Origin of the sequence: Actinomadura chokoriensis, from assembly GCF_041463665.1 — a bacterium.
In the GTDB taxonomy this organism is placed as follows: Bacteria; Actinomycetota; Actinomycetes; order Streptosporangiales; family Streptosporangiaceae; genus Spirillospora; species Spirillospora chokoriensis_A.
Window position 1 is genome coordinate 565,445 of record NZ_JAXCEJ010000001.1, and the last position, 57,671, is coordinate 623,115.

Sequence of the window (57,671 nt, forward strand, 5' to 3'; positions counted from 1 at the left end):
TGTAAGCGCGAAACCCTCGCTTGATCAGCCCTGACCCTCGCGAGCCGGCCCGGCCGCGCACGCGAGGGCGATGCCCTCGCACCGGGGGCCAGGGGTGGCCCCCGGGCTCACGGCGCGGCCACCGCGACACCGATCGAAGATCGGCGAGTGGCGTATCTCGAGTGCCCCTGGTCGGACTCGAACCGACACAATGGCTCTTTTAGGGAGCCTGCCTCTGCCATTGGGCTACAGGGGCGGCGTCATCATATCGAGTCAGGGGCTGACGACGGCGCTTCCTTTTACGGGGTTGGGTAATGCGGCCGGGTTCGGCCAGTTTCACTCCGGGAGTCAAGAAGCGCCGAGCGCCCCCGGCTCGGCCCTCCGGGCCCAGCCGCCCGGATCCAGCCTCTGCGGACAGGGTCACGCGGTCACGTTCTCCGTCGCCCTGCCCGCGGCGAGCTCGAATTCCTCGCGCGGCCGTTCCAGCTCGGCCAGGGAGACGATTTCCCGCCGGAAGAAGAACGCGAGAGTCCAATCCATGGTGATTCGGAACTTGCGGTTGACGGTCGGCATCCGCGACAGATGGTACGTGCGGTGCATGAACCAGGCGGGCAGGCCGCGCAACTGGAGCCCGTAGACATTCGCGACGCCCTTGTGCAGGCCGAGGCTCGCCACCGAGCCGACATAGGCGTGCTTGTACGGCCTTCTCGGCTTGCCGCGCACGTCCGCCGCGATGTTGTCGCCGAGCCGCCGCGCCTGCCTGACCGCGTGCTGGGCGTTGGGCGCGGTGAACTCGCCCTTGCCGCTGAGGTCGGGGACGGCGGCGTTGTCGCCCGCCGTGTACGCGTCCTCCACCCCTTCGACGGTCAGTTCGGCGGTCGCCTTGAGCCGTCCCTTCTCGTCGAGCGGCAGATCGCTGGCCTGGAGGACGGGATGGGGTTTCACGCCGGCGGTCCAGACGAGCGTGCCGGCCTCGAACTCGTCACCGTCGCTCAGCACGATGTGCCGTTTCTCGGCGGACTTCAGCAGCGTCTTCAGCTTCACCTCGATGCCGCGGCCGCGCAGGGCGGCGGCGGTCCAGCGGCCCATCTCCGGGCCCACCTCGGGCAGGATCCGGTCGGTCGCCTCCACCATCATCCAGCGCATCTCGCGCGCGTCGATCGTCGGGTACCACCTGCACGCGTCCCGCGCCATGTCCTCCAGCTCGGCCATGGCCTCGACGCCCGCGAACCCGGCCCCGACGAACACGAACGTCAGGGCGCGCCTCCTGATCCGCTCGTCGCCCGGGTTCGCGGCGGCGATGTCGAGCTGGTGCAGGACGTGGTTGCGCAGGAAGATCGCCTCTTCGACGGTCTTGAAGCCGATCCCGCACTCGGCGAGCCCCGGGATGGGCAGCGTGCGCGAGATGGAGCCGGCCGCGACGACGAGCATGTCGTAACCGAACTCGCGCTCGGCGGCGCCGTCGGTCCCCGCCCCGGCCGGGCGGACGGTGAGCCGCTTCGTCGCGTGGTCGATCCGCGTCACGAATCCGTTCACGATCCGGCAGCGTCCGAGGACCTTGCGCAGCGGCGCGACGACGTGCCGCGGCTCCAGGTTCCCCGCCGCCGCCTCGGGAAGGAACGGCTGGTAGGTCATGTAGGACTGGGGGTCGACGACGGTGACCGCGACCTCGCCGCGGCGCATCTCGCGGCGGAGCTTCTTCTGCAGGCGCAGGGCCGTGTACATGCCGACGTACCCCCCGCCGACGATCACGATCTGCTTCGCGGATCCCCCGCCCGGCGCCGAGGCGCCGGGCGGGGGATCCGTCGGAACCGATGTAGAAGACATGCTCGGAGCGATACCCGCATGCCCGGCATGCGAACTTAATGGCCCTTTCCGGCATCTCATCGGATGCACCACCAGAGAAGACGGCGGGGCCAGGGCCCGACGGGGGCGCCAAGCGGCCGAGGGCGGCCGACCGGAACAGGGGCCGGTCACACGCCCCGGCCGCTTGGCCAAGGCCCTGCCCCCGCCGTCACTGTCATTCGCTCCGTGGCATTCGCGCGGTGTCATCCGCCCGGTGTCATTCGCCCGGTGTCACTCGCTCCGTGGCATTCGCGCCGTGGCATTCGCGCCGTGAACCCGGAGCCTCGCTAGCGGTAATCGCGGGCGCGGGCGAGCACCGCGTCCAGCATCTCCTCGGTGACCCGGCCGGTGAACGTGTTCTGCTGGCTCGGGTGGTAGCAGCCCAGCAGCAGCACGGGATCGCGCCGCGCCACCGAAGGCGGCGGCACCAGCTCCGCCTCCGCGCCGTGGCCGAACTTCGGCCTCGGCCGCGGCACCCCGTAACCGGCCTGCTGGAGCGCCGGCCACACGCCCTGCCAGGCGAAACCGCCGAGGCACACGACACAGCGGACGCTCGCCGCGACCATCTCGACCTCGCGGGCCAGCCACGGCAGGCAGGTCGTGCGCTCCAGCGGCGTCGGCTTGTTGTCAGGCGGCGCGCAACGGACGGTCGCCGCCACCCGCGCCCCGATGAGCCGCTGCCCGTCGCCCGCGTGGACGCTGGTCGGCCGCGACGCCAGCCCCACCCGGTACAGGGACGCGAACAGCCAGTCGCCCGACCGGTCGCCGGTGAAGATGCGCCCGGTGCGGTTGCCGCCGTGCGCCGCCGGGGCCAGCCCGACGATCAGGACGCGCGGCTCCGGGTCGCCCCAGCCGGCGACGGGACGGCCCCAGTACTCCTCGTCCGCGAACGCGCGGCGGCGCTGGACGGCGACCTTCTCCCGCCACGCCACCAGCCGGTCGCACGCGCGGCACACCGACTGGCGGGCGCACAGCTCGTCCAGGCCGGACGCCCCCGCGGCCAACTCGACGACCTCGCCGGTGCCGTGCGCGACGGGCGTGTCCGGTGTCGCGGGATCCTCCGGCCAGCCCGAGCCGGGCGGCACGAAGGGGGCGTTGGCGGCCTGCATACCATCGATCGTCCCACGCCACGGGCCGTGACCGGGTTCCGCCCATGGCGGGTGCGGAACCCGGCGCGATCGGTACGATGCGTTCGCCGGTCGGGGAGACGGGTGTCCGGCGCTGCCATTGCGCGAAGCGGGAGGCACGAGTGTCGCAACCGGGCTGGTACCCCGACCCCTACGGCACCGGCGGCCTGCGCTGGTGGGACGGCCGGACCTGGACCGAGCGCCTCAACCCCGAGTCGGACCGGCCGCCGCGGCCGCGCCCGGCGCGGCGGGAACGGCCCCCTGCCCGCGAGGACGCCGGAACCCCCTACGCCGCGCAGCACGCCCAGCACCCGCAGCACACCCAGCACCCGCAGCAGGCGAGCTGGGACCACGCCCCGTCCTTCCAGGGCCTGGACGTGAAAGTGCGCGGCCTGCACCTGTACGCCGACGAACAGGGCGTCGCCTACGGGAACGCGTCGCTCACCTGGCCGCGGGTGGAGTGGGTGGCGTACTGGGCGGCCGAGCGCCCGGCCGGATCCGGCCATCTGGCCGGCACGCAGTGGATCTTCCAGGCGGGCCGGTTCCCGTTCCGCGGCGGCCCGCGCGTCGAGGTGGTGGTCGAGCCGGACGCCGTCCCGGGCCGGGACGGCGAGCCCGAGCACGTCTGGGGCCGGCTGATCCAGCTCTGCCAGGAGCACGCCGAGCAGCGGCTGGTCGCCGAGCTCGCCGGCCGCGTCCGGGCCGGCGACTCCGTCGACGTCGCGCAGGGGCTGACCGTCCATCCGGGCGGGGTGCGCGGCAACCGGGTGTCGCTGAGCTGGTCGTCGATCTCCGGCGCGGTCGTCGACCGGGGCCGGGTCTGGATCCGGCAGGCCAGCAGCAGCTCGCCGATCCTCTACGTCCCGCAGCAGAACCCGAACGCGGTGCTGATCCCGGCGTTGCTGGCGCAGCTCAACGGCTGAGCGGCCGCACGGGGGCTCGGCGCGGGCGTCAGAGCAGCGACCAGGCGATGCCGTCCAGGATGTCGTGCTCGCTGACGACGACGGCGCCGAACCCGTACTCCCGCATGATCCGGTCCAGGATCAGCGCGCCCGCGCCGATCACGTCGACGCGCCCGGGGTGCATGACGCCGATCCCGGCGCGCTCGGCGCGGGTGGCGTGCAGCAGCCGCCGCGTCACCTCGTGCACCTGGGTCGCGGTGATGCGCGACAGGTGGATGCGGGACGCGTCGTACTCCGGCAGGTCGAGCGCGATCCCGGCGACCGTGGTGACCGAGCCGGCGAGGCCGACGAGCGTGCGCGCCTCGTCCACCGGGACCCGCTCGCGGACGGCGGCGAGCGCGGCGTCGATGTCGGCGACGGCGTTCGAGATCTGCTCGGGCGAGGGCGGATCGTCCTTCAGGTGCCGCTCGGTCATCCGCACGCAGCCGATGTCGATCGAGCGGGACGCGCCGGCCGCGGAGCTGCCGAGGACGAACTCGGTGGAGCCACCGCCGATGTCGACCACCAGGTAGGGGCGGGCGGGACGCAGCTCCGCCAGCTCGCGGGTGGCGCCGAGGAAGGACAGCTCGGCCTCCTCGTCCCCGCTGACCACCTCGGGGACGACGCCGAAGATGTCGACGACGCCGCTGACGAAGTCGGCCCGGTTCGCGGCGTCGCGGGTCGCGCTGGTCGCCACCACCCGGGTCTTGATCGGCCCGTATCCGGCGCCGCCGCCGTGTCGCTCGATCAGCTCGGCGTAGCCGCGCATCGCGGTGAAGGTCCGCTCCAGCGCGGCGGGCGAGAGCCGCCCGGTCTCGTCGACGCCCTCGCCGAGCCGGACGATCTCCATCCGGCGCTCGACGTCGGTCAGCCGCCCGCCGCCCTCGCCGGGGTCGATGTCGGCGATCAGCAGGCGGACCGAGTTCGTCCCGCAGTCGACAGCGGCGACGCGCGTCACTCGTCCTCCTCCGGTTCGGTCCGGTCGCACGACCCGGGCTCGGCGTCCTCCGGCTGGACACAGGGGCCCGAGCGCCACCATTCGGGCAGCGCCTCCAGGGCCTCGCGGCCGAACGGGTTCACGCCGGGCACGGCCAGCTCGTGCGCGATCAGGGCGTGCAGGCACTTGACGCGGCCCGGCATGCCGCCCGCGCTCTGCATGCCGGGGGGCAGCGGCTCGATGCCGTCCTCGCGGGCGGCGTCGTCCCGGCGGCGGAGGTAGTCCTCGTGGGCGGCGGCGTACTCCTTCTGGAGGGACGGGTCGCCGGCGAGCCTCGCCTGCATCTCCCGCATGACGCCGCTGCCCTCCAGCGTCCCGATCGCCGAGGCGGCCTTCGGGCACGTCAGGTAGAACAGCGTGGGAAACGGCGTCCCGTCGGGGAGCCGCGGCGCGGTCTCGATCACCGCGGGCAGCCCGCACGGGCAGCGGCTCGCCACCGCGCGGACCCCGCGCGGCTCGCGCCCGAGCTGGGCCGCGACGGCGGCCGTGTCACCTGCTTCGATCATCTGTCCCCACCCGCGAGTCAGCGCGGCCGGTCGGCGGCCTCCACCGACCGCCACAGGGTCTCGTACCAGGGCGGCCTGCTCGGCGGTCCGCCCCGGTGGGTCTGGCGACCCTCGCCCCCGCTGCCGTCCAGCACGATGTAGCACTTTACGTCAGGACGACAGTAATGCAGTCTCCGCGTGGCCTCACGCTCAATGTACGACTTATCACCCAGTTGTTGCTTGCGCCGGGCGAGTTCCTCGACCTGCGCGCGGGCGAGGGCCTCCTTGTGCCGCAGGTCGGCGATCTCCTTGCGCTGGGCGATGTACTCCCGGACAGGGTAGGCGAGACTCAGCGCGATCGCGCACACCACGACCGCGAGGATGGCGGCGCGGCTGGTCAGCGCCGGATTGCCGCGGCCGCCCGCGGCCCCCTGCCCATCGGCCGCGTCGTGGTCGCCCGGGTCGTGGTCGCCCGGGTCGTGCCCGGCTCCGGAGCCCGCCCGGTCATCGTCTTGCGCCATCGTGTCCCTGCCTCCGGCTCGGCCGCCCGTGACCCCGCGGCGGGAAGCGCCCGCGCCGCGGGGTCACCGGCCGCTGCTCAACCCCGCGCGTCGAAGCGCGGGAACGCGGCCGCGCCCGCGTAGCGCGCGGCGTCGTCCAGCAGCTCCTCGATGCGCAGCAGCTGGTTGTACTTGGCGACGCGGTCGCTGCGGGCCGGGGCGCCGGTCTTGATCTGGCCGCAGTTGGTCGCGACGGCCAGGTCGGCGATCGTGGTGTCCTCGGTCTCGCCGGACCGGTGGCTCATCATGCACTTGTAGCCGCTGGTCTGCGCGAGGGAGACGGCGTCGAGGGTCTCGCTGAGCGTCCCGATCTGGTTGACCTTGACCAGCAGCGCGTTCGCGGCGCCGGCCTTGATGCCGCGGCCGAGCCGCTCGGGGTTGGTGACGAACAGGTCGTCGCCGACGAGCTGGACGCGGTCGCCGACCGCGGCGGTCAGGCCCTCCCAGCCGGCCCAGTCGTCCTCGTCGAGCGGGTCCTCGATGGAGACGAGGGGGTAGTTGCCGAGCAGCTCGCCGTAGTAGGCGGCCATGTCGTCGGCGGACCGCTTGGTGCCCTCGAACGCGTACTGGCCGTCGGCGTGGAACTCGGTGGCGGCGACGTCCAGGGCGAGCGCGATGTCGCGGCCGGGGGCGAAGCCCGCCTTGCGGATCGCCTCCAGGATCAGGTCGAGCGCGTCCCGGTTGCTCGGCAGCTCGGGCGCGAAGCCGCCCTCGTCGCCGAGGCCGGTGTTCAGGCCCTTGGACTTCAGCACCGACTTCAGCGCGTGGTAGGTCTCGGCGCCCCAGCGCACCGCCTCGGCGAAGGTGGCCGCGCCGATCGGCGCGATCATGAACTCCTGGATGTCGACGTTGGTGTCGGCGTGCGCGCCGCCGTTCAGGATGTTCATCATCGGGACGGGCAGCAGGTGCGCGTTCGGGCCGCCCACGTAGCGGAACAGCGGCAGCCCCGCGGAGTCGGCGGCGGCCTTGGCGACGGCGAGGCTGACGCCGAGGATCGCGTTGGCGCCGAGCGCGGACTTGCCCGGGGTGCCGTCCAGGTCGACGAGGAGCTGGTCGATCAGCCGCTGATCGGACGCCGGGTAGCCGACGAGCTTCTCGTCGATGGTCTCGTTGACGGCCTTGACCGCGCCCCGGACGCCCTTGCCGCCGTAGCGCTCACCGCCGTCCCTCAGCTCGACGGCCTCGAACCGGCCGGTGGAGGCGCCGCTCGGCACGGCGGCGTGCGCCTCGGTCCCGTCGGCGAGCAGGACCTCGACCTCGACGGTCGGATTGCCGCGGGAGTCGAGGATCTCCCGGGCGAGTACGGCCTCGATCGACGACACGGGGAACCCCCTGAGAAATGCGGATGGTCTGGTGCGACCACCGAGCCTATCCGCGCGCCGCCCGGCCCGACCAACTGGCTCGCCGTCCGCGGGCGTTCGCCGGCTGCGGACGGAGCCCGCGACGGCGGACGGGCGCCGTCCGCCGGGCCGTCCGCGGCCGGGGCATGACCGGGTTTTACCCGTCCGCGACGGTGGCGTTTGCCCCGTTCCGGTCAGGAATCTCGGGTAACGGCAGGAACATACCCAGGAGGTCGCCATACGCATACGGCTCCGCCGGCCCTCCACGGGATTGAGCAACTGGATCTGGCGGGCCGTCCTGCGTTATCCGGAGATCCGGATGCGGGTGACGCTGACGGCCGCGCTGGTCGCACTGGTGCTGTCGACCGCGCTGTGCGCGGCGCTGCTGGTGCTCTTCAGGGAGCAGGCGGTCGAGGATACCGTGCGCACCCTGGCCCGCGACGGGCGGAAGGTGGTGACGGCGGTCAACAAGGGGCGGCTCACCAACCCGATCCTGACCGCGGACGGAGAGCTGCTCCAGGTGACGGACTCGCGGCACCGGGTGATCAGCGCCTCGCCGCGGATGCAGGGCCGCCCCCCGGTGGACTTCCCCCCGCCGGCGCCGGACGCCGACCGCATCGACGGCCACAAGTGCGGCATCGACGCGCCCGACGGGAAGTGCTACATCGTCGTCGAGTACAAGGTCGGCGACGGGCCGTCCACGAAGTACGTCTTCTCACTGGCCCGCGCCCCCGGGCTGCTGCCGCATCCACTGGGGGCGCTGCTGGTCGTGCTCGGCGTCCCCTTCATCACCGGCCTCGTCGGCTACGGGACGTGGCGGTCGGCGACCCGGGCGCTGCGGCCGGTGGACGCCATTCGCCGGGAGCTGGACGAGATCACCGCCACGGACCTGGAACGGCGCGTGCCGGCGCCGGGCCGCCGCGACGAGGTGGGACTGCTCGCCGCGAGCGTGAACGCGACCCTCGACCGCCTGGAGGAGGCGGTCGCGCGGCAGCGGGCGTTCGTCTCGGACGTGTCGCACGAGCTGCGCAGCCCGCTCACCGCGCTGCGGATGGAGGTGGAGCTGGCGCTGGCCGCGCCGGACGAGACGGACGTGCAGATCATGCTGCGGGCCGTCCTGGAGAACACCGAGCGGCTGGCGGCGGTGGTGGACGACCTGCTCGCCCTGGCCACGCTGGAGGCCGGACGGACCTTCCCGCACGAGTGGGTGGACCTCACCGAGCTGGCGGACGAGGAGGTGCTCCGCCGGCCCCGCCGCACCCAGGTGACCGTCCTGTCGGAGGGGTCGGTGACGGTGCGCGGCGGGCGCGTGGAGCTGGCGCGGCTGCTGACCAACCTGCTCGACAACGCCGACCGGCACGCGGCCGGCGAGGTGACGATGATCGTGCGCCCGGAACCGCCCGCGACCGCCGTCGTCGAGGTGATCGACGACGGCCCGGGCATCGCGCCCGAGGACCGCGAGCGGGTGTTCGAGCGGTTCACCCGGCTGGCCGAGGGCCGGCACCGCGACGCGGGCGGCACCGGCCTCGGCCTCGCCATCTCCCGGGACATCGCCGAGGCGCACGGCGGGTCGCTGATCCTCACCGACCGCATCGACGGCCGCAGCGGCGCCCGCTTCGTCCTCCGCCTCCCCATGTCCTGACGCGCGCGTCGCCCCGAGTCGGCGTCAGTACAGGCCGGCCTCAGTACAGGTCGGCGGCGGTGACGGAGACCTCGACGCCCGGTGCGGGGTCGACGCCCATCGCCTTGGCGAGCTTGCGGAACGCGCCCGCCTCGTCCGCGCGGCCCCGCCGCTCCAGGGTGCGGGCCAGCGCCTCGTGGGCCCAGCCGTTGCAGGGGTCCAGCTCGACGAGCCGGCGGAAGGCGGCCTCGGCGCGGCCGAGCTGCGCGCTGTGGAAGTAGGCGCGGCCGAGCAGTTCGGCGACGGCGCGGTTGCCGGGGTCGTCCTCGGCGATCGGGGCGAGCAGGCGGGCCGCGCCGGAGTAGTCCCCGGCGTCGAAGAACAGCGTCGCGCGCTCGAACTCCTCGTACGTGGTCATCCCGCCCCCTTCAGTTGCTTGACGCAACCCGCAACCGGGGAGGGGCGGCCTTTGTTCCCGAGCGTTTCCCGAGCGTTCCCCGAGCGCGGTTCAGGTCAGGCCGAGGGAGTCGCGGAGGCGCTCGCGTTCGGCTTCGAGGAGTTCGATCTGGCCCTGCAGCTCCTCGCGCTGGGCGAGGTACTGCCCCGAGTCGACGAAGTCACCGGCGTCGGCGGGCGGCGCGGGGAGGTCGGCCCGGAGCCGGGCGAGGGACTCGTCGATCTCACGGAGCCGGGTGCGCCGCTCGTCCTCGGGCTGGTTCATCTCGTCCTCCCGGTGGGGTACCGCCATCGCATCCCCACGGTGCATGCCCGCGGCGGACGCGTCCTCACATCGCGGCGGTCAGATGCGGAGCACGGTCTTGCCGCGCGCACCGCCCGCCCGGTTGTCGGCAAGCGCGTCGGCCGCCTCGGCCAGCGGCACCTCGCGCTCGACCCGGACCTGGAGCGCGCCCGCGTCGATGAGGTCGGAGACCCGCTCCAGCAGCGCGGCCGAGGGCTTGCCCTGGTAGTTGATGCCGCGCAGTTCCCTGGCGGCCATCGCGTCGGGGTTCACCGCCCAGGTGGTGCTGACGTACTTCCCGCCGGGACGCAGCAGCTGCGCGATGTGCTCGGCGGCGGTCGTGTCGCTGACCATGTCGAGGACGGCGTCGATCCCGCCGGAGTGGACGGCGAGCACCTGCTGGTTGAGGTCGCCCTTGGAATGGTCGACGGTCACGTCAGCGCCGAGGCGGCGCATCGTGCCGGCCATGTCGTCGCGGGCGGTCGCGATGACCTTCGCGCCCGCGCGGGACGCGAGCTGCACCACGCTCTGCCCCACGCCGCCGGTCGCCCCCACCACGAGGACGGTCTGCCCGCTGTCGACGCCGGCCTCGTCCACCACGGCGAGCGCGGTCGTGCTCGCGGTCGGCACCGCCGCCGCCTGCGTGTAGATCATCCCCTCCGGCATCTTCGCGACCGGCCCGTCCTCGCGGGCGATCGCGTACTCGGCGTAGCTGCCGAGGCCGCGCGCGGCGTCCAGGAAGGCCCCGTAGACCTGCTCGCCCTGCCGCAGGCGCCGCACGCCCTCGCCGACCGCGTCCACGACGCCCGCGCCGTCCTGGCCGAGGATCAGCGGGAACGGCACGTCGACGGAGTCCTTGAGCATGCCGTCGGCGATCTTCCAGTCGACCGGGTTGAGGCCCGCCGCGACCATCCGCACCAGGATCTCGCCGGGCCCCGGCTCCGGGCGCGGCAGGTTCATCGGCGCAGGTGTGGCGCCGTACTCGGACACGGCGATGGCTCGCATGACGATCGTCCCCCCGATCAGATCCCGACGGGGCCTGAACGCCCCCGGAGTGCTCTACCCGATCATCGGGCCGTCACACGGATCCGCAGGTCGGAGGGGTCGCCCTCGTCAGCCGGGCGGCCGCGCCGGGCCGCCGGGCAGCGGCGGGATCGTGACCGGCGGGCTCGGGGTGGACGTGCCGCCAGGGCCCGGGCCGCCGGGGCCGGGGCCGCCCTCGCCGGGCTCGCCGGGCTCCGCCGAGCCCTTGCTGACGCGCAGCCTGATCGTCGTGCCGGGCTCGGCCGGACCGGGGCCGGGGCTCATCTCGGCGACCGTGTCCTTCGCGTACCTGCCGGACTCGACCGGCTCGCCCACCTCGGTCCTGAAGCCCGCGGCGCGCAGCCTGGCGACGGCGTCGTCCAGCTTCAGGCCGCGCACGTCGGGCACCTTCACCTGGTCCTCGCCCGACCCCTTGCTGAAGTACAGCGACGGCGGGCGCTGGAACGGCGACGCCGCCGTGCCCGCCAGCGCCCCGCTCATGCTCTGCTGCCAGATCGGCGCGGGGATCGTCGCGCCGAACACGGCGCCGTAGCAGGTGCCGTCCATGCAGAGGCTGCCCATCGGGTACCGGTAGCCGCCGCGCGGATCGCCGACCCAGACGGCCGCGGCCAGCTCCGGGGTGTACCCGGCGAACCAGGCGGCGGAGAAGTCGTCGACGGTGCCGGTCTTGCCGGCGGCGGGACGGCCGATGCCCATCCCCCGCGCCGTGCCCTTGGTGAGCACGCCTTGCAGGACGAAGTTGACGGCGTCCGCGACGCCCTCGTCGATCACCCGCTCGCAGTCGCGTCCCGGCACCTTGAGCCTGCGCCCGGACGCGTCCCTGATCGACCTGATCGCGATCGGCTCGCAGTACTCGCCGCGTGCGCCGAACGCCGCGTAGGCGGCGGCGAGCCGCAGCGGGGAGACGGGGTTGAAGCCGAGCGTGAAGGCCGGGTACTGCTGCAGGGGCTTGCCGTTCGCCTGCCTCATCCCGAGGCGTTCGGCCATCTTGACGGTGTCGCAGAGGCCGACCTTCTTCTCCAGCGCGAGGAAGAACGTGTTGACCGAATGGTGGGTGCCGGTGACGATGCTGAACTGCTTGCCGCCCTCGCCGTCGGCGGCGTTGCGCAGGGACGCGCCGGGGTCGCCGACACGGTCGCCGGAGCAGTTGCGGAAGCCGACCGGGGTGAACTCGCGCGGCGCCATCAGCCGGGTGCCGAACGGCATGCCCTCGTCCAGCGCGGCGGCCAGCGTGAACGCCTTGAACGTCGACCCGGCCTGCATGCCGATGCTGGAACCGTGGCTGGCGTCGGCGGCGAAGTTGATCCAGGTCTTGCCGCGCTCCCTGTCGGGCCCGAGGTCGCGGTCGACGACCATCGCCTTGATCTCGCCGGTGCCCGGCTCGACCATCGCCTCGGCGGCGGCCTTGTGCGCCGAGTTCTTCGGCGGGACGTGCCGGTCCACGGCGCGCTGCGCGGCCTTCTGCGCCCGCTCGTCCATGGTGGTGCGGATCGTGAGGCCGCCGCGCTTGAGCAGCTTCTCCCGGTCCTTGCCCGTCTTCCCGAACACCGGGTTGGTGAGGATCTCTCGCTGCACGTAGTCGCAGAAGAACGCCGCCTTGCTGGTGACGCAGCCGCTCCGGACGTTGTCGACGTCCAGCTGGATGGGCCTGCTCCTGGCCGCGTCCGCCGTGGCCCGGTCGAGCCAGCCGAGCTCGGCCATCCGCTCCAGGACGGTGTCGCGCCGCTGCCGGGCCGCGCCGGGATGCCGGATCGGGTCGTAGGCGTAGGGGTAGCGGATGATGCCGGCGAGCAGCGCCGCCTCGGGGAGGGTCAGCTCGGACGCGTGCTTGGAGAAGTAGTGGCGGGACGCCGCCTCGACGCCGTAGGCGCCGTCGCCGTAGTAGGCGATGTTGAGGTAGCGGCGCAGGATCTCGTCCTTGCCGAACTTCTCCTCCACCGCGACCGCGTACCGCAGCTCGCGGATCTTGCGGGCGGCGGTGACCTCCTTGGCCGCCTCCCGCTCCTCGGCGTTGTCGGCCTGGGTGAGCAGCAGGTTCTTCACGTACTGCTGGGTGATGCCGGAGCCGCCCTGCGTCACCTGCCCGCTGCTGAGGTTGCTCGCGAGCGCCCGCAGCGTGCCCTGCATGTCGATGGCGCCGTGCTCGTAGAACCGGCTGTCCTCGATCGCGAGCACCGCCCGGCGGACGACCGGCGCGATCCGCTCGATCGGGACGTCGACCCGGTTCTGGTAGAAGAACGTCGCGATCTTCGACCCGTCCGCCGCGAGGATCGTCGAGCGCTGGGGAATCCCGGATGTCGTCAGGTCCACCGGCTCGCTGCCGAACCAGCCGGCCGCGTCGCGGGCGCCGACCCCGGCCGTGCACGCGGTGGGCAGCAGCATCAGCGCGACGAGGACGCCGGCGAGGCCGCCGAGGGCGCCCAGCCCGCGCAGCGCGCGGGCCTTCTCGGCGCGGGTCGTGGTCGGGCTCAGGACGCGGCGGCGGCGCGGCGGGGCGGGGGCACCGCCCTCTGCGGCGCGGTTCCCCGGGTCACCTTCTGCCCCGGCAGGCACGCGCTCAGGGTAGACGCGCCGTCGCGGCCAGACCACCCCATCGGCGATGTTCCGGTTGGTTCCCGGCGATTCAGGCGTGCTGCCGTCGTTCCCACGCTCGGACACGATCGCGGAATACCCGGGAAACGGCGCGCAACTCCGCCTCCGGATCGGCTCCCCGCTCCGCCGCCTCCCGGACGAGCGCGAAGAGCCGTCCGCCCAGGTCGTCCTCCGCGTCCGGCGTGAGATCGTCCGCGAGGGCGGCCGGGGCCTCCATCCGCGCGGCGCGGCGCTGGAGCTGCGCGGCCAGCGACAGCGCGGGCTGCCCCATCGGGACGCCGTCCAGCGCGGACGCCTCCGCCCCGCTCTTCGCCGCCCGCTCGGCCGCCTTGATCTGCTCCCAGTTCGCGTTGACCTCGTCGGCGCCGGAGACGGACACGTCCCCGAACACGTGCGGATGCCGGCGGACCAGCTTCTCGACGATCGCGGCGGCCACGTCGTCGATGGTGAACGCCGTCTCGTCGTCGCGCTCGGCGGCGACCACGGAGTGGAACGCCACCTGCATCAGCACGTCGCCCAGCTCCTCGCGGAGCGCGCCGACGTCGCCGGACTCGATCGTGTCGAGGACCTCGTACGCCTCCTCCAGCAGGTAGGGGACGAGCGTGACGTGCGTCTGCTCGCGGTCCCACGGGCATTCGCGGCGGAGCGTGTCCATGACCGTCACGAGGTCGAGCAGCCGCGCGCCCGGCAGGTCGTAGGAGCCGTGCAGCACCTCGACGTCCAGCGGGTCCTTGACGACGAGGTTCCCGACCTCGCGCATCAGCTCCTCGTCGCCCTCGGGCGCGGCCACCCACACGACGCCGGCCTCCCGCGCGTCGGCCACCAGCCGGACCGCGTCGGGCTCCCCGACCGTCTCCACGGCGATCCCGGCGTCGCGCAGCGAGGGCAGCAGCGGATGCCCCTCGCGGAGCCGGACGGCGGCGGCCGACCGGAGCGCGTCCCACGCCCGCCAGGTCAGCAGCCCCGGCGCGACCCGGTGCGTGGTCGCGAGCAGTGTCAGGCCCATGCGCCTCAGATACCCGAATCGGGGCTGGACAGCCGGTAGGTGATCGGGCCGATCTCGAACTTGCCCGGGTCGTAGGTCCCGTAGCGGGGATTGACCTCGATGTGCATGCCGTCCGCGGTGCGCTGGAACAGCTCGTTCCACTGCCTGCCGGCCTGCTGCGTCGCCGGGCTCAGCCGGTTGTTCACGTCCGCGCCGAACCGCTGCATGACCGCGATCTGCGTCGCGACGAGCCTGGCCAGGTCGCGGGTGTGCGCGCGGGGCAGCCCGCTCGCCAGCGTGACCGCCTCGGCGCCGCCCTGCTGGTTCAGCGCCTGGACCGCGGTGTCCACCTGGCCGCCGGTGACCTTGACGCCCGCCCGGTCCGCGACCTTGTCGGCGACCCGGAAGTTGATCAGCAGGGTGAGGGCGCCCTGCAGGTCGGACTCGGAGTCGGCGGCGTACTGCGGCGCCGCGCCCCCGGCGTTCGCGCGCAGCTCGTTGGCGGCCGGGTCGGCGCGGAACTGGGTGCGCCAGTCGCGGACGGTGTGGCTGAGCTCGGTGACGGTGATGCGGTCGTCGCCGACGAGGGCGGCGGCGCCGACCTGCGGGGAGCCGCCGCAGCCGGCCAGCGCGCCGGCCGCCAGCACGACCGCCACCGCCGCCTTCACGGACTTACCAGGCACGGGATCCTCGTCTCGTCATCGATGATCTGGGCGGGGCCGGCTCGGGCCCGGAGGCCGCCCTTCCGGGGGTCTGGGGGTCGGCCCCCCAGAACATTACCGCTTGGCCGCGGTGGTCGCCGGTTCGAGGAACAGGGCCTCCACCAGGTCGGTCGCCCACTTCAGCAGCTCCTGGTCGCGCAGCGGGCGGCCGCCGATCGGCGCGGTCTTCGGCGCCGGCACGAGCAGGGTGTCGGTGGCCGGCTTCAGGATGCTCTTCGGGTACAGCCGCTGCAGCCTGACCTGCCTGGAGTCGGGCAGGTCGACCGGGGTGAACTTGACGAAGTTGCCCTGGAGCGTCACGTCGGTGAGCCCCGCCCTGCGCGCCTTCGCCCGGAACCGCGCCACTTCGAGGAGGTTCAGCACTGGAACGGGCAGCGGCCCGAACCGGTCCTTCAGCTCGTCGTGCACGGCGCCGATCTCGTCGTCGGACGTGATCGCGGCGATGCGGCGGTAGGCGTCCAGCCGGAGCCGCTCCCCCGGCACGTACTCGTGCGGCAGGTGCGCGTCGACGGGCAGCTCGACCTTCGTCTCGACGGCCTCCGGCTCCCCGGCGCCGCCCTCCTTCAGCTCCCGGACCGCCTCCCCGACCATCCGGACGTACAGGTCGAACCCGACGCCCGCGACGTGCCCGGACTGCTCCGCGCCGAGGATGTTGCCCGCGCCGCGGATCTCCAGGTCCTTCATCGCGACGTACATGCCGGCGCCGACCTCGGTGTGCTGGGCGAGGGTCGCGAGCCGCTCGTGCGCGGTCTCGGTCAGCGGCTGCTCCGGCTGGTAGAGGAAGTACGCGTAGGCGCGCTCCCGGCCGCGCCCGACGCGCCCGCGCAGCTGGTGGAGCTGCGACAGGCCGTACATGTCGGCCCGGTCGACGATGAGGGTGTTGGCGTTCGGCACGTCCAGCCCGGACTCGACGATCGTGGTCGCGACGAGGACGTCGTAGTTCTTCTCCCAGAAGTCGACCATGACCTTCTCGAGCTCGTTCTCGTTCATCTGCCCGTGCGCGACGGCGATCCGCGCCTCCGGGACGAGCCGCGCCAGGTTCGCCGCGACCTTGTTGATCGAGCGGACCCGGTTGTGCACGAAGAACACCTGACCCTCGCGCAGCAGCTCGCGGCGGATCGCGGCGGCGATCTGCTTCTCCTCGTACGGGCCGACGAACGTCAGGACGGGGTGCCGCTCCTCCGGCGGGGTGAGGATCGTCGACATCTCCCGGATGCCGGTCAGGCCCATCTCCAGCGTCCGCGGGATCGGCGTCGCGGACATGGCGAGCACGTCCACCTGCGTCCGGAGGCGCTTCAGCTCCTCCTTGTGCTCGACGCCGAACCGCTGCTCCTCGTCGATGACGACCAGGCCGAGGTTCTTGAACCGGGTCTGCGACGACAGGATGCGGTGCGTGCCGACGACGACGTCCACGGTGCCCTCGGACAGGCCGCGCAGCGTCTCCTCGATCTCCTTGTCGGTCTGGAAACGGCTGATCGGCCTCACCACGACCGGGAACGCCGCGAACCGCTCGGAGAACGTCGACATGTGCTGCTGGACGAGCAGCGTCGTCGGCACGAGCAGCGCGACCTGCCGCCCGTCCTGGACGGCCTTGAACGCGGCCCGCACCGCGATCTCGGTCTTGCCGTAGCCGACGTCGCCGCAGATCAGCCGGTCCATCGGGACGGGCTTTTCCATGTCGTCCTTGACCTCGTCGATGGCGGCGAGCTGGTCGGGCGTCTCGTTGTAGGGGAAGGCGTCCTCCAGCTCCCGCTGCCACGGGGTGTCGGGCGCGAACGGGTGGCCGGGGCTCGCCATCCGCGCCGAGTACAGCCGGATCAGCTCCCCGGCGATCTGCTTGACGGCCTTGCGGGCGCGGGACTTGGCCTTCTGCCAGTCGGCGCCGCCGAGCCGGTGCAGGCTCGGCGCCTCACCGCCGACGTAGCGGGTCAGTTCCTCGAGCTGGTCGGTCGGGACGAACAGCCGGTCGCTCTTGGCGTACTCGAGGATCAGGTACTCGCGGGTGGCGCCCTGCACCGTCCGGCTGACCATCTCCACGTACCGGCCGACGCCGTGCTGCTCGTGCACCACGTAGTCGCCGGGCCTGAGCTGCAGCGGGTCGATGCCGCCGCGCCGCCGCGACGGCATGCGCCGCGCGTCCTTCGTGGACGACTTCTGCCCGGACAGGTCGGTCTCGGTCAGCACCGCGAGCTTGACCGACTCCCAGGTGAACCCGTTCTCCAGCAGCCCCGTCGCCACGGTGACCAGCGACGGCTCGGGCGGCGCGGCGAGATCGGTGCGCCGCGCGCCGAGCCCCTCCTCCCCGACGAGCTGGACGAGCCGCTCGGCGGGGCCGTGCCCGGCGGTGACCATGACGACGCGCCAGCCGGCGTCGATCCAGCCCTTGAGGTCGCCGACGACCCGGGACGTGTCGCCCCGGTACGCCTCGGCCGGCTGGACGCCCAGGTTCAGCACCTCCCCCTCGCCGGTCAGGGGGCCGGTCAGGGGGCCGGTCAGGGGGGACGCCCCTCCTGTACCCCCCGCGCTCGCTTCGCTCGCCGTCAGAGGGTTGAGCGCCGTGACGCTCCAGCGCGGCAGGCCCAGCTCGGTGCTGTGCTGCCGGACCTCCTCCAGCGAGCGGAACGCGGCCGCGCCGAGGTCGATCGGCGCCTCGCCCCCGGCGGCGGCGTTGACCCAGCTCGCCTCCAGGAACTCCTGGCTCGTCCGGACCAGCTCCACCGACCGGGTCCGGATCCGCTCCGGCTCGCACACGAGCAGCGCCGACCCGTCCGGCAGCAGGTCGGTCAGCAGCTCCATGCTCTCGGCGAGGACGGGCGAGAACGCCTCCATGCCCTCGACGGTGTCGCCGTCGGCGATCCGGCCGAGGATCTCCTCCAGGGCCGGGTGCTCCTCGGCAAGCAGCTTCGCGCGCTCGCGCACCTTCTCCGTCAGCGGCAGCTCGCGGCACGGCGGCGCCCACAGCCCGCCCTGCGCGACCTCCAGCGACCGCTGGTCGGCGGCCTTGAAGTAGCGGATCTCCTCGACCGTGTCGCCCCAGAACTCCACCCGGAGCGGGTGCTCCTCGGTCGGCGGGAACACGTCCAGGATCCCGCCGCGCACCGCGATCTCGCCGCGCTTCTCCACCAGGTCGACGCGGTGGTACCCGGCGTCCACGAGGTTGCGGACGGCGTCGTCCATGTCGGCGTCCTCGCCGGAGACGAGCCGCACCGGCTCCAGGTCGCCGAGCCCGGACACGATCGGCTGCAGGACGGCCCGGACCGGCGTCACGACCACGTCCAGCGCGCCGCCCTTGCCGGCCAGCCCCCGCTCGGCCTCCTCGTCGGTGGGCGGGCCGCCCGCGTCCGGGTGGACGAGCCGGCGCAGCACCGCGAGCCGCTGCCCGACCGTGTCCGAGCGCGGCGACAGCTTCTCGTGCGGCAGCGTCTCCCACGCCGGGAAGTGCGCGACGCGGGACGGGTCGATCAGACTCGACAGCGCGGCGGTCAGATCCTCGGCCTCCCGGCCGGTCGCGGTCACCGCGAGCACGGTGCCCCCGCCGCCGTCGCGCAGGCTGCGGCTCAGCGCCGCGGCGAGGACCGGCCACAGCGCGGCCGGCGCGACGACCTCCTGGTCGGCGCGCGCCCGGCGGAGCGCGCGCTCCAGACCGGGATCGCCGCACGCAAGGTCAACAAGTCCAGAAAGCGTCATCTTCGCCCGCACATTCGCCGTATGACCCCGAGGCAGGGCAGCCCGAAAAGCCGGAATCCCAGCGGACCCGGTACTTCGTACCAGGGTACGCGCCTCCCGCGACACGACGGTTGCCAAGAAAGGGCAAATAGCGGACGGAGCGCAGTCGGGCGATTACGCTGCGAGACTGTGACCGATCTGCGTACGCCGCCGGTCAGCGACGGCGATCTCTTCTCAGAACGCGCCCGACAGTACGCCCTAGAGAAGCCCCTGCAGCGGATCCACCTCCTGGAAGCCGGCTGCGGCTGGGGCACGGGCCTGGACCTGGGCGACCGCGAGCACCACGTCACGGGCGTCGACGTCGAATCACCGGAGCTGCGCGCCTACACCGGCGAGCGGCCCGACCTCGACGCCTGGCACCTCGGCGACCTGCGCACGGTGCCGCTGCCGCCGCGCGCCTACGACATCGTGCACGCCTCGTACCTCATCGAGCGCGTGCCGCACGCCGAACTGGTGCTCGACCGGTTCGTCGCCGCGCTGAAGCCGGGCGGGCTGCTGCTGGTGCGCCTGCGCGACCGCGACACCGCGTTCGGCTTCCTGGACCGCACGCTGCCCCGGTGGCTGCGCACGTCCGGCCGCCGGGGCCGCCGGCGTCCCGAACGGGGGCCGCGCCCCGGGCGGGGCCAGCGCGGCGCCCACGCCCGCGTCCCGCACCCGTCGGACCAGCGGGTCGCCGGGCCGCAGCCGCCCGCGCCCGCCGGCGCGGATCCGGAACGCCGGCCGGCGTTCCCGGCGAGCCCGCCGCCCGCGATCTACAGCAGGGTCGCGTCCCGGTCCGGCATGCGCTGGTACTGCGTGATGCGCGGGCTGGTGATCTCCGAGGAGTACGCCTCCCGGGAGGCCATCGACGCGCTCGGGGCCGGAACCGGTCTCGCCGAACTGCTGTGCCGGCTCGTGTCGGCGGTCACCAGGGGACGCCTCACCGCAGACCACAGCGAGATCACGCTGGTCATCCGCAAGCCCGAGAACCGTTTCGCGCGGGTCATCTGACCGGGCGGGTGTGCGCAGACCGGCGCCGACGCAGTATTTTTCCTGCGGAAACTCTCACTGACACGGACGAGCCCGGTTCCCCGCCGCCGGGCGGGATCGGAGATCGCGGTGACCGCCGAAGCCGGCCTTCCCGACACGCTGCGCGACCTGCCCGTCTGGACCCCGAATCCGGTGGAGCTCGCCGACCTGGAGCTGGTCCTCGCCGGGGTGTACCGCCCGCTGACCGGATTCCTCGGCTCCTTCGACACCGCGACGGTGACCGCCGGAGGCCGGCTCGCCGACGGCACCCCGTGGCCGGTCCCGGTCACGCTGACCGTCCCGAAGGAGATGACCGGGCACGAGCGGGTCGTCCTGCAGGACCCGGAGGGCGTGCCGCTCGCCGTCCTGGCGGTCGCCGAGGCGTGGCAGGACCCGGTGACCCAGGCGTGGCGGCTCGCGGGCCCGCTGGAGGCCCTCCGCTCCCCCGCGCACGGACCGTTCCACTCCCTGCGCCGCCGCCCCGACGAGCTCGCCCCCGCGGGCGGCCCCGTCCTGGCCGTGGCGACCCGCGACGTGCTGCACCGCAAGCAGCTGGGCCAGCTCCGCCAGGTCGCCGAGCGGCTCGGCGCGAAGGTGCTCGTCCTGCCGCTGCTCGGCGGCGAGCACGACGACTCCCTCGTCCGCGCGCTGCTCGGCGTCCGCAAGGAGCTGCCGGACGGGACGCGGATCGTCCCGGTGCCGCTGCCGGCCCGCGACGATCAGGAACACGGCGATCAGGAACGCGACGATCAGGAACGCGACGTGCGGCTGCGCGCACACGTCGCCGCCGCGTACGGCGCCACCCATCTGCTCGCCGAGGCGGAGCTGGAGGGCACCCCGATCCCGCTGGTCGTCCCGGAGCCGTGGGCCTACGACGCCGACGTGGAGGTCTGGCGGCCGGTCGCGCGCATCGAGCCCGACCACGTCCAGGCGGAGCTGACCGCCGAGCGGCTCGCGGAGCTGCTGGACGCGGGCGAGCCGGTCCCCGACTGGTTCACCCCGCCCGCCGTCGCCGCCGAGCTGGCGCTGGCGCGCCCGCCCAAGCGCTCGCGCGGCATCACGGTGTTCTTCACCGGGCTGTCCGGCTCGGGGAAGTCCACGGTCGCGCGCGGCCTGTCCGACGCGCTGGTCGAGCGCGGCGGCCGGACCGTCACGCTGCTGGACGGCGACGTCGTGCGGCGGATGCTGTCGGCCGGCCTGACGTTCTCCCGCGCCGACCGCGACCTCAACATCCGGCGGATCGGGTTCGTCGCCGCCGAGATCACCCGGCACGGCGGCACCGCCGTCTGCGCGCCGATCGCCCCGTACGCGGCGACCCGGGCCGAGGTGCGGCGGATGGTGTCCGCCGTGGGCGACTTCATCCTGGTGCACGTCGCGACGCCGCTGGAGGAGTGCGAGCGCCGCGACCGAAAGGGCCTGTACGCCAAGGCCCGCGCGGGCCAGATCCCGGAGTTCACCGGCATCTCCGACCCCTACGAGGTCCCGGACGACGCCGACCTGACGCTCGACACGTCCCGGATGACGCCGGACGAGGCGGTCGGCGAGGTCCTCGCCCTGCTGGTGGACGGCGGCTGGGTCCGTCCCGAATAACACATCCGCCCCGTTTGTCCCTCGATACCCGGGTTAGACCCACCAGGACGCGGTCCCCTAGTCTGTTGCACGAGTTTTCCTACATGACAGGTAGGTCATGCCGATGGACTTCGATTGGACGATGGCGCTGGGCTCGTTCCTGGTCGCCATCATCGTCGGGCTGACCGGTATGGGCGGCGGCGCGCTGATGACGCCGATGCTCGTCACCTTCTTCGGCGTCAGCCCCCTCGCCGCCGTCTCCAGCGACCTGGTCGCCGCCGCCGTCATGAAGCCCGTCGGCAGCGCCGTCCACTACCGGCAGGGCACGATCAACATGCGGCTGGTCGGCTGGCTGTGCGCCGGCTCGGTGCCCGCCGCGTTCTCCGGCGTCCTGCTGGCGAAGGCGCTCGGCCACGGCACGTCGGTCGAGAACCTGATCAGCAAGGCGATGGGCGTCGCGCTGATGATCGCGGCGCTCGGCCTCGTCCTGCGCACCTACCTGGCCCGCCGCGGCCGCGGCGGCTCCTCCGCGGACGCCGGCGAAGCGCCCGAGGTCAAGATCCGGCCAATTCCGACCGTATTGATCGGGATTATCGGCGGGGTGGTGGTCGGCATCACCTCCGTCGGCTCCGGCTCCCTCATCATCGTCGCGCTGCTCGCGCTGTACCCGACGCTGAAGGCCAACCAGCTCGTCGGCACCGACCTGCTCCAGGCCGTCCCGCTGGTGTTCGCCGCGGCCATCGGCCACCTGCTGTTCGGCGACTTCCGGATGGAGGTCACCGCGGCCCTGCTCGTCGGCTCCATCCCCGGCGTCTACCTCGGCTCCAGGATCTCCTCGCGCGCCCCCGGCGGCCTCATCCGCCGCATCCTCGCGCTCGTCCTGGTCGCGTCCTCGCTGAAGATGTTCGGCGTCGGCGCCGTCCCGCTCGCCTGGACGATGGTCGCCCTGACCGCCGCCACGGTCGCCGCCTCCCTCCATCTCCGCCACCGCGCCGCCCGCAACCGGGATACGCTGCCTTCTCCCGTCCCGGCCGCCGGGCGAGCCGGCGGATCAGGAGAGCAGAGTGGACCAACGATGGCCGCATGACACCGTCGACGTCCTCGGCGTGCGGGTCAGCCGCGCCGACGTCGCGCGGCTCCGGTCGTTCACGGCGGCGGCCGTCAAGGATCGCGCCAAGCTGACCGTCACGTTCGCCAACCCGGACTACGTGCTCAAGGCGCAGAAGGACGCCGGGCTGCGCGACCTGATGAACGGCTTCGACCTCAACCTGGCCGACGGCTGGGGCGTCGTGCTCGCCGCGAAGATCTTCGGGCGTCCGGTGCCCGGCCGGATGGCCAACGACGACCTCACCGACGACCTGTTCGGGCAGCCCGCCGAGCACGGCTGGCGGGTGTTCCTGTTCGGCAACGCGCCCGGCGTCGCCGAGGCCGCCGCCGACAACGTCCGCAAGTGGTACCCCGGCCTGCAGATCGCCGGGACGCTGCACGGCCACTGGGCCGACGACCGGGGCCGCATCCCCGCCGAGACGGCCGAGCGGCTGGTGGCCGAGATCAACGACGCGTCCCCCGACATCCTCCACGTCGGCCTCGGCACCCCGCTGCAGCAGCGCTTCGTCAGCGAGTACCGCGACCGGCTGACCGCGCCCGTCATCATCACGTGCGGCGCGTACTTCGAGCACCTCGCCGAACGGCGCGAGTACTACCCGGCCTGGGTCCTCAAGCTGCGCATCGGGTTCCTGTACCGGCTGGCCCGCGAACCCCGCCGCCTGTGGCGGCGCTACACCATCGAACTGGGCTCCTACCTGGGGCGCGTCGTCCTGCACCGGATTCGCCACGGCAAGGCGCCCGCCCCCTGACACAATCTCTATCCGATGGCGGTTCCCCCGAACCGCTGCCCGACTTCCGCCCATGTGGTAGGACAAGATGCCATCACCAACCCCGGCCGCACCCCGGAGCACCTACATGCGACGCTTCATCGCCTGTCTCACGGCCACTTCTCTCGCGGCGTCCGCGCTGACGGCCGCGTCGGGCGTGGCGTCCGCCGACATCGCCCAGCCGTCGGTGGTCTCGGCGAACCCGGTGAACAACACCCCGCACGTGCTGGACGGCACCGTCCGCGCCATCGCCGTCGTCGGGAGCCTGGTCGTCGTCGGCGGCAACTTCGAGCAGGTGCGGGAGGCGGGCAGCGGCAAGACGGCGCTGAAGCGGCACAACCTGTTCGCCTACGACATGAAGACCGGCAAGATCAGCACGGTCTTCGTCCCGAAGGTCGACGGCACCGTGCACGCCCTCCAGGCCGGGACGAGCGGCTGGCTGTACGTCGCCGGGACGTTCAAGACCGTCAACGGGACCACGACCGGCACGGTCGCCTCGATCAACACCACGACGAACAAGGTGCACACCGGGTTCAAGCCCAACGTCGACTACCGGGTCACCACGATGGTGCGGCGCGGCCTGCACCTCTACATCGGCGGGACGTTCACCAAGGCCGGCGGCAAGTCCCGCAGCGCCGTCGCCCGGCTCGACGCGCTGAGCGGCGTCGCCGACGCCGGCTTCAACTTCACCGTCACCAAGCCGCGGTCCGGTGCGCTCAAGGTCTACAAGCTCGCGGTCGACCCCGGCGACACCCGGCTGGTGATCAACGGGACGTTCACCCAGGTCAACGGGCAGACCCGGCACCAGATCGCACTGATCAACCTGGGCACGACCGCGAAGCTGTCGACCTGGTCGACCACCGAGTACGCCGACGCGTGCAACCTCAACGCGTTCGACACCTACATGCGCGGCATGGACTTCTCCCCCGACGGCAAGTACTTCGTCGCCGTCACCACCGGCGGCCCCTACGGCCAGAGCACGCTGTGCGACTCCGCCGCCCGCTGGGAGGCGTCCGCCACCGGCTCCGGGCAGAAGCCCACCTGGGTCAACTGGACGGGCGGCGACACGCTGCTGTCCACCTCGGTGACCGGCTCCGCCGTCTACGTCGGCGGCCACCAGCGCTGGCTCGACAACCCCTACGGGCACGACACCGCCGGCCCCGGCGCCGTGTCGCGTCCCGGCATCGGCGCGCTCAACCCGTCGACCGGCAAGGCCCTCGCGTGGAACCCCACGCGGACGCTCGGCCACGGCGTCGAGGCGCTCGTCGCCCACTCCGGCGGACTGCTCGTCGGCAGCGACACCGAGGAGCTCGGCAAGGAGTACCACGGCCGCCTCGGCATGTTCCCCGCAGGCTGAGCGCCCTGAGCCCGATGTGAGATAAAGGGGCGGCGACCATCGAGAGGGAGGGGCCGTACGTGCGCGACCGCGACCCCCGCGACCCGTTCCCCGGTGGCCACCACCGGCCCGACCCGCGCCGTTCGCAGCCCGTCCCGCCGGTCCCGCCGGCCCCGCCGCGCCGGCGGGACCGGCGGCGCGGACCGCGGCCCTTCCCCCTCACCGCCGCGGGCACGCTCGTCGCCGTCGGCGCCTCCGCGGCCGCGATCGCGCTGACCGGCCCCGAAACGAGCCACGACGCCCGCACCGCGTCCGCCGGCGGCGGCACCGTCCTGCCGGCCGCCGCCGACACCTACGTGGTGCGCGAACTGCCGGGCAAGGAGTTCGGCGACGCCAAGAAGATCACCGCCTCGGTGTGGCCCGAATGGCACACCGAGGCCTACATCGCGTTCGACGTACCGCGCGGCACCCCGAAGATCACCAAGGCCCGGGTCGAAGTGACCTTCGAACGGCCGCACAACCGGCCGCAGCGGATCGAACTGCGCACGCTGCCCGCCTCCTGGACGGAGAACGGCACGTCCTGGAGCAACCGCCCGTCCGCCGGCCCCGTCGTCGCGACCGCCGCCTCCGGCTCGGACCGGGTCTCCTTCGACGTCGGCCAGGTCGTGACCGGCCCCGGCCGCTACGCGTTCGCCATCACCAACCAGGACCTCCGGTCCGGGGCCTCGCTGCACTCCCGCGAGGCCGGCGACGGCCCCCGCCTCGTGCTGAAGACCCGCCGCGGCGTGCCCGCACCGTCCCCGAGCGGCGCGCCGTCCCCCACGCCGTCCGGCGACGCCGCGCCGCCCGCCCCCGGCCCCGAACCCACCTGGCAGGCACCGCGCCCCACCAAGGCCCCCGACACGTCCCCCGGCGGCGGACGGACGCTCTGCGGCCTCTCCCTCGAACTCCAGCCGGGCGAGACGTTCCAGAAGGCCCTCGGACGCCTGGACGCCAGGTACGGCGGCCTGGAGACCGTCCGCCTCTTCTACCCGGGCGTCCCCCCGGCCTGGCCCGGCAACCCCGACCTCGGCGACCGGCCCCCGATCATCTCCTTCAAGTTCGCGCCGAAGGACGTCCTCACCGGCAAGTACGACAAGGCCATGACCCAGTGGTTCGCCACCGCGCCCCGCGACCGCGACGTCTACTGGGTCTACTACCACGAGCCCGAGGACAACATCGCCAAGGGCGAGTTCACCGCCGCCGACTACCGCGCCGCCTGGCGCCGCCTCCGCTCCCTCGCCGACAAGGCCGGGAACCCGCGCCTGCACGCCACCCTCGTCCTCATGAGCTGGAGCCTCGACCCGCTCTCCAAACGCGACTGGCGCGACTACTACCCGGGCCGCGACGTCGTCCAGGTCCTCGGCTGGGACGCCTACAACCTCGGCTGGAAGAAAGGCCGCTACGACGCCCCGGCCACCATGTACGACCGCGTCATCGCCGTCAGCAAAGGCGAGAACCTCCCCTTCGGCATCGCCGAGACCGGCAGCTACCTCGTCGGCGACGACACGGGCGCCGAGCGCGCCGCCTGGCTCCACGCCACCAACGCCTACCTGAAGAAACACCACGCCCTCTGGGTCGCCTACTTCGACCTCGACTGGCCCACCGGCGACTTCCGCCTCCTGGACGCCCACAGCCGCAAGGCCTGGCAGGAATTCTGCTGAATTACCCAGGGGGGCGTGTTTGCCCAGGGGGCGACCCCCTGGAACCCCCGTCAGCGACGCAGGCGATCCTCGCGCCGTCGTTTCGGTCTCTGTGCCCGTAGTGGTTCGCGAGGCGTCGCTGCGGTCGCCTGCGTCGGCGGGCATGCCCGCTGCGCTCGCAGGGCTCGCTCCGCGTGCCTGCCCGTGCTCCGGCGGTTGAGGTCCAGTCCAAGAGGGGCGACTGTGACTCGTCCAGGGGGGCGGGTTGTGGCTCGTCAGGCGTGGACGTGCGGTGGCCCCCGGCCGGGGGTCCGGGCGGGGGCCACTTCGTTCTTCGAGTTACTTGCCGGCGAGGATGATGGTCCACATGGCGGCGCGGCTGGCGGCGTCGGTGGTGGCCGTCTTGCCGCCGTAGGGGCCGGTGGCCACGGAGCCGTTGCTGTCGACCGTCAGGCTGGTGATACGGCCGCTGCCGGAGCCGATGCCCGTGCCGCGGGTCTCCACTCCGGCGGGCGCCGTCCACGAGGTGGTGCTGGACGACTTGTCGGCCCAGTACGTCACCGCCCACGAGCCGGCGCCGCCGACCGTCGCGTTCGGGCTGGTGTGCGCGGTGACCGCGCTCGGGTCGCCGACGGCCGCGACCGCGGCGATCGGGTCGGTGGTGTTGGTGCCGTTGTAGGCCAGCAGGCGGATGTCGGCCTTGGTGATGGCGCTCAGACCGATGTCGACCTGCTGCCCGGCGTCACCGGCCTGCGCGACCCGCTTCCAGAGGACGGAGGTGGCGCTGCCGACGGTCTGCGTGTCGACCTGCGTCCAGCCGGCGGGCGGCGTCGTCAGCGACGCGCCGCTGCTGTTGAAGGTCAGCATCAGGATCATGCCGTCGCCCGCCTGGACGGACGGCGGGATCTGGGCGTAGGCCGTCTGGACGTTGGCGTTGCCGCCGGCACCGGCGCGGAAGGCGATGTTCGCCTGGTCCGGCGCGACCGTCACCGTCTGCGTCTTGGTGCCGGTGCCGCCGCGGTCGTCGGTCACCGTCAGCTTGACGGTGTACTCGCCGGCCTCGCCGTAGGTGTGCTGCGGCGTGGCGCCGGTGCCGTTCTCGCCGTCGCCGAAGTCCCACGCGTACGAGGCGATGGAACCGTCGGGGTCGGCCGAACCGGACGCGTTGAACGCGCAGTCGAGCTGGTCGCAGTTGGCGGTGAACACGGCCTGCGGCACCGCGTTGGGCGTCCCGCTGAACAGGAACACCGACCGGCCGCGCCAGTCGGCGGAGCTGACCTCGGTGGACGCCCCCGACGGGACGCCGGCCGCGGAGAACGCGACCCGGTACAGCCGCCCGTTGGTGTTGTTGACGTAGTAGAGGTCGCCGCCGTTGCGGAACATGCCGCCGACGGAACTCCACGACATGCCGGGCAGGTTGTTCACGGCGGTGAACTCCTGCGCGCCGACGACGTTGCTCTCCGGGTTGAACGTCCGGTAGTACAGCGCGGACTGGCCGCGGGTGTAGTAGATCCGGCCGCCGGCGAAGAACATGCCGGTGATGCTCTGGACCTGCGAGTGCCAGGTCGTCATGGTCGTGAGCTGGTCGGCGGTGTTGATCACGGTGGGCGAGCCGAGCGTGGTGCCGTCGAAGGCGCGGCGCTGGAACGAGCCGTCCGAACCGCCGTAGAACAGCTCACCGTTGAGCATGAAGGCGCCGCGCGCGGACCGCCAGTCGACGCCGCCGGTGTCGCCCGCGACCTCGGCGCCGGTGGTGGTGCCGTCGAACGAGCGGTGCTTGAGGTAGTTGGCCGCGCCGGTGCCGATGCCGCCGCCGGAGTAGACGTTGCCGGGCAGCTCGCCCGCGCTGTACGCCGGGACGACGGTGCCGCCGGCGACGGGGAACATCGCGAGCTTCTGGTGGAACTCGCCGCCGATGTTGTCGGTGTCGCTGCCGACCCAGAGGCCCTCGTCGGTGGCGAGCATGTCGAACACGCCGACGCCCTTGTCGCGGCCGGGGTTCCAGCTGAACGGCAGGCCGCTCGCGGGGTCGAGCGCGACGATGCCCTCGCGGGAGACGGCGCCCTGGCCGGGCTGGTCGCCGGCGAACGGGTTGTTGGCCCAGCGGAAGTGGCCGCCGGTGTAGACGGCGGTGTCGGTGATCTCGACCGCGTAGGTGGTGTCGCCGCCGGTGAAGTTGACCCAGGTGGGCTGCTGGCCGGCGCCGGTGGCGGAGCTCTCCCAGCGGGCCTGGGTGTCGCACAGCTTCGCCGTGCCGCCGTAGGCGCCGGTGGTGGTGACGACGAAGTACTTGCCGTCCGGGGAGAACTCCACGTCCCGCATGTAGGTGTCGAACGACTGCGAGCACTGGTCGCCGTAGCGGGTGGTGTCCCAGTTGGCGAGCTGCGCGGACTGCCCGGTGAGGTCCAGCATGACGATCTGGCGCCGGGTGCTGCCCGCGACGGAGTTGAAGTTGCCGATGCCGACGAGCTTGGAGCCGTCGGGGCTCACGTCCATCTTGTAGATCTGGGTGACGCCGTCGCCGGTCTGGGTGCCGGCGATGTTCAGGTCGGCGAAGTCGTCGCGGGCGCCGGTCTGCGGGTTCAGGGTGGCGAGGCCCGCCCGCGCGACGCCGCCCGCCGTGGCGAAGGTGCCGGCGACGTACAGCCGGCCGCCGGCGAACCGCAGGTCGCGGACCCTGGCGTCGAGCTGCGGGTCGAAGGAGTCGATCGGCGCGCCGGTCTGGGCGTTGAGCCGGGCGAGCACGAAGTGCCGGACGCCGTTGATCTCGCTGAAGTTGCCGCCCACGTAGACGGACTGGCCGTCGGGGGCGGGCAGCAGCACGCTGGCCTCGCCCTTGTTGAGGCTCGGCGCGAAGTTCGGGTCGATCGCGCCGGTGGCGGCGTCGAAGGCGAACAGCCGGTCGCGGGTCAGGGTGGGCTTGTTCGCGCCCGGCTCCTTCACCTGGGTGAACGAGCCCCCGACATAGATCTTGCCGCCGATCTTGACGATCGACTTGACGTCACCGTCAAGGACGTTCGGCGTGTGGTCCGCCGGGTCGGCGCTCACGACGCGGCCGTGACCGGGCTGCGACCCCCGCTGGTCGGCCTGCGCCGGGAGGACGACGGCGATACTCGCCGTCAGCGCTCCGAGTGCCAGCGCGGTCCCCGCCGCCAGCGCCCCCCACCTGCGTCTGCCCATCGACCCCTCCGTGCCAAGTAGACGTAAAACACCGTGTTGCGCGCTTGACCGCGCGCAGCGCCGGGCAATCGTAGCCGCGGGCTTCCTGACCTGCCGTTTTGATCGCTAACGTTTCGGTTTCGACTACCGAACGCAGCGGGCTCCGGCGGGTGCGGGCGTGCCTCGCGCCCGCGCGGGACACGCCCATCGCGCGCCGCGGGGTACGCTGCGCACCTTGGAAGGACGCCTCTCGCCCCTTACCGGACGACCGGAATGGGTGGCCGAAACCGGCCATGGCCCCTCGTCGCCCCAGGCAGGCGGCCGGACGTCCTCCACCGCGCGGCGCGTGTCCGGATGTCCGGGGGCGCGGTCCGCGCGCCAGGGGTGCGTCCAGGGGAACGGAGCGGTGATTGGCCGGGATGCGAGGGATCGCGGGGAGCACGCCTCTCGCGCCGCCGCGGCTGCTGCCGTGGCGGCTGCGTCCGGGCTGGCCGCTCAGCGTCGCGCTGCTCGGCTTCCCGCTGTGGTGGATCCTCGGCCTGGCCAACGTGATGCTGCTGCTCATCAGCGTCCCGATGGCGATGACGCTGTGGCGCCGCCGGGGCACGCTGGTCGCGCCGAGCGGCTTCGGCGCGTGGCTGTTCTTCCTGGTCTGGGTCGTGCTGGGCGTGCTCGTGCTGTGGGCGGACGCGCCGCTCGCCGAGCCCGGCGGCGGGTTCAGCCGGCTGCTCGTGTACGGCTACCGGCTCGCCTGGTACCTGTCGTTCACGATCGTGCTGCTCTACATCGGCAACATGAGCGAGCGGGAGCTGCCGTCCGGAAGGATCGGCCGGCTGCTCGGCTACATGTTCGTCGTGACGACGATCGGCGGGCTGGTCGGCTCGTTCTTCCCGTCGGTCCAGCTGACCTCGCCGGTGGAGATGGTGCTGCCGCACGGGCTGACGAGCAACTCCTTCGTCCGCGACATCGTCCACCCGAGGGTCGCCGAGATCGAGTCGATCCTCGGGTTCGCCCAGTCGAGGCCGATGGCGCCGTTCGCCTACGCCAACACCTGGGGCGCCGCCTACGCCTTCTTCCTCCCGTACTTCCTGCTGACGTGGATCGTCCGGGCCCGGATGCGGCGCCGCGTCTTCAGCCTGTTCATCCTCACCGCGTCGCTGTGGCCGGTGGTCTACTCGCTGAACCGGGGCCTGTGGGCGGCGCTCGGCGCGATCGGGCTCTTCGGCGTCCTCAAGCTGCTGCAGGTCGGCGGGCCCCGGGTGATCGCCTGGACGGCCGGGATGGCCGCCGTCGGCGCGCTCGTCGTGGCGCTGTCGCCGCTGCCCGGCCTCGTCCAGGACCGGCTGGACAACCCGCACAGCAACAACCGCCGCACCCTGCTCGCCGAGGAGACCACCCGCAGCGCCCTCATGGGCTCCCCGCTGGTCGGCTTCGGCTCCACCCGCAACGTCCAGGGCGACCTCGGCCAGGTCGCCGGCGGCGCGAGGGCCGGCTGCAAGGCGTGCGAGTCGCCGCCGCTCGGCACCCAAGGCCACGTGTGGCTGCTCATCTTCGCCAACGGCATCGTCGGGACGGTCGCGTTCTGCGCGTTCTTCGCGATCCGGTTCCTGCGGCACTGGCGCGATCGGGGCGCGTACTCGCTGGCGGGCTGCTGCGTGCTGATCTCCTGCACCCTTTTCATGATCACCTACGACATGGTGGAGGTACCGCTGTACACGGTGATGATCGCGGTGGCCCTGATGTGGCGGGCCAGGCGGGACGCGGCGGGCGTGCGCGCGCCGCGGGCCCGCGTCCGCGCGCTGACCGCAGAGGAGGCCGCCCAGTGAGCGCCGCGGAGACGCGCGCCGCCTGGATCGAGGCGGTCGGCGAGCTGTGGCCGGGCGCGAGCGTCGACGCCGTCGCCCCCGGGGAGTCCGAGGGAGCCCGCCGCGAGCTGGCCTTCCTTCCGGACGCCGATCATCCGCGGCTGCTGGTTCCGGCGGGCCTGCCCCGCGCCGCCGCCACCGCGCTGCGCCGCTACAGCCACGACCTCGGCCCCAGGCAGCGCGCCTCGCGCGCCCTCACCGCGGCGGCCGTCCGCACCGGGCTGCCGGAGCGGACGCTGCGCGACCGGCTCCGCGTCACCGGCGGCGGCCCGTCCGTCGAGGACCGGCTCGCCGAACTCCTCGGCCGTCCCGTGGTGGTCAGCATCGGGCTCGGCAGCGCCCGCGCCAACCGCAAGCCGATCCTGCACGTGCTGTCGCCGCGCGGCGAGCCCGTCGCGTTCGTCAAGGTCGGCGACACCGGAACGGCCCGCGACCTGCTCGCGGGCGAGGCCGCCGCGCTCGGCCACCTGAACGCGCACCTGCCCGCGCCCGCGTCGCGGGGGCGGCTGCACGTCCCCGAACTGCTGCACCACGTGACCTGGCGCACCCTCGACCTGCTCGTCCTGGAGCCGCTCCCGACCGGCGCGCTCGGCTGGCGGCCGCGCGGGCAGGCCCCCGTCGCGCAGATGCGGGCGCTGTTCGAGGTCGGCGGCGTCGAGCGGACCCCGCTGCGCGACAGCGGCTTCTGGGACGGCATGGCCGCGAGCCCCGCCGGGGTGCTGGACGAGCGGCAGCGCGCCGTGTTCGGCGAGGTCGTCGAGGGCGTCGGCAAGGCGCACGGCGACCTGCCCTTCGACTTCGGCGCCTGGCACGGCGACTGGACCCCGTGGAACATGGCCTGGCACCGCGGCGTGCTGCGGCTGTGGGACTGGGAGCGCTTCGCGCGCGGCGTCCCCGACGGCTTCGACCTGCTCCACTACCGGCTGCAGGAGGCGATGCGCACCGCGTCCGGCCCGCCGTACGCGACCTGGCCGGACGCCGCGGCGGCCGTGCTGGCGCCGCTCGGGCTGCCGGCCGCCACCGCGGACGCGACTGTCCGGCTCTACCTGCTGGAGCTGTGCCGCCGCTACCTGCTGGCCGCGCAGGAGCCGATCGGCGGGCCGCTGCGCGCCGACGCCGAGCGGCTGCTGTCCCTCCTCCACGCCGACCTCGGGAGGCTCTCGTGATCTCGCGCCGTGACGCCCCGCAATGGGTCAAGGAGGCCGGGCGGGCCGCCACCCGCGCCGGCGGGCGGCTGACGTCGGGGGCGCGGATGCTCCCGGACTTCCTCATGGTGGGGACGCAGCGCGGCGGCACCACGTCGCTGTTCCGCGCGCTGGCCGCGCACCCGGCCGTCGTCCAGCCGAACTTCCACAAGGGCGTGCACTACTTCGACGTCGGCTACCCGCGGGGCCTGTCCTGGTACCGGGGGCACTTCCCCGTCCGGACGCTCGCCGAGCGCCGCGTCACCGCCGCCATGGACGGGGCGACGCCGCTGGCGTTCGAGTCCGCCGGCTACTACATGCACCATCCGCTGGCGCCGGAGCGGATCGCCCGCGACCTGCCCGGCGTGAAGCTCATCGCGCTGCTGCGCGACCCGGTGGTGCGCACCTACTCGGCGCACAAGCACGAGCTGGCCCGCGGGTTCGAGACCGAGCCGTTCGAGCGGGCGCTGGACCTGGAGGCCGAGCGGCTCGCGGGCGAGGTCGACAGGATCCGGGCCGACCCGGCGTACGTGAGCCACAGCCACCGGCACCACTCCTACGTCGACCGCAGCCAGTACGCCGACCAGATCGAGCGGCTGTTCGAGCTGTTCGGACGCGACCGGGTGCTGGTCCTGTACGCCGAGGACTTCTTCTCCGAACCCGAACCCTGCTACGACTCCGTCCTTGCGTTCCTCGGCCTGCCGCAGTGGCGGCCCGAGTCGTTCGAGCGGCACAACGCCCGGCCCGGATCCCCGCTGCCGGACCACCTGCAGCGCCGCCTGACCGACCACTTCGCCCCCTACGACGACAAGCTCGCCGCCCTCCTCGGCGCCGAGCCCGCCTGGCGGCGATGACACCGTGAAGACGGCGCGGCGATGAAGAAGCGCACCCTCGGCCCGTCCAGCGTGCAGGCGGAACCGCCGCTCGCCCCGGACTCGATCCCGGTCACCCGGTACGCGGGAGCGCTCCGCCGGCACCTCGCGGCGCTGCTGATCGCGCTGGTGGCCGGCGGAGCGCTCGGCCTCGCGAAGATCGCGCTGACCCCGGCGACGTACACCGCGCGGATCTCGGTGCTGGCGCCGCCGGTGTCGCTGCACCCGGGGTACACGCCGGGCCGGCCGCTGAACCCCAAGGAGCGCGACCCCCGGGACACCACGATGGACACCGAGGCGCAGCTCGTCTGGTCGGACGAGGTGCTGCGCAGGCTCGCCACCTTCCCCGGCTTCGACGCGTCCCGCCAGGAACTCCGCGACCGCATCGACCTGTCGGTGCCGAACAGCACGCACGTGCTGACGATCGGCGTGCGCGGCGAGTCGCCGAAGGCGGCGCAGAGCGGCGCCCAGGCCGTCGCCGAGGCCTACCTCGACCTGCGGCAGCAGATCCTCGGCGGCATCCAGCAGCGCAACCGTGAGTCGCTGGAGAAGTACCTCGACCTGCTGCACAAGCAGCTCAGGACGCTGCCGGGGGACGACGAGGAGCTCACGAGGGAGACCGCCCGCACCCGTCGCCAGGAGATCATGAAGCAGATCACCGAGGTGCAGAAGCAGATCTCCGCGCTGGAGCGCAAGGTGGTGCAGCCCGGCGAGGTGCTGCGCGGCGCCGCGCTGCCCGTCGGCCGCGACGACGCCGGCCGGGACGTCGCGCTCGCGGGCGGCCTCGGCGTCGGGCTGCTCGGCTGGGTCGCGTTCACCCTGCTGATCGACCGGCGGCCGCGGCGCATCCGGCGGCCCGCCGACGTCCGGCTGCACGCGCAACTGCCGATCATGGTGGAGTCGGCGGCGCTCGGCGGCGGGCACCGCGAGATCTGCCGGCGGCTGCGCAACCTCGTCTTCGACTCCGAGGCCACCACCGTCCTCGTCACCGGCGTGCCCGCGTCCGCCGGCGCCGCCGTCGCCTACGAGCTGGCCGAGCTGTGCACCGAGGGGGGCTCGGCCACCACCGTGCTGCGGATCCAGCAGGACGGCGAGGAGCGCGACCCCGCGGGCACCTCGCAGCCGCGCGCCTTCGGGGTGCGGCTGGTGCGCAGCGACGACGACCGCCAGCTCACCCGCGCCGTCGACAAGGCGGGCCGCGACTCCCGCATCGTCGTCATCACCACGCCCGACATCAACGCCGCCGACACGATCAGCGCCGCCGCCGCCAGCGACCTGACCCTGGTCGTGGTGGAACGCGGCCGCGCCCTGGACCGCGAGGTCGCGCGCGGCGTGCTGGCCCTCGACCAGGCCGCCAACCCCGCCCGCGGCATCGTGCTGACCAGGCAGAGCCCGGGCGCCCCCGTCCGCCGGACCACCGCCCCCGGCCCCCTCTCCCCACGAGGTTGAGATGAACGAAACCGGACGCGTGCCAAGCGCGGATAAAGTCGACGCCATCTGTCCGTCCAGCACGACCCGGATCAACAAGGGGGATCGTCGTGGGAGCTGACCAGACGGCCGACCCGCAGCAGGGTCAGCTGCTGTCCCTGCTCAGGCGGTACGTGCCACTGCTGGTCCTGCTCGCCGTCGTCGGCGCGGGCATCGGCGTCGCCGCCGCCCTGGTGCTGCCTGCGCCGTACAAGGCCACCGCGACGGTGCTGGTCAGTCCGCTGGAGGGCAACCCGTACTCACCGGACGGCCGCGGCGACGACCTCGTCAACCTGCAGACCGAGGCGCAGCTGGTCACCACCGACCGGGTCGCCAAGATCGCCGGGCAGAAGCTCGGGCGCGAGCCGGACGGCGACCTCGGGGTGGACGTCCCGCCGAACACGCAGGTGCTCAACCTGACCTACACGGCCAAGAGCTCCGGCGACGCCCGCTCCGGCGCGCAGGCCTTCGCCGACGCCTACCTGGCCTACCGGCAGCAGCGCGCGCAGGACGTGGTGAACAACCAGCTCGCCAAGCTGAAGAGCCAGTCCGACAAGGTCCAGGTGCAGCTTCTGAAGACGAACCGCGAGATGGCGGCGTCGGTCGGCGCCAAGCGGGCCACGCTGCAGCAGCGGGTCACCGCCTACACCAACCAGCTCGGCGTGATCGACGAGCAGGCCAACGACATCGGCAGCACGCCGATCAACCCGGGCCAGGTCATCACCCCGGCCGGCGCGCCGGACGGCCCCGGCCAGGTCCGCACCGCGATGTTCGGGGCCGGCGGCCTCGTCGGCGGCGCCGTCATCGGCCTCGCGGTGGTGCTGCTGCGCGAGCGGCTGAACCAGCGGCTGCGCAACGCCGAGGCGATCGAGGGCCTCGGCGTCCGCACGCTGTCCACCATCCCGGCGGGCGGCCCGCCCGGCGACACGCTCGCCCTGGTCAGCGCACCAAAGAGCCCGGTCGGCGAGGCGTACCGGCGGCTGCGCGCCGCGGTCGTGGCGACCGCGCCGCAGACCCCGGTCGCGCTGCTGGTCACCAGCGCCACCCCGGGCGGCAGCGCCCGGCTGGCCAGTGCCAACCTCGCGGTCTCGCTGGCGTTCGCCGGCGCCAAGACCATCATGATCGACGCCACCACCGAGGACACCGACGTCAGCACGCTGTTCGGCGCCCGTCCCGGCGGCAAGGGCCTGTCGGACACGCTGCTCAGCGGCACAGACCCGGCGACCCTGCTGATCCACACCGACTCGCAGCTGCGGCTGCTGCCGCGCGGCCCGCGCGCCCAGGAGGCCGCGCACCGGTTCAGCGGCCCGCGGATGCGCGAGGCCGTGAAGGTGCTGCGCCGCCGCAGCGAGTACCTCGTCGTCAACGCCGCGAGCCTGCACGACGCGGACGCGCAGGCGCTGTGCACGTTCGTGGACGCGGTGATCCTCGTCGTCAACCAGGGTGTGACGACCCGGGAGGAGCTCCGCCAGGCCTACGTGGAGGCCGAGCGCGCCGGCGTCACCGTGCTGGGCGCCCTGCTGGAGCCGCCGGAGCAGCGCGGCGGGCGCCCGCCGCGGCAGGCGCCGCCGGCCCGGCAGGCCGGCCGCCCGCCGCAGGGCGCGCGGGGACGCGGCGCCGGTGAGCGGCGCGCCGTCTCCGAGGGCTCCCCCGCGTGGGCGGACGACCAGCCGGGCGATCCCAGGGCCGGCGCCGAGCGGGACGACGACAAAGGCCACTGGCCAGGGGCACCGCAGGAGGGCGAAACCGACTCCTCCACCTTGACCACGCAGGCACTGCCCCAGATCAAGCAGGAGCCGAGGCCGGGCGACGCGCGGCAGGCGCCCTCCCGCCGCGGCGGTGGCGGCCGGCGCGCCGCCGCCCCACCCGGAACGCAGCCTGGAACGCAGCCCGCGCCCCGGCCCGGGTCGCGGACGGGGGCGCGGCGTCCCACGCCGCCGGCGCTGGAGCCGCCGTCCGGGCCGGGCAAGCCCGTCGCGCCCAAGCCTCCCTCGCCGACGGACGCCGGCCCGGGAACCGGCCCCGCCTCCGCGAGGGGACGGTCGGGCGGGGGCAAGGCGCGGCCGTCCGACGCCGAGCCCCCCGAGCCTGCGGACGCCGAGCTGGCCGCGACCGAGCAGGCGCTGGAGTCCGCCTCGACGCGGACCCAGGAGGACATCTCCCGGTACATGCCGCCCGACGTCCCGGACGAGCCCGCCGACGAGCCGGGGCAGTCCGGCGACATCCAGCCCCGCTACGGCAGCACGAAGCCGCACAAGGCCGGCCGGCATGCCGGGTCCTGAACCGGCCGAGCCGGGCGGGCCCAATCTGAACAGGCTGGCCAGAGGCGGCGCCCTCAACCTGGTGGGCGCCGCCGTCGCGGGCGTCCAGGGCCTCGCGCTGGTCTTCCTCGTCGCGCACCTGTACTCGCAGCGGATCGCGGGCACGTTCTTCGCGGCGACGTCGCTGTTCATCATCCTGCAGGCGGTGTCGGGCCTCGGCACCGACGCGGGACTGCTGCGCTGGCTGCCCCGGCATCTCGCGCTCGGCGACCGGGCCGCGGCGCGCCGGACGGTGCCGGTCGCGCTGGTCCCGGTCGCGGCGACGGCGCTGATCAGCGCGGTCGTCCTGCTCGCCACCGCGCCCTGGACGGCGGGCCACATCGGCGCCGACGACCCCGACCAGGCCATCGGCATGGTCCGGGTGCTGGCGCTGTTCCTGCCGCTGGCGGGCGCGCACGACGCGCTGCTGGCGGCGACGCGCGGCTACGGCTCGATGCGGCCGACCGTCCTCGTCGACAAGATCCTGCGGCAGACGCTCCAGGTCGGCGGCGTGATCGCGGCGGCGGTGCTGTCCGACGACGCGGTCTGGCTCGCGCTGGCCTGGGCCGCGCCCTACCTGCCGTGCCTGATCGTCGCCGCGCTGTGGTATCTGAAGATCAGCCGCCGCGGGCACGCCGCCGCGTCCGCGCCGCAGGCCCCCGCCGGGCTGCGCCCGCTGGCGGGCGACTTCTGGCGGTTCACGGCGCCGCGCGCGTTCGCGCAGATCTGCCAGACGGCGTTCCAGCGCGCCGACATCGTGCTCGTCGCGGCGCTCAGCTCGCCCCGCGAGGCGGCCGTCTACACCGCCGCCACCCGGTTCATCGTGATCAGCCAGCTCGCCACGCAGGCGGTGCAGAACGTCATGCAGCCCGCGGTCAGCCGGCTGATGGCGCTCGCCGACCGGGCCGGCGCGCAGCGGATCTTCGCCGTGTGCGCGTCCTGGAACCTCGCGCTCGCCTGGCCGGTGCACCTGGCCGTCGCGGTCGGCGCGCCGGTGTACGTCGGCTCGTTCGGCGACGGCTACCGCGGGACGGGCGAGGTCGTCACCGTGATCCTGGCGATGGCGATGCTGGTGGCGACGGCGACCGGCGCCCGCGACGTGATGCTGCTGATGGCCGGCCGCAGCGGGCTCAGCCTGGTCAACCAGAGCGCCGCGCTCGGCGTGAACCTGGTGCTGAACGTGCTGCTGATCCCACCGTTCGGGCTGGCCGGGGCGGCGGTGGCGCGGGCGTGCGGGCTGCTCGTCCGGACGCTGCTCGCCCTCGTCCAGGTCCGCCGGATCCTCGGGATGTCCCCGGCGAGCGCCGGTCTGCTCTGGGCGGGCGGCTCGGCGCTGCTGAGCTTCGGCGCGGTCCCGCTGGCCGTCCGGCTCGTCGCCGGGTCGAGCCCGGCCGCGCTCGCCGCCGGGCTGATCCCCGGCGCCGTGCTGTACGTTGCCCTACTCTGGGGCGGTCGCGAGCGGCTGTCCCTCACCGCCTTCGCCTCCCTGCTGCCGGGGAGACGGGGCCGCGCCGCACCCGGGGCCGCGGGTGCCACCGGCACAGCGGCCACCGACGCGCCGGCCACCGGAAAGCCGGCCACCGACGCGCCGGCCGGCCACGCGCCGACGACCGAAACGCCCACCGGAACGACATCTGCCAGGAGCGTCCATGCCCACGGGAATTGACCAAGTACGCCGCAAGTCCCGCGCGGTGCTGCGCAAGAGCGGGCTCGCGCCGAGCGGCCCCGTGTACGGGCGGCTGGTCGACGCCGGGCGCTCCCTGCCGATCCCCGCCGCGGCGCGCGTCGCGGTGTCCACCGCCGTGCTGCGGCGGCCGTGGAAGGTGCCCGTGCGGTTCGACCAGCTCCTCGTCGGCGCGCAGGGCGGCTGGACGGCCCGCGAGTTCGCCGACCGCACCGGCGACCTGCTGTGGCCGTCCACGCCGTTCCTGGACGGTCCGCACGTCGCGCTGCTGCGCCTCGCCGACGAGTACCCCGGCCTCACCGACGAGCAGATCCTCGACAGCGCCTACGGGCGGCTCGGGCTGCGCTGCATCGAGGCGGGCGGCGACTACTTCGGCGGCACCGACCCCGCCGGCGTCCTCGCGGCGGCCCGCGCGTTCATCGCCCGGTACCGCGGCGAGGCGGCGCCCGGCGGAGCGCCCCGCCCGCAGCAGAGCGGCCCGCAGGACCCGGTCCTCGTCGCGCCCGTCCGCGGCTCCGACCAGTACCAGATCCTCGACGGCCACCACCGCCTCGCGATCGCCGCGATGAGCGGCGCCGACGGCGCCCACGTCGTCGCCAAGTGGCTGCCCGTCACCACCCCGCTGCAGGACCTGCTGCTCAAGATGAGCTGGCTCGACGGCACCCATGAGCTGTACCAGCCGATCGACGCGCCCGAGCTGCGGTCCGGCTGGACGACGGTGCGGCAGTGCACCGACCGGCTCGCCAAGATGGACGCGTTCCTCGGTGAGCGCGGCATCACCGGGGGCCGCTACCTGGACGTCGCCAGCTGCTACGGCTGGTTCGTCGCCCAGTTGGCCGGGCGCGGCTTCGACGCCGAGGGCATCGAGCGGGACCCGCTCGCCGTCCCGCTCGGCCAGGCGATCTACGGGCTTCCGGACGGCGCCGTCTCCACCGGCGACTGCGTCGAGTTCCTCGGCGGGCACGACGCCGCCCGCTGGGACGTGGTGTCCTGCTTCAGCCTGCTGCACCACTTCGTCCTCGGCCGCGGCTCCGTCAGCGCCGAGGAGCTGATCCGCCTCCTCGACCGCGCCACCGGCCGGGTGCTGTTCTTCGACACGGGGCAGGACAACGAGGCATGGTTCGCCGAGTCGCTGCGCGGCTGGGACCCGCCGCGCGTCGAGCGGTTCCTGCGCGAGAACACGACCTTCGACGAGATCATCGACCTCGGCCCGGACGAGGACGCCCGACCGCCCTACGAGGACAACTACGCCAGGCACCTGTTCGCCTGCGTCCGCACGCGATGACGGCCGCGCGCCGCCCGGTCGTCGCGCTCCTGGCCGCCTCGGCGGTCCTCACGGCGGCATGCGGCCGGACCGCGTCCCCCGAGGCGGCGCCGCCGACGTCCCCGCCGCCGCCCGCCGGGTCGGCGGGCGAGGAGACCGGCGCCGTCTGGACGAGCGGCCTCAACGACCACGGGCAACTCGGCCGCGCCGGCGGGACCGTCGACCTCAAGCTCGCCACCGTCACCGGTGCGGGCGGGCAGGGCCGGCTCGACGGCGTGCTCGCCGTCGCGGGCGGCGGGCGGCACTCGCTGGCCGTGCTGGAAGGCGGCAAGGTCGTCGCGTGGGGCGCCAACGAGGACGGCCAGCTCGGCGACGGCACGCGGCGCGACAGCCGCGCGCCGGTCCCCGTCCGCGCGCCGGACGGGCGCTCGGGCGAGCTGGCCGACGTCGTCGCGATCAGCGCCAACAACGACTTCTCCATGGCGCTGCGCCGCGACGGCACCGTCGTGACGTGGGGCGAGGGGTCGTCCGGGCAGCGCGGCACCGGCAAGCGCACCAGCCCGAAGGTCCCCACGACGGTGCGGGCGCCGGACGGCCGCAGGCCGCTCACCGGCGTCACCGCGATCGCCGCCGACGGGCACACCGAACTGGTGCTGCGCCGCAACGGCCAGGTGCTCGCGTGGGGCGCCAACGACTACGGGATGGTCGGCGACGGCACCCGCGAGGACCGGGCGCTCCCCGTCCCCGTGCGCGGCCTGGACGGTTCCGGACGCCTGAACGACGTGACCCGCATCGCGATCGGCGGGCAGCACGGCCTGGCGCTGCTGCGGGACGGACGGGTCGCCTCCTGGGGCAACAACGACCTCGGCCAGCTCGGCGACGGGTCACGCCGCGACAGGCTCACCCCGGCGCTCGTGTCCGGCACGGGGGGCAAGGGCGTCCTCGGCGACGTCACCGGGGTCAGCGCGGCGGAGAAGCACAACTACGCGCTCCGCAAGGACGGCACGGTCGTCGCCTGGGGCAACAACACGGCCGGGCAGCTCGGCGACCGGACGGTGAAGCTCCGCACCGCCCCGGTCACGGTCGCCGGCAGCCACGGCCCGGAGCTGCGCGGCGTCGCCCAGGTGTTCGCGGGCGAGGCCTACGGCGCCGCGATCCTCACCGACGGGACGCCGCTGACGTGGGGCGCGGGCGGCAGCGGCCAGCTCGGCTCCGGCACCAGGGTGCCGCGCAGCCGCCCCGGCACGCTCGTGATGGCGCAGGGCGCCGCACCGGGCAGGGCTCTGTCGGCGGGCGCCGGTGAACGCCACCTGATCCTGCTGATGGCGCCCTAGGCGCCTAGGCGCCCTTCGGAGGCTCCGGGTCGCCCGGCTTAGGACCGTCCGTCTCCGGCGCCTCAGCGGGCGGCTGGGCGGCGGGCGGCTGGGCGGCGGGGGCCGGGGCCGGGGCCGTCGACGCGGCGGCCGCCCCGGCGGGCGCCGGGGTCGCCGAGCGGCGGCGCCACAGCAGGAAACCGGCCCCGGCGGCGGCCACCACGACCGCGCCGCCACCGCCGAGCAGGTACGGCGTCATGGAGCCGCCGTCGTCCTCCGGCGCGGCCTCGTAGCCCGCGGCGGGCGCGGTCGGCTGCGCCTGCGCGAGCGTCCGCTCCTCCTGCTCCCGCGCCTGCTTCGTCGACTCGGGCGCGGGCTTGCCGTTGTTGCCGGGCTTGCCGGACTTCGGCGGCGCGTACTTCGACACCGGCAGCGTCTGGACGAACCTCAGCAGCGCCATGTCGGGCCGGCCGTTGCTGCCCTTCACCGCCGTGGCGTAGACGGCCTTCACCCGGCTCTCCGGCAGCGTGTTGGACGTCGCCCTGAGCTGGTCCCCCGCGAGCACCGCGTACGTGCCCTTGCGCTTCATCAGGGCGGGCAGCTGCTGGAGGACCTGCCCCGCGTCGTTCCCGGCCGGGAGGATCGCGATGAAGACCGGCACGGACCGGCCCTGCGCCGTGCGGAGCAGCTCCTGCGCCCCGTCCGACTGGTAGTACTTCGCGTGCGAGTCGACGTAGTAGCCGCTCTCGGTGATGCCCTCGGCGACCGCGTCGAGGTCGACGCCCGCGAGCGCGGGCGTGGCGGTCAGAGCGAACGCCGGCGCCATTGCCAGCACCAGCGTCCCGGACGCGACGATGCGGCGGGAAGAGATGTTCACGGAGAGGCTCCTTCTAGCACTGCGACGGGCAACGACAGTACCGGCGCCACGTGGGGAAAGGTGGCGAAAGCACGGGAATCGGTCCGGCTCGCGTCAGATGCCGCGGCCCCTGGTATGGAGGGCGAGCAGCACCCGCTTGCCGGACACGACACCGGAGGCGACGGCGAGGGCGAACGGGACGCGGCGTTCGGCCGGGTTGGCTTTGAGGGCACGTGCCGACCAGCGGAGCGCGTCCCTGCGGCGGCCCACCGTCGCGCAGCCGAAGGCGAGCTGGCCGTAGACGCGTCCGGCGGCGCCCGGCTCCGAGCCGATCTCCGGGTAGTGCTCCAGGAACCACTCCAGCGCGGCCACCTTCGTCTCCCACGCCTGCGCGTAGTACGAGGTCAGCCCCCACAGGACGCGGACGTACGGCTCGTCGACGTTCACCACCGGGTGGCGGCGGGCGGCGCGCAGGGCGAGGTCCCAGTCCTCGCCCTGGCTGCCGGGGATCGTCTCGTCCACCATGCCGATGTCGATCAGCGGCTCGCGGCGCGCGACATAGGTGGACGAGTGGACGCTCATCATCCGGTCGCGGATCAGCGCCTCGTAGGTGACGCGTCCGGTCCCGGCCAGCCGGGGCAGCTCCCGCCCGTCGAAGTCGATGAGGATGCCGGAGCTGCACAGCACCGCGTCCGGTTCGCCCTCGAGCGCCTTCACCTGCGCGGCGAGCTTGCCCGGCAGCCACTGGTCGTCGTCGTCGCAGAACGCGACGAGGTCGGTGTCCAGGGCCAGGACGCCGGAGTTGCGGGCGCCCGCGAGGCCCGGCTCCCGGGTGTTGGCGATGACCTCGACGCGGTCGCCCGCGAGCGAGGCGTCCGGTTCGGCGCGGTCGAAGACGACGATCGCGCGCAGCTCGCCTTCGTAGTCCTGCGCGAGGACCGACTCCAGCGCCCGGCGCAGCAGCTCCGGCCGGTTGTGCGTCGGGAGGACGACGCCGACGGATGGGGGCATCGGGGGCCTGCCTTGGTCCGGGGGGTTCCAGGGAGAAGACGCGCCGCGGGGCCGGCGGCCCCGCGACGTCCGGTCAGCGCGCGCCGATGATCATGCCGGCGGCGACGGTGTTGTTGGTGGCCTCGTCGATCAGGATGAAGCCGCCGGTGAGGCGGTTGCGGCCGTAGTCGTCCACGAACAGCGGCTGGGTGACGCGGAGCGAGACGCGGCCGATCTCGTTCAGGCCGAGGCTCTCCGCCGCCTCGTCGCGGTGCAGGGTGTTGACGTCCAGCCGGTAGTGCAGTTCCTTCACCATCGTCTTCGCGGTGCGGGTCGTGTGCTTGATGACCAGCTTCGCGCGCGGGGCGAGGGTGCGGTCGGGCGTCATCCAGCAGACCATCGCGTCGAGGTCCTGCGCGACGTCGGGCCGGTTGTTCGGCCGTGCGATCATGTCGCCGCGGGAGACGTCGATGTCGTCGGCGAGCCGCAGCGTCACCGACATCGGCGCGAACGCCTGCTCCACCGGACCGGACGGCCCGTCGATGTGGGTGATCGTCGTGGTCAGCCCGGACGGCAGGTGCACCACCTCGTCGCCCGGCTTCAGAACGCCGCCCGCGACCTGCCCCGCGTAGCCGCGGTAGTCGTGCAGCTCCGGATCCGTGGACGCGTGCGGCCGCACCACGTACTGCACCGGGAACCGCACGTCGATCAGGTTCCGGTCGGAGGCGATGTGCACGTGCTCCAGGTGGTGCAGCAGCGACGACCCCTCGTACCAGGGCATGTTCACGCTGCGCTCGACCACGTTGTCGCCGTGCAGCGCGGAGATCGGGACGAACGTCAGGTCCGTCACCTCCAGTTTGGAGGCGAACGCGGTGAACTCGTCCACGATCCGCTCGTACACGGCCCGGTCGTAGTCGACCAGGTCCATCTTGTTGACCGCCACGACCAGGTGCGGGACCTGCAGCAGGGTCGTGAGGAACGCGTGCCGCCGCGACTGCTCCAGGATGCCCTTGCGGGCGTCCACCAGGATGATCGCGAGGTCGGCGGTGGAGGCGCCCGTCACCATGTTCCGGGTGTACTGGATGTGCCCCGGCGTGTCCGCGATGATGAACTTGCGGCGCGGTGTCGCGAAGTAGCGGTAGGCCACGTCGATCGTGATGCCCTGCTCCCGCTCGGCGCGCAGCCCGTCGGTCAGCAGGGCCAGGTTCGTGTACTCCTCGCCCCGCTCGGTGCTCGTGCGCTCCACCGACTCCAGCTGGTCCTCGAAGATCGACTTCGAGTCGAACAGCAGCCGGCCGATCAGCGTCGACTTGCCGTCGTCGACGCTCCCGGCGGTCGCGAACCTCAGCAGGTCCATCGGCCCCCTCGTCGGCGCCGCCTCGGCGGGCTCGTTCCCGGCCATCAGAAGTAGCCCTCCTTCTTACGGTCCTCCATCGCGGCCTCGCTCGTCCGGTCGTCGGCGCGGGTCTGGCCGCGCTCGGTGATCCGGGTCGCCGCGATCTCCTCGATCACCTCGTCCAGCGTCTCCGCCGACGACTTCACCGCGCCCGTGCAGGACGCGTCGCCGACCGTCCGGTACCGGACGGTCGCCTCGAACTCCGGCTCGTCGTCGCCGCGGTTCGCGAACCCGGTCTCGGCGTCCAGCAGCAGCCCGTCGCGCTCGAACACGCGGCGGGTGTGCGCGAAGTAGATCGAGGGCAGCGCCAGCTCCTCGCGCCGCACGTAATCCCAGATGTCCAGCTCCGTCCAGTTGGACAGCGGGAACACCCGGACGTGCTCACCCTGCTGGATCTTCGTGTTGAACAGGTTCCACAGTTCCGGACGCTGGTTCTTCGGGTCCCACTGGCCGAACTCGTCCCGGAACGACACCACCCGCTCCTTCGCGCGGGCCTTCTCCTCGTCCCGCCGCGCCCCGCCGAACGCCGCGTCGAACCGGTGCTCCTCGATCGCGTCCAGCAGCGGCACGATCTGCAACCGGTTCCGGGACGCCCGGCGCCCCTTCTGCTCGGCCACCCGGCCGCTGTCGATCGCGTCCTGCACCGACGCCACCACCAGCCGCACCCCCAGCTCGGCCGCCCGCCGGTCCCGGAACTCGATCACCTCGGGGAAGTTGTGCCCCGTGTCGACGTGCATGACCGGGAACGGGATCGGGGCCGGCCAGAACGCCTTCTCGGCCAGGCGCAGCATGACCAGGCTGTCCTTGCCGCCCGAGAACAGCAGGACGGGCCGCTCGAACTCGGCCGCCACCTCCCGGAAGATGTGAATCGACTCGGCTTCGAGGACGTCCAACTGCGACAGCAGGTAATCGGAACGCTGCATGGTCTGGTGCTCTCTCCACGCTGATCTGGCAGATGCAACCGGTGGCCTGGGACGGGACGTCCCACCGGGTCGAACGCCGGCCTACCGCGAATCGGTCCCGCCCGGCCGGAGACGGCCTGGCGGGGCCTCAGCCCGGCAGGCCGCCGACTTCCGCGATGCCGGACAGCAGCATCGACGCCGACACGGGATGGCAGACCAGGATATCCGGCAGCCGCGGGTCCTCACGGTTGTACTCCAGCGGCGACCCGTCGACGCGGGACGCGTGCGCCCCCGCACCGAGCGCCACCGCCGCCGGAGCCGCCGAATCCCACTCGTACTGGCCGCCCGCGTGCACGTACGCGTCGACCTCGCCGAGCAGCACCGCGGAGATCTTCGCCCCCGCCGAACCGATCGGCACCAGTTCCACGTCGACGCCGGCCGGCGCCGGACCCGCCGCGGCCAGGCGGTCGGCCAGCTTCCGGACGAACTCCGGCGGACGCGTCCGGCTCACCGCGACGCGCAGCTTGCCCGCGTCCGGCGCCGGCACGTGCAGCGGCACCTCGCGCGGCTGCGCGGACCCCGAACCGGCCGTCACCGGGTCCGGCTCGCCCGGCTCCACCCGGACGAGCGAGGCGCCGCCCGTCGCGTCGGTGCGGAGCGTCAGGCCCTGCGCCGGCAGCGCCACCGCCCCGGCGACGAGCCGCCCCCTCCCGGACGCGTCGCGCTCCCACAGCGCCACATGGACGGCCCAGTCGCGGCGGCCCTCCTCGGAGAACTCCCGGGTGCCGTCGAGCGGGTCGACGATCCACACCCGCCCGGCGGTGAGCCGCTCGGCGGTCGCGGTGTTGCGGGTCGGGGCGCGGTCGTCGTCCACCGAACGCTTCCCCGCCACCGAGGAGCGACCCTCCTCGGACAGGACGGCGTCGCCGGGACAGCGCTCCGCGAGCGCAGCCATGAGGTACTCGTGCGCCCGCAGGTCGCCCGTGTCCTTCAGAACCCGAGCGTCCGCGAAGCCGACCTCGTCCCGCACGTCCAGCAGCACCCGCCCCGCCGCGCCGGCGAGCTCCGCCGCCAGCGCGTGGTCGTCCCCGTCCCTCATCCGCTGATCACATTCCCGACTCGATTGGTCTGTCCGGTCCACTTTCTCATGCGCACCCGAGCCGACCCGATACCCGGGTCCCGCTCAGTAGGCTCCGGACCCCCGGAAGACCGCGGACCAGGTCTTCCACATGATCTGCAGGTCGAGCACCAGCGTCCAGTTGTCGACGTAGCGCAGGTCGAGCCGGACCGACTCCTCCCACGACAGGTCCGAGCGGCCGCTCACCTGCCACAGGCCCGTCAGCCCCGGCTTCACCACCAGCCGCCGGTACACGTCGCCGCCGTACTGGGCGACCTCCTCCGGCAGCGGCGGGCGCGGACCCACCAGCGACATCTCGCCGCGCAGCACGTTGAACAGCTGCGGCAGCTCGTCCAGCGAGTAGCGGCGCAGCCACCGCCCCACCCGGGTGATGCGCGGGTCCTCCCGGATCTTGAACAGCACCCCGTCGTTGTCGTTGGCGGCCAGCAGCTCCACCCGCCGCGCCTCGGCGTCCTGCACCATCGTGCGGAACTTCAGCACCGTGAACTCGCGGCCCCCGCGCCCGACGCGCGTCTGCCGGAACATCACCGGGCCGTCCCCGGAGAACTTGATCAGGATCGCCACCAGCGCCAGCAGCGGGCTCAGCGCCACCAGCCCGGCGAGCGCCGCGATCCGGTCGAACAGCCCCTTGAGGATCTTGCGGCCGCCGTCCAGCTCCGGATGCTCCACGTGCAGCAGCGGCAGCCCCGCCACCGGGCGGATCGAGATCCGCGGGCCGGTCACGTCCATCAGCGCCGGCGCCACCACCAGCTCGACGTCGTTGCGCTCGATCTGCCACGCCAGCCGGCGCAGCGCCACCCCGTCCATCTCCGGGCAGGCGAGCACCGCCACCGAGTCCGCGCCGATCCGGTCGGCGACCGCCGCCGCCTGCGAGAAGTCGCCCAGCACCGGGACGCCCTCGACCTCGGCGACCGCGTCGTCACCGGACGCCAGCGCCGGCGGCAGGCACACCGCCGCGATGTCCATGCCGTGGTACCGCTTCTTGCGCAGCAGCCGGATCAGGTCGACCACCGACGTCCGGTGCCCGACCGCGACCACGCGCCGCATGCACTCGCCGTTCCAGCGCCGCTTGTGCAGCCACTTGCGCAGCCGGTACCGCGCGACGAGCGCGAGGAACGTGCCGAGCGGCAGCGCCATCACCACGTAGCCGCGCGCCACCTCGGTCTTCGTCGCGTACGCCACGATCGCGACCGCCGCCGTCAGGATGAACCCGGCGCGCAGCACCCGGTGGAACTCCTCGTACCCGACGCCGATGTACCGCGGCTGGTAGGCCCGGCAGAGCACCAGCGTCGGCACCCAGAGCATGGGCAGGGCGACGGTCAGCGCCATGTACGGCGCGTTCAGCTCCGTCGGCACCCCGGGGAACCGGAGCACGAACGCGATGACGCCTGCCATCAGCATGCTGAGAAAGTCGAGCCAGCCCGCGACCCGGCGATAGGATCCGCTCCAGCTCTGCGGCTGCGCACGCCGCTGCTCATGGCGGATCGATGACTCGGCCTGGACCTTGTCAACGACGGCCATTAAACCCTCACCAATCCCCTAGAACACACGCAACACCTGCGCGCTTCACACCGAAGACGGTTGAACGTCGCCTGAGGTTCACATGCATCTCGAACCTCGCCCGGTCAGCATCTTACGGGTGCTTTGCCATGGTCACAGGCGGAACGCCGCCCCCAACTCCGCAACGCCAGCAAACTAGGGCCACGCGGACGAAGTAGCGACCTGTACCGGCATGATCACCGGCCGTCCGGCATCCCACCGCGGCCGGATCCGGTCAACCGGCGTGAAAGACGTTCTGCGCCGCGGCGAGCCCGTCGGCCACCAGCGCCTCCACCGCGTCCGCCGCCCGGTCCACATCGAGCTCGAGTTCCTTGCGCTCCGCTGCGGAGAAGTCCTTCAGCACGAACGCCGCCGCGTCCATCCGCCCCGGCGGCCGGCCCACCCCGAACCGCACCCGCAGATACTCCTTCGCCGCCAGCGACTTCGTCACCGAACGCAGCCCGTTGTGACCGTTGTCACCGCCGCCCTGCTTCAACCGGACCGCGCCGAACGGGATGTCCAGCTCGTCATGGACGACGATCAGCCGCTCCAGCGGCACCTTGTAGAAGTCCAGCAGCCCCTTCACCGGCCCGCCCGACTCGTTCATGAACGAGCGCGGCTTCGCCAGCACCGCCCGCGCGCCCGCCAGCCGTCCCTCCAGCACGTCCGCCCGCGCCCGATGGGACTTGAACCGGCCCCCGGCCCGTGCCGCCAGGACGTCCAGCACCATGAACCCGGCGTTGTGCCGGTTCTTCGCATACGACGGCCCCGGATTGCCCAGCCCCACCACCAGCCAGAGATCCGCGCTCACCCGAACTCCTCACATACGACCACGGCCTCCGCAGGTGCGCGCACCTGCGGAGGCCGTGAAAGAACCATGCGGCCCGCCGAACACGGCCGCGCGGCGGACGCCCGCCCTACTCGGCGGCGGGCTCGCCCTCGCCCTCGGCGGCCCCTTCGGCCTCACCCTCGGCCTCGGCCGCGGCCTCCGGCTCCGTCGCGGCCGTCGCGTCGAGGATCTGCAGGACCAGCGTCTCCTCGTCCGCCACCAGCGTCGCCCCCGCCGGGAGCTTCAGGTCCTTCGCGAGGACCTGCGAGTCGACCTCCAGGCCGGTCACGTCCACGTCGACCGACTCCGGAATCTTGGTGGCCTCGGCCTCGATGGAGATCTCCACCACCGTCTGCGCCACCTGACCGCCCGCGACCACGTCACCGACGACGTTCACCGGCAGGTCGACGACGACCTTCTCGCCGCGCTTCACCAACAGCAGGTCGACGTGCTCAAGGAACCCCTTGACCGGGTCCCGCTGCACGTCCTTCGGGAGGGCCAGCTCCGAGCCGTTGCCGAGACCCTCGATGGTCAGCAGCACGTTCGGCGTCTTGAGCGCCAGCATCAGGTCGTGCCCCGGCAGCGAGATGTGCTGCGGGTCGGTGCCGTGACCGTAGAGGACGGCGGGCACCTTGCCGGCCCGGCGGGTGCGCCGCGCGGCACCCTTACCGAACTCGGTGCGCGGCTCGGCGGCAATGCGTACCTCGGACACGGCGAAAACTCCTCGTTGTTGCGATCCACGGCCGTCCAGCACTGGACGTCCGCTACGGACAGAGCGAATCAGGCGATGCTCGATGCGTCAGGCGCCTCGAAGATTCTTTGCGTTCCCCGGGGAGTGCGGCTCCAGTACCGGCACCGCACTGAACGACCCGAGGCATGCGCGATTCAAAGAGTCTAGCCGATCGCCCGCCACGCCAGAGCCAGCTGTGTCCGTCCAGGGGGCCGGCCCCCTGGAACCCCCGTCAACGACGCAGGCGATCCTCACGACGCCGTTGCGGTCTTTCGTGCCCGTTACGGGCGTGCGCGACGTCGCTGCGGTCGCCTGCGTCGCCGGGCATGCCCGCTGCGCTTGCAGGGCTCGCTCCGCGTGCCTGCCCGTGCCGCGGTGGTCGAGCTTCGCCCCCGACAGGGTGGCCTGTGACTCAGCCGAGAGGCGGCATCGGGGTGGACGGGCTCTCGGATCAGCTATGGCCGCCGAAGAGGCTTGTTACCGAACCGTCGCTGAAGACCTCGTTGATGGCGCGGGCGACCAGGGGGGCGATCGGCAGGATGGTCAGCTTGTCGAACTGCTTCTCCTCCGGGATCGGCAGCGTGTTGGTCAGCACCACCTCGGAGATCCGCGAGTTCTTGAGCCGGTCGACCGCCGGGCCGGACAGCACGCCGTGCGTCGCCGCGACCACGACCTTGGCCGCGCCCTGCTCGAACAGCGCGTCCGCGGCCTTCACGATCGTCCCGCCGGTGTCGATCATGTCGTCGACCACGACGCAGGTGCGGCCCTTGACCTCGCCGACGACGTCGAAGACCTTGACCTCGTTCGCGACGTCCGGGTCGCGCTTCTTGTGGATGATCGCCATCGGGACGCCGCCCAGCCGGTCCGACCACCGCTCGGTCACCCGCACCCGGCCCGCGTCCGGCGCGACCACGGTGACCTGCGAGGTGTCCAGCCGGCTCTCGAAATGCCGGGCCAGCAGGTCCAGCGCGAACAGGTGGTCCACGGGGCCGTCGAAGAAGCCCTGGATCTGCGCCGTGTGCAGGTCCACCGTGATCAACCGGTCGGCGCCCGCCGTCTTGAACAGGTCCGCCATCAGCCGCGCCGAGATGGGCTCCCGGCCGCGGTGCTTCTTGTCCTGCCGCGCGTATCCGAAGAACGGCGCCACCACGGTGATCCGCTTGGCGGACGCGCGCTTCAGCGCGTCCACCATGATCAGCTGCTCCATGATCCACTGATTGATGGGAGCCGTGTGGCTCTGGATCACGAAGGCGTCGGAGCCCCGGACCGACTCCAGGAAGCGCACGAACGTCTCACCGTTGGCGAAGTCGTACGCCGACGTTGGTGTCAACTCGATCTGGAGGTTGTCGGCTACTTCCTTGGCCAGGTCCGGGTGGGCTCGGCCGGTGAAGAGCATCAGCTTCTTCTGACCGCTCGCTTTGATCCCACTCACCTCTGACAACTCCCCCTCAATGGAACCGTGCCTTATCCGTGGGTCGTGACCCCACTCCCCGCGCACCACAAAGACTCCTGTGCACGGGTTGCTCTGTTGTTACGGAGGACGCCTCTGTCCTCCTTGTCCCCGCCCTGTGGCGGGGCAGTCACCACCGGGCCGCGTTAGGGCGCGCCGTCGTCCTCGCCCCTCGCCCGGCGGGCCGCCTCGGCCGCCGGGCTCCCCGGCCGCCTGCGCTCCACCCAGCCCTCGACGTTGCGCTGCGTCGCCCGCGCGACCGCCATCGCCCCCGGCGGGACGTCCTTGACGATCACCGACCCGGCCGCGGTGTAGGCGCCGTCGCCCACCGTCACCGGCGCGACGATCATGTTGTCGCTGCCGACCTTCACATGCGACCCGATCACGCTGCGATGCTTCTGGACGCCGTCGTAGTTGACGAACACCGAGCTCGCGCCGATGTTCGAGCCCGCGCCGATCTCGGCGTCGCCCACATAGGTCAGGTGCGGCACCTTCGTGCCCTCGCCGATGTCGGCGTTCTTGGTCTCGACGTACGTGCCGACCTTGGCCTTGCGCGCCAGCCGGGTGCCCGGCCGCAGGTAGGCGTAGGGCCCGACGGTCGCCTCGGCCCCGATCTCCGCCTCCACGCACACGGCGTTGATCACGGACGCGCCCTCGCCGACCCTCGTGTCGGTCAGCGTGCAGCCCGGACCGACCAGCGCGCCCTCAGCGAGGTGCGTGCCGCCGCGCAGCTGCGTCCCCGGGTGGATCTCGACGTCCTGCTCGGCGGTCACGTCCGCGTCGATCCATGTGGACGCCGGGTCGATGATCGTGACTCCGGCCCGCATGTGCGCCTCGAGGATCCGGTCGTTCAGCTGCCTGCGCGCCTGCGCGAGCTGAACCCGGTCGTTCACGCCCTGCGTCTCCACCCAGTCGGCGGCCAGATGCGCGCCGGCCCGGTGGCCGTCCCCGCGCATGATCGCCACCACGTCGGTGAGGTACTCCTCGCCGCCCGCGTTGTCGGTGGTCACCCGCTTCAGCGCGTCCGCCAGCAGGGCGCCGTCGAACGCGTACATGCCGACGTTGATCTCGTTGATCGCCCGCTGCTCTTCGGTGGCGTCCTTGTGCTCGACGATCGCCTCGAGGCTGCCGTCGGCCGCCCGGACCATCCGCCCGTACCCGGCCGCGTCCGGCATCTCGGTCGTCAGCACGGTGGCGGCGTTGCCCTCGTCCTCGTGCGCCTGGACGAGCGCCTGCAGCGTCTCGCCCCGCAGCAGGGGGTGGTCGCCGTTCGTGACGACCACGGTGCCGTCGAGCGCGCCGGTCTGCTCCAGCGCCATCCGCACCGCGTGGCCCGTCCCGCCCTGCTGCTCCTGGACGGCGGCCTCCGCGTCCGGCGCGTGCTCGGCGAGATGCTCGACGACCTGCTCGCGCCGGTGCCCGACGACCACGACGAGCCGCTCCGGCTCCAGCCGCCGCGCGGCGGCCAGCACGTGCCCGAGCATGCTGCGCCCGCACAGCTCGTGCAGGACCTTCGACTTTCGGGACTTCATCCGGGTGCCCTCGCCCGCGGCGAGAACGATGACGGCGGCCGGTCGGCTCGCAGCACTCACAAGGAGGCTCCTCGGCATCGCGGACGGGATCGGTCTCGGACGCGCCCACCTGCGAGATCACGACAAGGCAGGCCGGAACGCACCCGACACGGGCAGGATACCGCCCGTCCCGCCCCTGTCACCCCGCGGCCCGCCCCGCCTCACCTCAGAGGACATTTCAGACAGCTCCGGCGCCAGGACTTGAACCTGAACTATAGGCACCAAAAACCCATGTGCTGCCGATTACACCACGCCGGATCAAAACGGACGGACCGGGACAGAGTCCCGAACCCGCCGGCACCTACGATACCGACTGGCGCCGGAGAGACCCACCTCAGTCCGCCGAGACGCTAGGCCTGCCGGGATCTTCCCGAGCAGGCACCGGCCGGCCCAATCCGCCGCGCCTGCCCAGGATCTGGCCGAGAACCGCATCGGACCGGCTGGTCAGCCGCGCCTCGGCAGCCGCGCCACCGAGCATGGCGCCGTAGACCCAGCCCTCGATGCGCCGATAGCTCTTGTCCTTCTCTCCCTCACACCAGTAGATCAAGGCTCCCGCCACGAGAATGTCCCGGTCATCGAACTCGCCGACTTCGCGGCACGCCGCCAGCTTCACCGTCAGCCGCTCCTTCTCCCGTCTCTCGTGGTACGGGATCCAGTGCCCTTCCCACATCGCCGCGTGCCGCTCAGGGGTATAGGGGCGGCGAGGTGGGCGAGGGAGGTCTCTTAACCAGAGCGAGCAGGTGCTCTTGCTGATGTTCAGCGACTCGGCGATCTCGTCGTAGGTCTGGCCTCGGCGGCGGAGTTCGATGGCCTTGGGCTTGAGCATGTCTCGGATCTCGTCCGGCATCGGTCCAGTCATGGGAAAACCATACCAGTAAGTTAACTCTGCGTTGCCAATATCTTGCTCTCCGTAATGATGTGAGCCGGTCGCTTGCCCGGATTGGTTTACTGCGTCCGTTATGGGCAAGCCCTCTTCGTATCCGGCACCTCAGCGAGGGAGCCGAGACCCGACTCGGCGTCGCGCCCGAGCAAATCCGAGCAGGGTGCGGTCCCGCGCGAGTGGCGGGGCACGGGAGGGATTGGTGACCGGTGAGGTAGTTTCGCACCGAATTTGCCGTTCGACGCTGTCCAACCTACGGTTCCGTAGGTTACGTTGGCGTAGGTAAGGACTTGCCTAGTCGCAGGAAGTGGTGACCGCATGACAACGGCTCCAACCGTGGATCCTCCCCGACCGCAACCGCGTCCCGAGATCAATCCCGAGTCGCGGGGCAACGCCGAACGCGTGCTCATCGCGGTGTTCACCGGTGTGCCGTTCCTCGCGCTGTTCGCGGCGGTTCCACTGGCCTGGGGCCGGTTCCTGGGCTGGACGGACGTCGTGCTCATGGCGGTGTTCTACGTGCTGTCAGCCGGGGGCATCACGGTCGGCTACCACCGGTACTTCACGCACGGTTCGTTCAAGGCCAGGCGGGGTTTGAAGATCTTCATGGCGCTGGCCGGGAGCATGGCCATCGAGGGGCCCGTCATCACGTGGGTCGCCGACCACCGGCGCCATCACAAGCACTCCGACAAGGAGTTCGACCCGCACTCGCCGTGGCGGTTCGGCGACGACTGGAAGGCGTTGACGAAGGGGCTGCTGTGGGCGCACTACGGCTGGCTGTTCGACGCCAACCGGACGTCCAAGCAGCGGTTCGCCAAGGACCTGCTGAACGACCCCGACATCAGGCGCATCCACCTGGCGTTCCCGGGGCTGGTGGCGGCCTCGTTCCTGCTGCCGGCGGCGATCGGCGGGCTCGTCACCATGTCGTGGGCGGGCTTCCTGACCGCACTGTTCTGGGCCGGGTTCGTCCGGATCACCCTGGTCCATCATGTGACGTGGTCGATCAACTCGATCTGCCACACCTTCGGCAAGGAGGAGTTCGAGGTCCGCGACAAGTCCCGCAACGTGTGGTGGCTGGCGATCCCGTCGCTGGGCGAGTCGTGGCACAACCTGCACCATTCGGACCCGACGTGCGCGCGGCACGGGGTACTGAAGGGGCAGATCGACATCAGCGCCCGGATCATCCGGGCGTTCGAGAAGGCGGGCTGGGCGCACGACGTCCGGTGGCCGGACAGCGACAGGCTGGCGGCGAAACGCACGAAGCAGGCGGTTTGACCGCCACAATTGATCCCGTGACAGATCCCGCTCCCAGGCCCCGCAGAAAGCGGATGACCGGCAAGGAACGTCGCGAGCAGCTCCTCGACATCGGCCGGTCCCTGTTCGCCGAGCGCGGGCTGGACGGCACCTCGGTGGAGGAGATCGCGTCGGCCGCCGGGGTCTCCAAGCCCGTGGTGTACGAGCATTTCGGCGGCAAGGAAGGGCTGTACGCGGTCGTCGTCGACCGGGAGTTCGAGCGGCTGCTGCGCCTCGTCACCGACTCGCTGAACTCGGCGATCCACTACCGCGGGAAGCTGGAGAAGGCCGCCCTGGCGCTGCTGGAGTACATCGAGGAGCATCCGGACGGGTTCCGGATCCTCGTCCGCGACTCGCACGGCGGGACGGGCACCGGCAGCTACGCCAGCCTGCTGAGCGAGATCGCCGGTGAGGTGGAGTACGTCCTCGCCCAGGAGTTCGACCGGCACGAGTACGACGACAGGTTCGCGCCCATGTACGCGCAGATGCTGGTCGGCATGGTCGCGATGACGGGCCAGTGGTGGCTGGACGTCCGCAGGCCGCGCCGGGAGGAGGTCGCCGCGCACGTGGTGAACCTCGCGTGGAACGGCCTGTCGGCGCTGGAGCCGAAGCCGTCGCTCGATCCGCGCCGCCGCCGCAAGGAGATGGAGCGGCAGGAGAAGCGCGCGGAGAAGGCGGCCGCCAAGGCGGAGAAGGCCGAGGAGAAGGCGGCGGCGAAGGCGGAGCGGGCGCAGCGCGCCCAGCGCAAGGCGCGCCGGGATCTGGACGGGATCGCCGACCCGTCGACGTGAGCTCATCGACGTGAGCGGAATGACAACCGGTGGCCGCCCGGAGTTCGTCCGGGCGGCCACCGGCCAGGGGTCGCCGGGCTCGGGTCACGAGTCCGGGATCTGTGAACGCCGCCCGCCCGCCGGGGTCGGCACACCGCAGGGGAACGAGTCGCTTCCCTCGGTGGGCGGGCGGCATCCCGTCTAGGTGGTGTTCCGGGTGGCGATCACGAAGATCCTCCTGAACGGGAACACGGTGCCGTACGGAGCGGCGGGGTAGGCCCGGCGCAGCCGGTCCCGGTAGTCGGCGAGGAATTCGCCGGTCTCGTCCGGGTCGAGTGCGGCGAGGGCGGGTCGTAGCGCGGTGCCCTTGACCCATTCGAGGACGGGGTCGTCGCCCTGGAGGACCTGGGTGTAGGTGGTCTCCCAGGCGTCGACGGAGCATCCGTGGCGGGTGAGCAGGTCGAGGTAGCTGGCGGGGTCGAGGACGGGCGCGTCGTGCTGGAGCCGGCCGAGTTTGGCGCGCCAGCGGTCGGAGCGGCCGAGTTCGCGGAGCAGGACGTGGCTGGGCGCGCCGAAGTTGCCGGGGACCTGGAAGGCGAGCCGTCCGCCGGGTGCGAGCGCGTCCACCCACCTCGCAAGCAGGTCGAGGTGCTCGGGGACCCATTGCAGGACGGCGTTGGAGACGATGAGGTCGACGGCCTCGGCGGGCTTCCAGGTGGTGACGTCGCCGACGCGGAAGGTGAGCCGTCCGGGGATCTCGTGCCGGCGGGCCTCGGCGATCATCTCGGGCGAGCTGTCGAGGGCTTCGATGACGGCGTCGGGCCAGCGGGCGGCGAGGGTGGCGGTGAGTTCGCCGCTGCCGCAGCCGAGATCGGTGACGCGGGCGGGCTCGGCGTCGCCGAGGCGCGCGACGAGCTCGGTGAACGGCCTGGCGCGTTCACCGACGAAGATCCCGTACTGCGCGGGATCCCACACGGCGCCATTTTCTCTCGACATCAAGACACAGCATGCCGCGCCCATATCTTGATGTCAAGAGTCCTACCGCGTGTCGCCCGGGATTCCGTCCGGAGCGACCCCGAGACCTAGGTCCACCGGCCGATGGCGGCGCGCGTGCGCGCGTTCTTAGGCTCGCCGTCATGACAGCGAATGAGTGGGCATTGGTGCTCGGGCCCGGCGGCCCGGTCGGCACGGCGTGGCTGCTCGGCCTCGCGGCCGGGCTGCGCGAGGCGGGCGTGGACCCGGCGGGCGCGGATCTGATCGTCGGCACGTCGGCGGGCGCGATCGCGGGCGCGGCGATCATGACCGGGCGCGACCTGCCGGAACTGGCGGAGCTGCCGCCGCGGGACGGGCCGCCCCGCGCTCCGGCGGACATGTCGGTGATGGCACGGGCGTTCGAGCTGGGCGCCGACCCGGACCTGGCGCCGGACGAGGTCAGGCGCCGGATCGGCCGGCTCGCGCTGGAGGCGGAGGCGCTTCCCGAGGAGGAGCATCGCGCGTCCATGCTGTTCCTGGTCGGGACGGACGAGTGGCCCTCCGGCCGGCTGCTGGTCACCGGGGTGGACGTCGCGGCGGGCGAGCCGGTCGTGTGGGACGCGGCGAGCGGCGTCCCGCTGTCGGCGGCGGTCGCGGCGAGCAGCGCCGCGCCGGGTTTCGCGCGGCCGGTGACGGTCGGCGGGCGCCGCTACATGGACGGCGCGTTCGGCGGCGGGTCCAATGCGGCGCTGGCGAAGGGAGCCGGGACGATCGTCCTGGTCGAGCCGTTCGGCCGTCTGGGGGACGGCGCGCAGGCGGCCGTCCGGATCGCCCCGGACGAGCGGTCGCAGGAGGTGTTCGGGGACAACGTCGGCGACATGTCCCGCTGGACGCCCGCCTACCGGGAGGGGCGCCGGCAGGCGGCGGAGGCGGCCGAGCTGATCGCGGCCGCACTGACCGTGAAATCGGGGAGTGTGTCTCGATATCGAGACAGGTAGGGTGGCGGGATGCGCGATGAGGTCGACAGGCTGGTCGAGGCGTGGAACGCGGAACGCCCGGACCTGGACGTCCGGCCGCT

At 72.8% G+C, this 57,671-nt stretch carries 46 protein-coding genes and 2 tRNA genes (1 of these 48 cut by a window edge); 20 read left to right on the forward strand and 28 right to left on the reverse strand.

Going from position 1 to position 57,671, the window contains the following annotated elements; translation table 11 throughout:
- Positions 1-162: 162 nt before the first annotated feature.
- The 3 genes from SM418_RS02710 to SM418_RS02720 form a co-directional block, all read right to left on the reverse strand.
- A tRNA-Leu gene (locus SM418_RS02710) sits at positions 163-235 on the reverse strand.
- 164 nt (positions 236-399) lie between these two features.
- A complete protein-coding gene (locus SM418_RS02715) occupies positions 400-1,704 on the reverse strand; it encodes an NAD(P)/FAD-dependent oxidoreductase (RefSeq protein WP_371939003.1) in 1,305 nt (434 codons plus the stop codon).
- A gap of 407 nt (positions 1,705-2,111) precedes the next feature.
- Positions 2,112-2,933 (reverse strand): uracil-DNA glycosylase, encoded by an 822-nt coding sequence (locus tag SM418_RS02720; RefSeq protein WP_371938483.1) that lies wholly within the window; start codon positions 2,931-2,933, stop codon positions 2,112-2,114.
- 140 nt (positions 2,934-3,073) lie between these two features.
- Between SM418_RS02720 and SM418_RS02725 the strand changes: the two genes are divergently transcribed.
- Positions 3,074-3,874: a DUF2510 domain-containing protein gene (locus SM418_RS02725; RefSeq protein WP_371938482.1), complete on the forward strand. Its 801-nt coding sequence runs from the start codon at positions 3,074-3,076 to the stop codon at positions 3,872-3,874.
- A 28-nt stretch (positions 3,875-3,902) separates the two neighbouring features.
- On the opposite strand, the gene SM418_RS02730 is transcribed toward SM418_RS02725, so the two are convergent.
- The 4 genes from SM418_RS02730 to eno all read right to left on the reverse strand — a co-directional run bounded on the left by SM418_RS02730 (position 3,903) and on the right by eno (position 7,256).
- Positions 3,903-4,850, reverse strand: coding sequence for a Ppx/GppA phosphatase family protein (locus SM418_RS02730; protein WP_371938481.1), 948 nt, complete (start codon positions 4,848-4,850; stop codon positions 3,903-3,905).
- On the reverse strand, positions 4,847-5,395 hold the full coding sequence (locus tag SM418_RS02735) for a DUF501 domain-containing protein (RefSeq protein ID WP_371938480.1): 549 nt from the start codon (positions 5,393-5,395) through the stop codon (positions 4,847-4,849). Before SM418_RS02735 ends, SM418_RS02730 begins: the two co-directional genes overlap by 4 nt.
- A gap of 17 nt (positions 5,396-5,412) precedes the next feature.
- Positions 5,413-5,895 (reverse strand): FtsB family cell division protein, encoded by a 483-nt coding sequence (locus SM418_RS02740; protein ID WP_371938479.1) that lies wholly within the window; start codon positions 5,893-5,895, stop codon positions 5,413-5,415.
- A 77-nt stretch (positions 5,896-5,972) separates the two neighbouring features.
- Entirely contained in the window at positions 5,973-7,256 is a 1,284-nt protein-coding gene (gene eno, locus SM418_RS02745; protein ID WP_371938478.1) for a phosphopyruvate hydratase, read from the reverse strand.
- 289 nt (positions 7,257-7,545) lie between these two features.
- On the opposite strand from eno, the gene SM418_RS02750 reads away from it, so the two are divergent.
- Entirely contained in the window at positions 7,546-8,916 is a 1,371-nt protein-coding gene (locus SM418_RS02750) for a sensor histidine kinase (protein WP_371938477.1), read from the forward strand.
- Between the two features lie 40 nt (positions 8,917-8,956).
- On the opposite strand, the gene SM418_RS02755 is transcribed toward SM418_RS02750, so the two are convergent.
- From SM418_RS02755 to mfd, 7 genes are all read right to left on the reverse strand, one after another.
- Complete coding sequence (locus SM418_RS02755) at positions 8,957-9,313, reverse strand: tetratricopeptide repeat protein (protein ID WP_371938476.1); 357 nt, start codon at positions 9,311-9,313, stop codon at positions 8,957-8,959.
- Between the two features lie 90 nt (positions 9,314-9,403).
- Positions 9,404-9,643, reverse strand: coding sequence for a hypothetical protein (locus SM418_RS02760; RefSeq protein WP_371938475.1), 240 nt, complete (start codon positions 9,641-9,643; stop codon positions 9,404-9,406).
- A gap of 51 nt (positions 9,644-9,694) precedes the next feature.
- Entirely contained in the window at positions 9,695-10,639 is a 945-nt protein-coding gene (locus tag SM418_RS02765; RefSeq protein WP_371938474.1) for an NADP-dependent oxidoreductase, read from the reverse strand.
- A 108-nt stretch (positions 10,640-10,747) separates the two neighbouring features.
- On the reverse strand, positions 10,748-13,231 hold the full coding sequence (locus SM418_RS02770) for a penicillin-binding protein (RefSeq protein WP_371938473.1): 2,484 nt from the start codon (positions 13,229-13,231) through the stop codon (positions 10,748-10,750).
- A gap of 70 nt (positions 13,232-13,301) precedes the next feature.
- Complete coding sequence (gene mazG / locus SM418_RS02775; protein WP_371938472.1) at positions 13,302-14,276, reverse strand: nucleoside triphosphate pyrophosphohydrolase; 975 nt, start codon at positions 14,274-14,276, stop codon at positions 13,302-13,304.
- 5 nt (positions 14,277-14,281) lie between these two features.
- On the reverse strand, positions 14,282-14,938 hold the full coding sequence (locus SM418_RS02780) for a SurA N-terminal domain-containing protein (protein WP_371938471.1): 657 nt from the start codon (positions 14,936-14,938) through the stop codon (positions 14,282-14,284).
- Between the two features lie 93 nt (positions 14,939-15,031).
- A complete protein-coding gene (gene mfd, locus SM418_RS02785) occupies positions 15,032-18,664 on the reverse strand; it encodes a transcription-repair coupling factor (RefSeq protein WP_371938470.1) in 3,633 nt (1,210 codons plus the stop codon).
- A 168-nt stretch (positions 18,665-18,832) separates the two neighbouring features.
- Between mfd and SM418_RS02790 the strand changes: the two genes are divergently transcribed.
- The 6 genes from SM418_RS02790 to SM418_RS02815 all read left to right on the forward strand — a co-directional run bounded on the left by SM418_RS02790 (position 18,833) and on the right by SM418_RS02815 (position 26,193).
- Positions 18,833-19,693 carry a class I SAM-dependent methyltransferase gene (locus SM418_RS02790; protein ID WP_371938469.1) on the forward strand — a complete coding sequence of 287 codons (861 nt, stop codon included), beginning with the start codon at positions 18,833-18,835 and terminating at the stop codon, positions 19,691-19,693.
- A gap of 108 nt (positions 19,694-19,801) precedes the next feature.
- Positions 19,802-21,301 carry an adenylyl-sulfate kinase gene (gene cysC / locus SM418_RS02795; RefSeq protein WP_371938468.1) on the forward strand — a complete coding sequence of 500 codons (1,500 nt, stop codon included), beginning with the start codon at positions 19,802-19,804 and terminating at the stop codon, positions 21,299-21,301.
- A 103-nt stretch (positions 21,302-21,404) separates the two neighbouring features.
- Complete coding sequence (locus SM418_RS02800) at positions 21,405-22,367, forward strand: sulfite exporter TauE/SafE family protein (RefSeq protein WP_371938467.1); 963 nt, start codon at positions 21,405-21,407, stop codon at positions 22,365-22,367.
- The gene (locus tag SM418_RS02805) at positions 22,345-23,136 is read left to right on the forward strand and encodes a WecB/TagA/CpsF family glycosyltransferase (RefSeq protein ID WP_371938466.1); all 792 of its coding nucleotides are present in this window, start codon (positions 22,345-22,347) and stop codon (positions 23,134-23,136) included. Before SM418_RS02800 ends, SM418_RS02805 begins: the two co-directional genes overlap by 23 nt.
- 106 nt (positions 23,137-23,242) lie before the next feature.
- The gene (locus tag SM418_RS02810; RefSeq protein WP_371938465.1) at positions 23,243-24,511 is read left to right on the forward strand and encodes a hypothetical protein; all 1,269 of its coding nucleotides are present in this window, start codon (positions 23,243-23,245) and stop codon (positions 24,509-24,511) included.
- 59 nt (positions 24,512-24,570) lie between these two features.
- Positions 24,571-26,193, forward strand: coding sequence for a CBM96 family carbohydrate-binding protein (locus SM418_RS02815; RefSeq protein WP_371938464.1), 1,623 nt, complete (start codon positions 24,571-24,573; stop codon positions 26,191-26,193).
- A gap of 318 nt (positions 26,194-26,511) precedes the next feature.
- Here the strand turns inward: SM418_RS02815 and SM418_RS02820 are convergent, their stop codons facing one another.
- Positions 26,512-29,352 (reverse strand): PKD domain-containing protein, encoded by a 2,841-nt coding sequence (locus tag SM418_RS02820; RefSeq protein ID WP_371938463.1) that lies wholly within the window; start codon positions 29,350-29,352, stop codon positions 26,512-26,514.
- Positions 29,353-29,750: 398 nt separating this feature from the next.
- Here SM418_RS02820 and SM418_RS02825 point away from each other — a divergent pair, with 398 nt between their 5' ends.
- The 8 genes from SM418_RS02825 to SM418_RS02860 all read left to right on the forward strand — a co-directional run bounded on the left by SM418_RS02825 (position 29,751) and on the right by SM418_RS02860 (position 41,301).
- Complete coding sequence (locus SM418_RS02825) at positions 29,751-31,157, forward strand: hypothetical protein (protein WP_371939002.1); 1,407 nt, start codon at positions 29,751-29,753, stop codon at positions 31,155-31,157.
- The gene (locus tag SM418_RS02830; protein ID WP_371938462.1) at positions 31,154-32,362 is read left to right on the forward strand and encodes a hypothetical protein; all 1,209 of its coding nucleotides are present in this window, start codon (positions 31,154-31,156) and stop codon (positions 32,360-32,362) included. Before SM418_RS02825 ends, SM418_RS02830 begins: the two co-directional genes overlap by 4 nt.
- Positions 32,359-33,234: a sulfotransferase gene (locus SM418_RS02835; protein ID WP_371938461.1), complete on the forward strand. Its 876-nt coding sequence runs from the start codon at positions 32,359-32,361 to the stop codon at positions 33,232-33,234. Before SM418_RS02830 ends, SM418_RS02835 begins: the two co-directional genes overlap by 4 nt.
- 21 nt (positions 33,235-33,255) lie before the next feature.
- Positions 33,256-34,701: a GumC domain-containing protein gene (locus tag SM418_RS02840; protein WP_371938460.1), complete on the forward strand. Its 1,446-nt coding sequence runs from the start codon at positions 33,256-33,258 to the stop codon at positions 34,699-34,701.
- Between the two features lie 89 nt (positions 34,702-34,790).
- A complete protein-coding gene (locus SM418_RS02845; protein WP_371938459.1) occupies positions 34,791-37,001 on the forward strand; it encodes a hypothetical protein in 2,211 nt (736 codons plus the stop codon).
- Entirely contained in the window at positions 36,988-38,685 is a 1,698-nt protein-coding gene (locus SM418_RS02850) for a polysaccharide biosynthesis C-terminal domain-containing protein (RefSeq protein ID WP_371938458.1), read from the forward strand. The genes SM418_RS02845 and SM418_RS02850 overlap by 14 nt, the downstream gene beginning before the upstream one ends.
- Positions 38,669-39,988, forward strand: a complete 1,320-nt coding sequence (locus SM418_RS02855; protein WP_371938457.1) for a ParB N-terminal domain-containing protein — start codon at positions 38,669-38,671, stop codon at positions 39,986-39,988. Before SM418_RS02850 ends, SM418_RS02855 begins: the two co-directional genes overlap by 17 nt.
- Positions 39,985-41,301 (forward strand): RCC1 domain-containing protein, encoded by a 1,317-nt coding sequence (locus SM418_RS02860; RefSeq protein WP_371938456.1) that lies wholly within the window; start codon positions 39,985-39,987, stop codon positions 41,299-41,301. Before SM418_RS02855 ends, SM418_RS02860 begins: the two co-directional genes overlap by 4 nt.
- A 4-nt stretch (positions 41,302-41,305) precedes the next feature.
- Here SM418_RS02860 and SM418_RS02865 read toward each other — a convergent pair whose 3' ends face one another.
- The 12 genes from SM418_RS02865 to SM418_RS02920 all read right to left on the reverse strand — a co-directional run bounded on the left by SM418_RS02865 (position 41,306) and on the right by SM418_RS02920 (position 53,540).
- Positions 41,306-42,157 (reverse strand): hypothetical protein, encoded by an 852-nt coding sequence (locus SM418_RS02865; RefSeq protein WP_371938455.1) that lies wholly within the window; start codon positions 42,155-42,157, stop codon positions 41,306-41,308.
- A gap of 93 nt (positions 42,158-42,250) precedes the next feature.
- A complete protein-coding gene (locus SM418_RS02870; protein ID WP_371938454.1) occupies positions 42,251-43,147 on the reverse strand; it encodes a glycosyltransferase family 2 protein in 897 nt (298 codons plus the stop codon).
- 73 nt (positions 43,148-43,220) lie between these two features.
- Positions 43,221-44,483, reverse strand: coding sequence for a sulfate adenylyltransferase subunit 1 (locus SM418_RS02875; RefSeq protein WP_371939001.1), 1,263 nt, complete (start codon positions 44,481-44,483; stop codon positions 43,221-43,223).
- 44 nt (positions 44,484-44,527) lie between these two features.
- Positions 44,528-45,445: a sulfate adenylyltransferase subunit CysD gene (gene cysD / locus SM418_RS02880; protein ID WP_371938453.1), complete on the reverse strand. Its 918-nt coding sequence runs from the start codon at positions 45,443-45,445 to the stop codon at positions 44,528-44,530.
- A gap of 127 nt (positions 45,446-45,572) precedes the next feature.
- The gene (locus tag SM418_RS02885) at positions 45,573-46,523 is read right to left on the reverse strand and encodes an inositol monophosphatase family protein (RefSeq protein WP_371938452.1); all 951 of its coding nucleotides are present in this window, start codon (positions 46,521-46,523) and stop codon (positions 45,573-45,575) included.
- Between the two features lie 84 nt (positions 46,524-46,607).
- Positions 46,608-48,083, reverse strand: coding sequence for a sugar transferase (locus SM418_RS02890; RefSeq protein ID WP_371938451.1), 1,476 nt, complete (start codon positions 48,081-48,083; stop codon positions 46,608-46,610).
- 253 nt (positions 48,084-48,336) lie between these two features.
- Positions 48,337-48,912 carry an aminoacyl-tRNA hydrolase gene (gene pth / locus SM418_RS02895; RefSeq protein ID WP_371938450.1) on the reverse strand — a complete coding sequence of 192 codons (576 nt, stop codon included), beginning with the start codon at positions 48,910-48,912 and terminating at the stop codon, positions 48,337-48,339.
- 106 nt (positions 48,913-49,018) lie between these two features.
- Positions 49,019-49,642 (reverse strand): 50S ribosomal protein L25/general stress protein Ctc, encoded by a 624-nt coding sequence (locus SM418_RS02900; protein ID WP_371938449.1) that lies wholly within the window; start codon positions 49,640-49,642, stop codon positions 49,019-49,021.
- A 469-nt stretch (positions 49,643-50,111) separates the two neighbouring features.
- Entirely contained in the window at positions 50,112-51,092 is a 981-nt protein-coding gene (locus tag SM418_RS02905) for a ribose-phosphate diphosphokinase (RefSeq protein WP_371938448.1), read from the reverse strand.
- 164 nt (positions 51,093-51,256) lie between these two features.
- Positions 51,257-52,702, reverse strand: coding sequence for a bifunctional UDP-N-acetylglucosamine diphosphorylase/glucosamine-1-phosphate N-acetyltransferase GlmU (gene glmU / locus SM418_RS02910; protein ID WP_371938447.1), 1,446 nt, complete (start codon positions 52,700-52,702; stop codon positions 51,257-51,259).
- Between the two features lie 165 nt (positions 52,703-52,867).
- Positions 52,868-52,939 (reverse strand) — tRNA-Gln (locus SM418_RS02915).
- A 76-nt stretch (positions 52,940-53,015) separates the two neighbouring features.
- Positions 53,016-53,540: a helix-turn-helix domain-containing protein gene (locus tag SM418_RS02920; protein WP_371938446.1), complete on the reverse strand. Its 525-nt coding sequence runs from the start codon at positions 53,538-53,540 to the stop codon at positions 53,016-53,018.
- A gap of 339 nt (positions 53,541-53,879) precedes the next feature.
- Here SM418_RS02920 and SM418_RS02925 point away from each other — a divergent pair, with 339 nt between their 5' ends.
- Positions 53,880-54,833 (forward strand): acyl-CoA desaturase, encoded by a 954-nt coding sequence (locus SM418_RS02925; RefSeq protein WP_371938445.1) that lies wholly within the window; start codon positions 53,880-53,882, stop codon positions 54,831-54,833.
- 17 nt (positions 54,834-54,850) lie between these two features.
- The gene (locus SM418_RS02930; protein ID WP_371938444.1) at positions 54,851-55,642 is read left to right on the forward strand and encodes a TetR/AcrR family transcriptional regulator; all 792 of its coding nucleotides are present in this window, start codon (positions 54,851-54,853) and stop codon (positions 55,640-55,642) included.
- A 180-nt stretch (positions 55,643-55,822) separates the two neighbouring features.
- Here the strand turns inward: SM418_RS02930 and SM418_RS02935 are convergent, their stop codons facing one another.
- Complete coding sequence (locus SM418_RS02935; protein ID WP_371938443.1) at positions 55,823-56,617, reverse strand: trans-aconitate 2-methyltransferase; 795 nt, start codon at positions 56,615-56,617, stop codon at positions 55,823-55,825.
- 140 nt (positions 56,618-56,757) lie between these two features.
- On the opposite strand from SM418_RS02935, the gene SM418_RS02940 reads away from it, so the two are divergent.
- Together SM418_RS02940 and SM418_RS02945 are read left to right on the forward strand one after the other, a co-directional pair.
- Complete coding sequence (locus SM418_RS02940; RefSeq protein WP_371938442.1) at positions 56,758-57,591, forward strand: patatin-like phospholipase family protein; 834 nt, start codon at positions 56,758-56,760, stop codon at positions 57,589-57,591.
- Positions 57,592-57,600: 9 nt separating this feature from the next.
- Positions 57,601-57,671, forward strand: partial view of a MarR family winged helix-turn-helix transcriptional regulator gene (locus SM418_RS02945; protein WP_371938441.1) — the beginning only. The gene runs 421 nt beyond the window's last position; the window shows 71 of its 492 coding nt (coding positions 1-71); the start codon lies at positions 57,601-57,603; the stop codon falls past the right edge of the window.

Excerpts from the sequence above, each read along its gene's own strand:
- SM418_RS02715 (WP_371939003.1), bottom strand. The coding sequence starts at position 1,704 with ATGTACACGGCCCTGCGCCTGCAGAAGAAGCTCCGCCGCGAGATGCGC.
- SM418_RS02720 (WP_371938483.1), bottom strand. The coding sequence starts at position 2,933 with ATGCAGGCCGCCAACGCCCCCTTCGTGCCGCCCGGCTCGGGCTGGCCG.
- SM418_RS02735 (WP_371938480.1), bottom strand. The coding sequence starts at position 5,395 with ATGATCGAAGCAGGTGACACGGCCGCCGTCGCGGCCCAGCTCGGGCGC.
- SM418_RS02740 (WP_371938479.1), bottom strand. The coding sequence starts at position 5,895 with ATGGCGCAAGACGATGACCGGGCGGGCTCCGGAGCCGGGCACGACCCG.
- SM418_RS02755 (WP_371938476.1), bottom strand. The coding sequence starts at position 9,313 with ATGACCACGTACGAGGAGTTCGAGCGCGCGACGCTGTTCTTCGACGCC.
- SM418_RS02760 (WP_371938475.1), bottom strand. The coding sequence starts at position 9,643 with ATGGCGGTACCCCACCGGGAGGACGAGATGAACCAGCCCGAGGACGAG.
- SM418_RS02765 (WP_371938474.1), bottom strand. The coding sequence starts at position 10,639 with ATGCGAGCCATCGCCGTGTCCGAGTACGGCGCCACACCTGCGCCGATG.
- mazG (WP_371938472.1), bottom strand. The coding sequence starts at position 14,276 with ATGGGCCTGACACTGCTCGCGACCACGCACCGGGTCGCGCCGGGGCTG.
- mfd (WP_371938470.1), bottom strand. The coding sequence starts at position 18,664 with ATGACGCTTTCTGGACTTGTTGACCTTGCGTGCGGCGATCCCGGTCTG.
- SM418_RS02800 (WP_371938467.1), top strand. The coding sequence starts at position 21,405 with ATGGACTTCGATTGGACGATGGCGCTGGGCTCGTTCCTGGTCGCCATC.
- SM418_RS02810 (WP_371938465.1), top strand. The coding sequence starts at position 23,243 with ATGCGACGCTTCATCGCCTGTCTCACGGCCACTTCTCTCGCGGCGTCC.
- SM418_RS02820 (WP_371938463.1), bottom strand. The coding sequence starts at position 29,352 with ATGGGCAGACGCAGGTGGGGGGCGCTGGCGGCGGGGACCGCGCTGGCA.
- SM418_RS02825 (WP_371939002.1), top strand. The coding sequence starts at position 29,751 with ATGCGAGGGATCGCGGGGAGCACGCCTCTCGCGCCGCCGCGGCTGCTG.
- SM418_RS02840 (WP_371938460.1), top strand. The coding sequence starts at position 33,256 with ATGAAGAAGCGCACCCTCGGCCCGTCCAGCGTGCAGGCGGAACCGCCG.
- SM418_RS02850 (WP_371938458.1), top strand. The coding sequence starts at position 36,988 with ATGCCGGGTCCTGAACCGGCCGAGCCGGGCGGGCCCAATCTGAACAGG.
- SM418_RS02855 (WP_371938457.1), top strand. The coding sequence starts at position 38,669 with ATGCCCACGGGAATTGACCAAGTACGCCGCAAGTCCCGCGCGGTGCTG.
- SM418_RS02860 (WP_371938456.1), top strand. The coding sequence starts at position 39,985 with ATGACGGCCGCGCGCCGCCCGGTCGTCGCGCTCCTGGCCGCCTCGGCG.
- SM418_RS02870 (WP_371938454.1), bottom strand. The coding sequence starts at position 43,147 with ATGCCCCCATCCGTCGGCGTCGTCCTCCCGACGCACAACCGGCCGGAG.
- SM418_RS02875 (WP_371939001.1), bottom strand. The coding sequence starts at position 44,483 with ATGGACCTGCTGAGGTTCGCGACCGCCGGGAGCGTCGACGACGGCAAG.
- cysD (WP_371938453.1), bottom strand. The coding sequence starts at position 45,445 with ATGCAGCGTTCCGATTACCTGCTGTCGCAGTTGGACGTCCTCGAAGCC.
- SM418_RS02885 (WP_371938452.1), bottom strand. The coding sequence starts at position 46,523 with ATGAGGGACGGGGACGACCACGCGCTGGCGGCGGAGCTCGCCGGCGCG.
- SM418_RS02890 (WP_371938451.1), bottom strand. The coding sequence starts at position 48,083 with ATGGCCGTCGTTGACAAGGTCCAGGCCGAGTCATCGATCCGCCATGAG.
- SM418_RS02920 (WP_371938446.1), bottom strand. The coding sequence starts at position 53,540 with ATGACTGGACCGATGCCGGACGAGATCCGAGACATGCTCAAGCCCAAG.
- SM418_RS02925 (WP_371938445.1), top strand. The coding sequence starts at position 53,880 with ATGACAACGGCTCCAACCGTGGATCCTCCCCGACCGCAACCGCGTCCC.
- SM418_RS02935 (WP_371938443.1), bottom strand. The coding sequence starts at position 56,617 with ATGTCGAGAGAAAATGGCGCCGTGTGGGATCCCGCGCAGTACGGGATC.
- SM418_RS02940 (WP_371938442.1), top strand. The coding sequence starts at position 56,758 with ATGACAGCGAATGAGTGGGCATTGGTGCTCGGGCCCGGCGGCCCGGTC.